The following is a 50932-nucleotide window of genomic DNA, read 5'->3' as shown; positions in this document are numbered from 1 at the left end:
CGTCTATGACGAGGAGGCGGCGTGATGGACGAGAAGAGGTTTCCTAGCGAACTGTGTGATCAGACGAACGTCCGTTTCCCCGCAGGTATGCGAGACGAGCTGAAGGCTGCGGCAGCCAAGTCGGGTCGCAGTATGAACGCCGAAATCCTGGCTCGGCTTGGTACGGCACAGAAAACACTTCGTGACGAGTTCGCGATGGCGGCGCTCCCAGAAATCCTCCGGCACTGGATCGAAGTCGAAAGCGCGAATACTGAGGACGACGAAGCCAGAGTGAACGCCCAGAACGTTTCACGTCAGGCCTACGCCTTCGCAGACGCGATGCTCTCCGTTCGTTCAGAGGGCGCTCGCTAATGCCCGCCCTCAAACTTCCCCCCATGTCCGCCACGATCGCGGCAATCGACACCGCCCTGGCCGCCCGACAGCGGCCGCGGCACCAGCGCCGCCTATCCGGCTCCATGATCGGAAAGGCGTGCGAGCGCGCGATCTGGTACCAGTTCCGCTGGGCCTACGAGCCCGAGATGTTCTCGGGCCAGATGCTGCGCCTGTTCGAGACGGGCCACCACCGAGAGCCTCGCGCCTTCGCCGAGCTTCGTGCCGCCGGGGTCAAGATTTCTGACGTCGATCCTGAGACCGGCGACCAGTGGACGTTCACCGAGATCGGGGGCCATTTCGTCGTCAAGGTCGATGGCCGTGGAGCGGGTTTCGTCGAGGCGCCCAAGACTGAGCACCTGGTCGGCGTGAAGACGATGAACGCGAAGAACTTCGCGCAGCTCCAGAAGCATGGGATCGCCGTCGCCAAGCCGGATCACATGGCCCAAGCGCAGACCGAGATGCTGTGCAGCGGCATCCACCGCTTCTTCTACTATGCCGTCAACAAGGACACCGACGAGCTCTATGCCGGCGCCGACGTCCGAATCCACTTCGACGTGGCGGCAGCCACGGCGCTGATGGTGAAGGCCGAGCGGGTGCTGCACGCAGCCCGCCCTTTGCCCCGCATTTCGGACGATCCACAAAGTCACCTGTGCCGGTTCTGCAAGGCTCATGCGGTCTGCCATGGCACCGGCTTCGCTCCGCGCAACTGCCGCACCTGCTTGAACTCCACGCCCGAGATGGGCGGCGAGGCTGCATGGCGCTGCGTGCGGGATGACAGCATTCTGTCTGTGGCGGACCAGGAGCGTGGCTGTGCCTTCCACCTGTTCATTCCCGAGCTTGTGCCCGGTGAGCAGGTCGACGCAGACCGGAATTCGGAAACGGTGACCTACCGATTGCCGGACGGCAGTGCATGGGTCGATGGTGCGGGGAGGGCTGCGGCATGACCGTTCTTCGTGTCCTAGCCAAGTTCGCGATCTGCTTAGGGATGACGAAGGCTCTCGATCAGTTTGGCATGTGGAACGGCGCCTCCTTCCTGGCGGGAATCCTGTTCCTTGCGCTCGCCTTGTCAATCGACCGTGTCTGGGGGGCGGCATGACCGTCCTCTCAAGCCCCACCATCCGCAGCATCAAGCCCGTGACCCCGTTCATCGAGGCCACGCAAATTCACGGCATGACCGCCGGCCTTTCGCACTGCGGCTATGACATCCGCATCAAGGATGGGTTCACCCTGCAGTCCGGCCAATTCCGCATCGCCTCGACGGTGGAGCGGTTCGAAATGCCTGACGACGTCATGGCCGTCGTCCACGACAAATCGACATGGGCGCGCCGCGGTCTCTCGGTCTTCAACACGGTGATCGAACCCGGTTGGAAGGGCTTCCTGACGCTGGAGCTCGTCAACAACAGCTTTCGTCCGATCGAGATCGGGGCCGGCTCCCCCATTGCGCAAGTCATCTTCCATCGCCTCGACGCGCCGGTCTCCGGCTACGCGGGCAAGTATCAGCATCAAGCCGATCGTCCGGTGGCGGCGATCCTGGAGGACGCGTGATGTCGCGACCCAAAGCCAACGAACATACGGATACCTGCGACTGGCACCTCGATCAGTACGACAAAGAATGCACGTGCGGCGCAGTCGCGCGGGCGGACGCTGTGAATCATCCGTCTCACTACACCTCGCACCCCAGCGGCGTCGAATGCATCGACGTCACCGAGCACATGACCTTCAACCTCGGGAACGCGGTGAAGTACGTCTGGCGCGCGGGCCTGAAATCGGTCGATCCGATCCAGGATCTGCAGAAGGCTGCTTGGTACATCAACCGCGAGATCGATCGCCTGAAGGCGGCCGGGGGTGCGGCATGAACACTGCACGTCTCGTCGCCATCACGCAGCCGCTTGTTCATGGGTGCAAGACGGCCGAAGAGTTCATCGTATATGCCGCTCGCGTCTCAAACCCTGGCAATCAGGCCAACCGCGAGACCGACGCTCGGCTGTTGGCCTACCTCATCCGCAACAAGCACTGGTCTCCGTTCGAGATGGTGTCGGCCACGGTCGAGATCGTCACCACGCGCGACATTGCCCGGCAGATGCTTCGCCATCGCTCGTTCTCATTCCAAGAGTTCAGCCAGCGATACGGCGAAGCGCCGGTAGGCCATCACCTGCGCGAGGCCCGTGTTCAGCATGAGACGAACAGGCAGCTTTCGGTCGAAACAAATGACGATGGTCTGCACGACTGGTGGAGAAGCGCCCAAGAAAACGCGGACGCTTGGACGTGGGATATTTACGCCGAGGCGTTGGCCCGTGGCATCGCGAAAGAGCAGGCCCGCGCAGTCCTCCCCGAAGGCCTGACGCCGACGACCCTTTACATGGCCGGCACCTTCCGCTCTTGGCTCCACTACCTCGAACAGCGCGAGGCAGAAGGCACTCAGAAGGAGCACCGCGAAGTCGCCAAGGCGATCCGGGCCGAGCTCGCAGCTGCCGCGCCGCTGATCTTCGGGGGCGCGGCATGAGCAGCGTCTTCACCCCCGAACTGGTCAGCACCGCTGCGGCCCTCTGGTCGGAAGGCCTGACGGCGTCGCAGATCGCCAAGCGTCTCGGCGTCAGCCGGAACGGTGTGATCGGCGTCGCAAGCCGCAATCGCCAACTCTTCCCTGGCCGCGGCGAAGGCGCTGCCGAGAAGGAGCAGAAGGACCTGGCAGAGGTCGAGCTTCTGTGGGCCGCTGGTCGAACCCAGGTCGAGATCGCCGAAGTGATGGGCCGGTCGGCTTCTTCGATCCATAAGATCATCAAGTCATGGCCCGATCGCTTTCCCAAGCGCTCCAAGAAGGAGGTTTTGGGAGACTATGCGGTTCAGGTTCAAGACACGGCCTCAATACCTCCGCCGCGCCGGAAGCCAAAGCCTTCGGCCTTCAGCCCTATTGCTGGCCTGACCCCGATGCTCCTTTGGGAGGCGCCGGCCAATGCCTGCCGCTGGCCGGTTTCGACATCGGACAACCCAGAGAAGGCCGTCTGCTTGCACGTTTGCGGCGATCGCGCGGCCCATGGCCCGTACTGTTCGCACCACGCTCGACTTTCGACCGGTCCCGGCACCGCTCCTGAGCGGAATGCCGATCGTCTTCTCCTTGTCCTAGGGAGTGCATGATGGCGCTCGAACTCCGACCCTACCAACGTTCCGCTCTCGACGCCCTGTATGCCTATTGGGATGCCGGACGAGGCTCGCCGCTCATCGTGCTTCCAACCGGTGCCGGGAAGTCGCTCGTGATCGCGAAACTCGTGGAAGAGCTTCTGAGCGCGTATCCGATGCTACGGGTCGCGATCATCACCCATAGCAAGGAGCTGATCGTCCAGAACTTCAAGGAGCTGATCGGCCTGTGGCCCTCGGCGCCTGCCGGCATTTACAGCGCGAGCGTTGGAAAGCGCGACACGCACAGCCGGATCCTGTTTTGCGGCGTCCAATCCGTCTTCAACAAGGTCGAGGCGATCGGTCCGCGCGACCTAATCATCGTGGACGAGGCGCACCTGATCCCGCGCAGCTCGTCGACCATGTACGGCAAGTTCTTCGAGAACATGCAGGCCATCACCGAGGACATGCGAGTGTGCGGTCTCACCGCCACGCCGTACCGCATGGACTCGGGCCGCCTGGATGGCGGAGACGGGGCGATCTTCGATCAGATCGTCTATGAGGCCAACGTCTCCGACTTGATCGAGGACGGCTTTCTGTCTCCGCTCATCTCGAAGGCGACGGCAGCGCAGATCGATCTGCGGGGTGTCGGCACCCGAGCCGGCGACTTCATCGCGTCCGAGATGGAAGCGGCCGCGATGCAGGACGATCTCGTCGAGCGCGCCGTGGCGGAAATGGTCCGGTTCGGCCAGGACCGTCGTGCCTGGCTGGCGTTCTGCCCTGGCGTCGCCCATGCCACTGCGGTCCGGGACGCAATTCGTGCGCAGGGGCTTGCGGCTGAGGTGGTGCATGGTGGTCTGAATCAGGGCGAGCGTGACGCCATCATCGCCCGCTACCGCGCCGGCCACATCCGCTGCCTGACCTCGGTCAATGTGCTCTCGATCGGCTTCAACGTGCCTCACGTTGATCTCGTAGCCCTCATGCGCGGCACGAAGAGCACTGGCATGTACATCCAGCAGGTTGGCCGCGGCTTCCGCCGGGCGCCGGGCAAGGAGAACGCCCTGATCCTCGACTTTGCCGGCGTGATCAGGATGCACGGGCCTGTCGATGCCGTTTCCGTCATGCCGGGAAAGGGCAAAGGCAAGGCGAATGAGCAGAAGGCCGACGTCAACGACATCCGAGCCAAGGAATGCCCCACCTGCGAAGCCCTGGCGGCGCTGAACGCCATCACCTGCCGGGTTTGCGGCCATGAATGGCCGCGGGACGAGAAGCCGGCGCATGAGGCCGAGGCGGACGCGTCCGTTGGCATCCTGTCGTCGGAGCAGACCAAGCCGCAGATGGTGCCGGTCCTCTCATGGAACTGGAAGCGGTGGCAGAAGGAGAGATCGCCAGACTCGATCCGCGTGACCTACATGGCCGGCCTCAGCCAGTACAACGAATGGGTCTGCCCCGAGCACGGCGGCTATGCCGGCCAGAAGGCCGCCGAGTGGTGGGCGAAGCATGGGGGCACGTTGCCGGCTCCGAAGTCGGTGGACGAGGCGATCGGGCGTCGCGGTGAGCTTTCGATCCCGGAGACCATTTCGGTTCGCCCAGCGAAGTCCAACCCCCGCTACTTCGACATCGTGGGCCGGACGTTCCGAGACAACCGGGAGCAGGCAGCATGACCTTCTCCGATCAAGAGCGGCGCATACGCTCCGATGTCGTTTCCCGACTTCGCGTCCTTCTTCCGGGCGCGAGGATCATCCATGAACTGGATGTCGAGAAGGGGGCCGTGCGTGCCGATCTCGCGGCCGTGACGGTGGATCAGCTTTGGCTGGTCGAGATCAAGTCCGAGAAGGACAAGCTGCATCGCCTGTCGCGGCAGATCCAGTTCTTCCACCCGGTTTGCCATGGGCTCTTGGTAGCCGCGCATGAGAAGTGGTGCGGCCGCGCGGCCAACTACCCGAACTGCGACGCGCGCAAGGTGATCGAGTTTCATGGCGCCGGCCATCTCTGGCAGTGGCCTGGGGCGGGCGCCCCGACTTGGACATTGCCGGAGCCTCGTCATCCGTGGACTCGCCGGATGCTCGACCTTCTCTCCGCGGAGGAAGTCAGAGCTGAGGCTGTGCTGGTGGGCTTCGGAACTCCTTCATGCAGCGCAGCCGCCCTAGCGGATCAGATGTGTCTGCGCATGTCCGGGCACGCGGTGACGCAGGCGGTCTGCCGGCAGCTGCGAGCTCGTTCCTTCTCTCGAGCTGATGCGCCGGAGCTTGCTGCATGACCGCCGATCGCTTCGACCCGGCAGTCTGCGGCGTGTGCGCTCGCAATGCGACCGGGCATGGCTATGCCCCGCGCTGGGGGTACGGGCAGCCTGCACCAAAGCCGATTTGGCTTTGCGACGATCCAGAATGCGTAGCTATCGCGAGGAGCACGTACAGCATGAAACAGGACGAGTTTGATCGCATCGAAAAGCTCGCCACTGTCGAGGCCGGCCACAAGCTCGAGACCTACTGCGATGCGATCGGCAAGACCGACTTCGCAGCCTTCACGCAGACCGAGTTCGAGGAGGCTATGCGGGAGGTCGTGGCGGAATACCGGTACGCGATGAAGGTCAAGCTGCGCGACGAGGCGCCGTTCTGATGGCGTTCGGTCTGAGGGCTCAAGATCCGCCAGGCGAGACGACCAATCTGGGCGTAGCGCTATCGCTTGCCGCACGCGGCCTTTCCGTCTTCCCGGTTCATTCCGGGGGGCCGAAGGTCAAGCAGCCCATGCCCTTCTTCCGGTGGCGCGATCATTCATCCACGGACGAGCGCTCCATTCGAGAATGGTGGCGCCGCTGGCCCGATGCCGCGCCAGCCATCGATCTGGGCAAGTCGGGGCTTTTTGTCGTCGATGCCGATCGCCACGACGTCGAGAACGATGGCGTCGCGGCTTGGGCCGAGATCATGGCGAAGGAGGGGGCGTCGCCGGACGGCATCCCACTCGTCGCCACGCCCAACGATGGCAACCACTGGATCTTCCGTCAGGACGGGTCTCTCGGCAACGGCAAGGGGCGGCTGCCGCAAGGCATCGATGTACGCGGGACCGGCGGCTATGTCGTGGCTCCAGGCGCCATCATGGCCGATGGACGAAGCTACGAGGTTCATGGCGATCCCGCCGCAGCCCCGCCTGTCCCGACCTGGTTGACGAAGTGGCTGATGAAGGAGGGGCGGGCGGAGCAGGGAGCGAACAACGTCGTGCCGCTGCGAGCCGAGAGCCGCGGGGCCGATCTCGACGAAGTGGCGGACCTTCTTGGCCACATCCCTCCGGATTGCGGCTACGACGAGTGGGTGCAGGCGCTCATGGCGGTTCATGCCGCAACGGGTGGATCCGGGGCCGGCCAGTCTCTGGCCGATCAGTGGAGCTCGGGCGGGGCCAAGTACAAGCGGGGCGAGGTCGAGCGGAAATGGCGCTCGTTCCGTAACCAGGGCATTAACGGCGCCACCCTTGCCGCCTTGGCCCGGCAGTACGGTGCGGACCTGTCCGAGATCCGTGTCAGGTACATGGATCGGGACGAGGGTCCGGGGACAGCCGAGCATGGGCGGCAGGTCGCGGCCCTTATCTCCGTGCGAACCCTATACGAGCAAGCTGACGGCACGATAAAGGACGAACACGGATCAATCATCGATCCTCCTCGCGCCGCGGCCCCAACGCCCGCAAACGCGTCCGCCTTCCCCGCCGGCCTCGTTGGCGACATCGCGACATGGATTTGTGAGACGTCCAGGCGGCCGCAGCCCAGTCTTGCCCTCGGCGCGGCTCTCGCCATTGTCGGGACCGCGGCGGGGCGCCAGTTCGTCGGACCGACCGGTTCGGGCGTCCACCTCTACGTCCTCGGGCTCGCTCCGACCGGGCAGGGCAAGGACCATGCCGTCCAGCAGATCAGTCGAATCCTGCGCGCTGCGAACCTCGGCCAGCATATCGGCCCGTCCGAGTTCATCTCCATGCCGGCGGTGGTCAACTTCCTGCTGCGCTCGCCCCTTTCGATCTGCCCCATGGACGAGTTCGGCGACTTCATGGCCCGTATCCTGCACAAGAAGGCGTCTTCGTTCGAGCGATCGGTGGCCAAGATCCTGCGCTCCATGTGGGGCATCAGCTTCGGTGAGTACCAGTCGCCGGAATGGGCGGGGCGCCAGGCCGCGACCATCTTTGCGCCGGCCATGTCGATCTACGGGGTATCGACCCCGGAGCAGTTCTGGCGTGCGCTGGAGGGGGCGGCGGTCGAGGACGGTACGGTCAACCGTTTCCTCCTGGTTGGTGGCGACACGAAGAGCCAGGACCGCGATCCGGGGCTCGGCGGGCAGGATGTCCCGGCGTGGATCACGACTGCGCTCCGGGCCCTCTATGAGGCGTCAGGTCCGATGGCCTATGCCATGCGTAACCAGTCAGACATGGACCCGGCGCAGAACCGGAGGCAGGTCGGCTGGGATGAGGGGGCCGAGGAGATCTTCGCAGCGCTGAAATCCGAGATCGAGCCCCTTCTGGAGGACCCGGACGCCGGCCCCTTCTACGCCCGAACGGTGGAGATGTCGGTGCGGATTGCAACCATCGTCGCCCTGGGCCGTGGCGGGCCGCTGGCGGCCGTCCAAGCATCAGACATGGCTTTCGGTGTCGAGACGGCAAAAGCCAGCGCACGGGCCATGATGGCCGGCGCAGAGGACTACCTGTCGAACAGCGAACACCAGTCCAACGCGCAGAGGATCAAGCGCATCATCAAGGCGAAGGGCGGCCGAGTGAAGCGGTCGGCGCTCATGCGATCGATGCAGCACTCCGTGAGGGCTCGAGACCTCAACGACCTGTTGAAAGCGATGGAGGAGACGGAGGAGATCGTTGTCGAGAAGATCGTCCCTGCGGGGGGCGGCACGGCGGTTCAGTGGTACTGCTTGGCGGGGTGAAAGCCCCGCCTTTTCTTTGTGATTTAAGCCCCGCCGGATCGCTATGGGCGGGGCGATCGGCAAATCACAGCAGTCGAACTATGTGGATAACAGTCGGCCTGAGATCGCCGGAATCCGTTGGCTTTTGCTCAAGCACAGCCTCTACCCTGACAATATCGGTCTTCGCCAGGATATCGCGATCAACGGTTGGATATAGCTTCAAGGGAAGACGCTTTGTCGAGAAGCCGGGCATATGCAGCTTGCCAGCCCAACCGTGATCGGCTTTGTCGCGATCCATTGCGCGAACTTCCAGATCCGCCTCCGGGATTGGGGTCGGTACGCTTTCGTCGGTCAGTAGCGCGAGGGTGGCTTCACCAGGGAACGCAGCAGTCGTTTCGCGGGAGATTTCAGGTAAACCACTTGGCTTGATCCGTCCGCTTCCTCCCCGCTTGGCTGGGCGGAAAAAGTCTACAGCTGCACGCGCGACTTTCGGGGCATCCTTCTTGCCGATGGCCTTTGCTAAAGCCCTTTCGATCGACGAGGGTGATAATCCAGTGCGTTCTGCGGCAATGTTCATGTAGACATTGTTGTCGCCTTGGATTGTTGGCGGCACCTCGCCCTTCGCTTTTCGCCCTCCGCCTTCGAACAAGTAGCGCGTGCCGTGAAAGATGATGATCAACACGAGTACGGTGACAATAGCATCGTACTCGTCGGGTATTGGCAAGCCAGTGAGGGATCCGATCATTGCTGGAACCTCCTCAACAAGCTCCTTCTGAAACTCAGAAAAGACTGCCACGAAAAAGTTCTCAGACAAAGAGCCGGAGCGTATTTCTCGGACAGAAAATTCAACCTTATCAACGACTAATCCAGGAGAAAGCTCTTCCAAAAGCCTTCCGATTATGGGCGATAATCGCTCATAGCAAAGAAGCGTAGCTGCTACGTCGAAGAGAGGAATGCTGTGATTGTCGGGATATGAGATTTCATGTCGAAAAACGCTTTTGCTCACGCCTCCCCAAACTCCCGCACAGCCCGCCCCTTTGGCGTCAGCCGAAACCACGCCGTATTGCCCCACCCCAACTCCGAGGTCGCCAGCCCCAACTCGATCAGGTCGAACACGGCCGCGAGGATCGGCGGCGACAGTTCCTCAATCCGGCGGCCGACGCTATCGAGCTCGCCCCCCGGTGTGTCGAGCTTGATCATGGCCCGGATCTGGATGGTGGAGAGGTCGGATAGCGCCGGCATTGCATGTCCCTCGAACCGGCGAATCATGACCCGCGGTTGCCTCCAATGCCGTCCATACAACCCAAAAACAGTCTTCACATCAATCCGTGAAGACCGTGAAATCTGTTGCGCGACCAATGTGAAGACCGTCGTTTCGATGTGAAGACTGTCAGGGCTGAAATGTCATACAGAACAATCCCTTATCTCTCTCATCATTCAGTCTTCACAAAAAACGAGACTCTATACCTTTTGGACAGAAAGGGTTGCTATAAGGGGGTTTCTGTCCGAAAATGCTCGAAGTCTCTAATTATGTGAAGACTGCGGTTTTGGGCATGGATCGGTTTTGCGAGCTGGAGGCGAGGGTTGCGGAACTGGAGGCGCTTCTGGCTGCGCATGGCATACCTGTGCCGGGCAACGAGCCAGTGCCTCCACCACCACCGGACTATGCCCTGCTGAACCGCATCGCTCCGATCGCTGCGCGCCTCCTCGTGGACGGACCTGCGACCCATTCGGAGATCAGTCGCAAGGTGAAGGCGTTTGCGACGTCTGCGGAGGTCGAGGCCGTCATGGCTTGGATGGTAGCGGGAGGAGACGTGGTGCGAGAGGTGAGACGCCCCCAAACTGGCCGGCCTTCAACCATCTACCGACTTGCAGCCCGATCGACGCCCCGCTAGAATCCCCCTCGCTCACCGTGCCTGCCACGGGTTTCTCGCCACCACTCGAGGAGCCCGACCGAATGGAATTCACCGATCAGCCGTCCTGGTTCGTCGTTCGCTGCAATCCTCGTTGCGAGGAGCGGGCAGTGGCCGGCCTGCTTGCGCGCAAGTTCCATGTCCATCTGCCCCGCGGCGTGAAGCTCATCCGGCGCCGCCACCTGCGGACCAAGCAGGCCGTCTCCTTCCCGCTACTCACCAGCTACGCCTTCGTCGGCCTATCCACCGAAACACCCACGTTCTACGACCTGCGTCAGGTGGACGGCGTTCACTCCGTGCTGGGGCGTGCGGCACAAGACCCCAACGACACGCGCTGCCGCTACCTTTCCGTGCCCGCATCGATCATCGACGAGTTCAAGCGTTTGGAGCGGGCCGGAAAGTTCTCGGAGGTGAAGCCGGAAGTGGGGAAGGGTCCGGTGATCGCTGGTCCCCGCCACTTCGAGCCCGGTGACAAGGTCGAAATCCTGTCCGGCCCTCTCGCTGGCACGACGTTCGTCTTCGATGACTACTTCGGTCGCAATTCAGCGAGGGTGATGCAGGAGCTTTTCGGGTGCCTGCGCCCAATCGTTATTGGGGATGTTGACTGCTTGGCGCACGCAGCCTAGATTCTTGGTGCTTCGATGTGCGTCGATCCTCGCGGAACCCGAATGGGCGGACCGCAGGGCGCCAGAGGCGGCAGCAGAAGGAAACCTTCCGCGCCCCTGTGCGAAGCTTTGCCGGAAATTCACAGTAGTGCGGGAGAGCCGCGAGGAATGGCCGGCGCTCGGTCATCCCGTAGCCTCCGGTGGTCGAGTCTCCCTAGTGCCATCGGAAACAGCGGCAGAGAGATTAGGACGGCGGTTCGCTGCCGAGCCTCGGCCAATCAGCGACGGCGCCGAGGTGAGTCGGTTAAACGGCAGGGGAAAGCCCGCGTAGACTGCCGGCCCCCGGGCCCGACTGTGGTGCGTCCTGGCAGTGGCCTCATGTGCGAATGGGTGAAATCTGCAAGGCAGACGACGTTCTGAACGTGCTATTCCTCCCGTCCAGAAACCTAGGGAGGGTTGGATGAGGTCCTGGCAGGCAGAAGTGGATGAGACAGAGTTGGAGATCAGCCGGCTGGAGGGCTGGCGGGTAGAAGTTGAGTCCTGTGCTTCAGCGGCCAATGGCATAACCGTCGCGGAGATTGGCGAGCGCATTGCAGTTCAAAGGCAAAGGCTCCGTCTGCTTCTCGATCGGGAAGCGCTGAATTAATAATCTGACACAGCCCCATCGGTTCGCCCGGTGGGGCCTTTCTATAGCCGCCGCGTCCTCAGAAACTCCGCCACCTGCACTTTGACGAGGTTCGCCTCGGTCATGGTCGTGCAGGGGTAAGTCTGCGTCTTCCCGCCCTGCTTCGCTACGACATGCGGGTGGTTGTCGATCAGGGCGACGGAGACGGTGGTCGGCGTAATGGAATCAGAAATCATAGACGGATCATACCATGGCAGAGGACGCCCCTAAGGGCGGCGCCGTCCAGAAGCATCCTGGCGGGCGACCGTCAGACTACAAGCCGGAGTATTGCGATAGGGTGATCGAGGCCATGCGGGCCGGTTTCAGCCTCACCGCATTCGCTGGAATCATCGGTGTATCCCGCGCCACCATCAACAACTGGATGGACGCGCACCCCGAGTTTTTGGAAGCCGTATCGTGCGCGAAGGCTGGTCGGCTCCTCCATTGGGAGGAAGCTGCGATCCGTGTGGCTAAGGACGGCGGGGGCCCAGGCAGTGCCACGCTCATCGTGTTCGGCTTGAAGAACATGGCCCCCGAGGAATACAGCGACACCGCCAAGGTCGAGCATAGCGGCCCCGGTGGCTCGCCGCTTGTGACGCGAGTGGAGCTCGTCAGCCCGGATGACGACAGCTAAGGTAGAGGTCCCGCCGAAGCTCCGGCCAGTGTTCCGAGGCCAAGCCCGATATCGTGGTGCCTACGGCGGCCGCGGCTCGGGCAAAACCCGCACCTTCGCCAAGATGGCTGCGATCCGCGCCTACATCGCCGCGGCGAATGGACAAACAGGCGTCGTCCTGTGCGGCCGCGAGTTCATGAACAGCCTGGACGAAAGCTCGATGAGCGAGGTCAAGGCTGCGATAGCGAGCGAGGCTTGGCTGACGCCGTTCTTCGACGTGGGTGAAAAGTACATCCGTACCGAAGGGCTGCCCGGCCGGGTCGACTTCCGGTTCGTCGGCCTGCGGCACAATCTCGACAGCTTGAAATCGAAGGCGACCGTCATCCTGGCGTGGGTGGACGAAGCCGAGAGCGTGTCCGAGGCGGCATGGCGCAAGCTGACGCCGACAGTGCGCGAAGACAACTCGGAAATCTGGCTGACCTGGAACCCGGAAAAGCTGGACAGCCCGACGAACAAGCGGTTTCGCGAGAGCCCGCCCGACAGCGCCAAGATCGTGGAGATGAATTGGCGGGACAATCCGTGGTTTCCCGATGTGCTGGAGCAGGAGCGGGTCTCAGACCAGCGCCGGCTTGATCCCGACACCTACCACCATGTGTGGGAAGGCGGGTATCTCACCAACTCCGACAGCCAGGTGCTTTCGGGTAAGTGGGAAGTGCAGGATTTCGAGGTCTCGCCCTCATGGGATGGCCCGTATCAGGGCGGCGACTTCGGCTTCAGCCAGGACCCGACTGCGGCCGTGCGCTGCTATGTGGCGGGTGACACCCTGTATGTCAGCCACGAGGCTGGGCGGACCGGTCTCGAGCTCGACCATTACGCGCCGTTCATTGGGGGCAAGATTCCCGACTTCGACAAGCACGTGACCCGATGGGACAGCGCGCAGCCTGGGAACATCTCGTTCATCAAACGCCATGGTCTCCCACGATCTGTGCCGGTCGATAAGTGGAAGGGCAGTGTGGAGGACGGCGTGTCGTTCCTGCGCTCGTTCCGCAAGATCGTCTTCCACTCTCGCTGCCCGGCCATCGCCAAGGAAGCGAGGCTGTATTCGTATAAGATCGATCGCCTGACGCAGGACGTGCTGGCAGACATCGTTGACGCCAACAACCATTACATCGACGCGCTTCGATACGCGGTCGGGCCGATGGTGCGGCAGTCCACCTACACCCTCTCAAACCTCGGGTGACCCCATGGCCTGCAAGCCCTGCGCAGAGCGTCGCAAGATGCTGGCCGAAGCCAGGAAGAAGGATGGCATGAAAGGCGTGGCCAAGGCGGCCCCGGCCGTCATCCGCCACATGCTCCACCGACAACCCAAGGCGAAGTGATGCTCCGAGTTTTCGACACGCTCGCCAACCTGATCACAGGCATGGGCACGGCGAAGGCCAAGTCGTCGGCTTCGGTTTACGCATTCATGCCGACCACGCATGCTGAGCTCGAAGCGGCCTATCGTGGGTCGTGGCTGGCTCGGAAGGTGGTGGATGTGCCGGCCATGGACATGTGCCGCGAGTGGCGCTCCTGGCAGGCGGACGACGCGCAGATCGAGGCGATCGAGGCCGAAGAGGCTCGTCTGGGTCTTCAAGGCAAGGTGCTTGAAGCCAAGATCAAGGCCCGCCTCTATGGGGGCGCGGTCATCGTCATCGGTGACGGCACGATCGACCAAGCGAGCGAGTTGCAGCCCGAACGGATTCGCAAAGGAGGCGTCCTCTATCTCGTGGTTCTCACCGCCAGCCGAGTGAGCGCGGGCGAGATCGAGACAGACGTCGCTTCGAAGTGGTTCGGAACGCCGGCCTACTACGAGATCACGACCAACACCGCGACGCGGGTTCGGATCCACCCCTCACGTGTCGCGCGCTTTGTTGGTGCTCCTGTGCCGGATGAGGCGACCAGCGGTCGGCAGGGCTGGGGTGACAGCATCCTCGAGGCAGTATCCAAGGCTCTGAAGGACGCCGAAAGCGCCGCGGCCAACATCGCCGAGATGACGCATGAGGCGAAGATCGACATCATCCGCATTCCCGGCCTGATGCAGATGGCTTCGGACGCGGACTATGAGGCCCGCTTTCAGCGCCGCACCTCGCTCGCCATGCTGGCGAAGAGCCTCAACAACACGCTGATCCTCGACAAGGAGGAGGAATACGAACAGAAGCAGGTGAGCTTCGGCGCCCTGCCGGACGTTCTCGACCGCTTTCTGCAAATCGCAGCCGGCGCCGCTGACATTCCGATGACACGCCTCCTAGGGCAGTCCCCTGCGGGCATGAACAGCACCGGCGAAAGCGATCTGATCAACTACTACGATCGGATCGGAGCGGGGCAGAAGTTGGAGCTCGGCCCCTCCCTCGCCCATATCGACGAGTGCCTGATCTGGTCCGCTCTCGGGAACCGGCCGCCTGAGATCCACTATCGCTGGAACCCGCTTTGGCAGATGTCCGAGAAGGACCGGGCCGAGGTGGGGCTGAAGAAGGCGCAATCCTTCCAGATCGACGCGAGCAGCGGACTCCTGCCTGACAGCGCACTCTCGAAGGCTCGGGTGAACCAGCTTGTCGAGGACGGCCAATACCCGGGCTTGGAGGCGGCGATGGACGAGGCGCAGGACGAAGGAGATGCGATCGATTTCGGGGCGAAGGCAGAAGAGCCGGAACCCGCTCCGATCTCGAATGTCATCCCCGCACGCATGGCCGCCAACGACGCCACGCCGCGGCCGCTCTACGTCCATCGCAAGGTGAAGAACGGCGCCGAGATCATCGCCTGGGCCAAGCGGCAGGGCTTCACCTCGACGCTCGAGGCCACCGACCTGCACGTGACCATCGCTTTCAGTCGCGCGCCCGTGGACTGGATGGCGGTTGGCGAAAGTTGGGAGAGCGAGATCAAGATCGCTGCCGGCGGCCCGCGCGTCATGGAGCAGTTCGGCGATGCAACGGTCCTGCTGATCTCCTCCAGTTCGCTCAAGTGGCGGCATGAGGAGATGAAGGAGGCCGGCGCATCGTGGGATCACGACAGCTACCAGCCTCACATCACGATCAGCTACGGCGGCGCGCCTGCGGACCTGTCTGCCGTCACGCCTTATCAGGGCGAGATAGTGCTGGGGCCGGAGGTGTTCGAGCCGCTGGACGACGATTGGAAGGCGAAGGTGACGGGCGACTAGTGCTCGTCACCCATGAACGGCAAAGGTCCATCCCCGCCGTAGAAGCGGTCGTTTTCGATACGCCATAGGCCATCCTGCCTAGGGCCATAGAGCCTGCCGTCTTGAATGCGATACCGACCGTCGTTGCGCGGTCCGTAGATCCGGTTGTCCTGGATGCGGAACTCGCCGGCATTCGTGGGGCCGTAGATGCGACCTTGTTGGATCCAGTATTCGCCACTCATGGCGACCTCCCTTATCGATTTGGCGTGCCATGCTTCGATATCGTCTAGCGGACATGGTGGGCAATCGCCGCCGTTCACGGATCGTCCTCTCGCCGATCTATCCCAGCGTCGGCGCCGAGACCGAATACCTGAAGATGCTGAGAGCCATTCTCCGCGCTCTGAGCGAAGAGGTGAAGGCTAGCATCCTGCCTATGGTCGAAGCCGAGATGGAGCGCCAGCGGTCCGGTCTCGTGATCGATGCCATCCCTGGCGGCCTATGGGTGCGGTTCGCGTCCCGGGCTGCGCAGCTTCTGACCCAAGCCGGCTCTCTAGTCCGTGGAATTCTGGGCCTGGAAGCGCGCCGGCACACGTCGAAATGGGCAGCTTCCGTTCGCTCGGCGATCGGCATCGACGTCGCGGCCGTGGTCGCCCAGGAAGACCTGACGGACTACCTTGAGGATGCGAACGAGCGAAACGTCAGCCTCATCACGAAGCTCACCAACGATACGGTCGAGAGCGTGAAGACGGCGGTGATGGACGCGATCCTGCAGGGAAAGACGGCCAAGCAGCTACGAGGCGAACTGACAAGCCGCTTCGCCATCTCAGACAGGAGGGCAAAGGTCATTGCGCGCGATCAGGTGTCCAAGCTGACGAGCGACCTGAACCGTCGGCGCCACACGCAGGCAGGGATCGCCGAGTACATCTGGACGACGAGCCATGACGAGCGGGTTCGGTCGCTGCACAAGTCGCTGGATGGCAAGGAATACCGCTACGGCGAGGAAACAGGGGCAGAGCAGGGGCTTCCGCCCGGCCAGCCCATTCAGTGTCGCTGCGTTGCTCGGGCGATCGTTGTGATCGGTGGCGAACGCTTCACTTAGGCTTGGTGAACTGCGCCATGAGGCCGGCGATGTCGTCCGGCATCTCGGCCAGATCCATGTCGAAGTCCATCTCCATGACCTTGCGGAGTTCTTCGGGGCCGCACCACTCGTACATCGCCTGATGGTGCTGATCGTGCTTCTGCTCCAGCAGACGCAGCCGGCCATCGATGTCGTGATACTTCATCTTCACGTCCAAGACGTGGGTGAGGAGCTTCCGCAGAAGTCCTTCGATCTCGTCGAGCTGTGAACCGGCCATGCGCGGGACGCTACACCACAATTGAGGGCTCCGGCCATGAAATTCATCGACGCCGCGCCGATCGACGGCGTGCGGATGCATGACGACGGCTATCTGGTGGCTGACGCGCGGATCGTCCGCACGGGCATCCAGCATTACACCGGCCGCGAGGTTGGCAAGCCTGAACTCGCCGTCGTCCGCGTCTACCGGCCCGAGAGCGAGGTGTTCCACCGGGATAGCCTCTCCTCGTTCAGCCACATCCCGGTCACCGACGATCACCCGGCCCAAGCCGTCACCGCCGATAACTGGAAGGACCTGGCTGTCGGCGAGACGAGCGGCGAGGTGCTGAGGGACGGCGAGCGCCTTCGCATCCCCCTGATCGTGAAGCACGGCGCGGCCATCCAGAAGGTGAGGGACGGCAAGCGCGAGCTTTCCGCCGGCTACACCTGCGATCTCGTGTTCGAAGACGGGACCACGCCCACAGGCGAGGCCTACGACGCGATCCAGACGAACATCCGCGCAAACCACCTGGCGATCGTCCAGCGCGGTCGTGCGGGCTCGGAATGCCGCATTGGCGATGACGCCGGCGGTTCATGGGGCGCTGCCCCGATTATCATGGACAAGGAACCTCCCATGAGCCTCAAGACGGTTACCGTCGATGGCATCCCGATCGAAGTGACCGATCAGGGCGCCACGGTGATCGGCACGCTGCAGCAGCGCCTTGCCGACTCCGCATCCAAACTCGCCAACGCCGAGACGGCGCATGCCGCCGCTCTCGCCGCGAAGGACAAGGAAATCGCCACCAAGGACGCGGCGATCGATGACGCGAAGGGCAAGATCCTGTCCGACGCCGACCTCGACAAGCGCGTGCAGGAGCGAGCCGACCTCATCGCCCTGGCCGGTGCCATCGCCAAGGACGTGAAGACCGCCGGTCTGTCCGATGCTGCGATCCGCAAGGCCGTGGTGACTGCCAAGCTCGGCGACGCGGCGGTGGCCGGCAAGACCGAAGCCTATCTGGATGCCCGCTTCGACATCCTCGCCGAGGACGCGAAGAAGGCAGCCGGCGCCGACCCGCTGCGCGCCGCGATCGGTGACGCCGCTCCCGCACCGACGAACGTCTCCGACGCCTACACGCAGATGCTCGAGCGTGACCGCAACGCCTGGCGCTCCGACGCCAAGAAGGAGGCCTAACCGATGGCGTTCCCGAATGTGAGCTACACCCGCGAGCCCGTCGCGAAGGGCTATCCCGGCATGATCGCCACGACCGAGCCGAAGTGGATCACGTCCATGATCGGCGAGGCGGGCACCGGCGACATTCCGTTCGGCACGGCTGTGGTCTACGGCGCGACCGATGACACGGTGAAGAAGCCCACGGCGGGCGGCAAGTTCGCCGGCATCGCCGTCGCCGACCGCACCATCCCGGCTGCGCAGGGCAACGTCTTCCGCCAGTACGACCAGCTCGGCTGCCTGCGGAACGGCACGATCTTCGTCACGGCGCTGGTCGCGGTCGCCCAGGGCGATGCGGTCTACATGACCCCGACCGGCGGCCTCACGAATGCTGACAGCGGCAACCAGCTGCTGGCCGGCGCCGAATGGATGGACACGACCACGGGCAACAACGGCCTCGCTCGCGTCCGCTTCAACGTCACCAAGTAAGGGGGGCACGACCATGTTCACCACGGACGCGCCTTCCCTGGCGCTGAACTTCCTGCGAACCGCGCAGAACTACATCGAGCCGGGCATCTACGCCCGCGCTTATCCCGATTTCCAGTACCGGGAGCTCGTGCCGGTCGACAACACCGCGCCGGAGTGGATCAAGCAGATCGACTTCTTCTCGATGGGCGACGACATGGGCGAGGCCCGCGAGTTCGCTGCCGAGGGCGACGACATCCCCTTCGTGGACGTCCAGCTCGACAAGGGCGACAGCCGGGTCACCATGGCCGCGATCGGCTATCGCTACAATCTCGAGGAACTGTCGCACGCTCAGCAGTACGGCATTCGCCTGACGGATGATCGCGCCGACGCAGCCCGTCGCGCCTACGAGCGATACGTCGACAACACTGCGTTCCTCGGCCGCGCCAAGCTCGGCAAGACCGGCCTCGTCAACACGGCGTCGGTGACGGCGCTGGTGGCGGCGAACGGTGCTGCCGGCACCGCGACCTGGGCGACCAAGACGGCTGACGAAATCCTGAAGGACTTCAACACCGTTCTCTCGGCCATCTTCATCGGCTCCAACGGCATCGAGCAGGCCGATACGGTCCTGATCCCGCAGGCTCAGTACGAGCTGATCGCCACCAAGCGCCTCGACCCCACGATGACGACGACGGTGCTGGAGCACATCCAGCGCGCCAACGTCTACACCGTGCGCACCGGCCGCCCGCTGACGATCCGCGCAGTCTGGGGCCTGGAGACGGCAGGCGCAGGCAACTCCGCTCGTCTGGTCGCCTATCGCCGTGATCCGGCGGTGGTGAAGATGCACGTGCCCATGCCGCTGCGCTGGCTGGAGGCCGAGCGTCGCCTGCTGAAGTACGAGGTGCCCGGCATCTTCCGTCTTGGCGGCGTCGAAGTCCGTCGCCCTGGCGCGATGCGCTATCTGGATGGGATCTGAGCCATGAGCACGGTCACCATCAAGAACACGGGCGTCGGCGCCATCGTCCTTCCGGTCCACGGTATCACCGTGCCCGGCAACGGTTCGGCCGAGGTCGATAGCCTCGCGTGGCAGGGCGCGACCGGTCACCCGGTCGTAGCCGCATACCTGAAGGCCAAGCGCCTTATTGTCGGCACCGATGATGAGCCTGAGGCGGTCGCCTACTCCATCAAGGACAAGGGCCAAGGCTGGTTCGTCGTCACAGCGGACGGCGCCGAGGTCACCAAGTCGCTTCGCAAGGAAGCGGTGCAGGGCTTCGACGCCAAGTCCGATGTCGAGAAGGCGGCATTCGTCACCGAGAACAAGGCGGACTGACCATGACCGCTATCAACGTCAAAAACGAGCATGGTGCCGATCTCACGGTTGCCGGCCTCACAATCGGCCCCGGCCGCACGGCTGCGGTTCCTAACTGGGAGCGCGTGAAGGCGGCCGAGCCGGTCAAGTCCTGGGTCTCGCTCGGCATGTTGCACGAGGTCGGCAAATCGCCGGATCCTGAAGCCGAGAAGGACGGCAAAGACGAGCAGCCGACCCCGAAGGTGGGCAAGAGCGAGGTCGCACGCTGATGGCTTTCACCGTCCCGACCTATTCGGACTTCATGACCCGATACCCGGTCTTCGCACCCATAAGCGAACCGCTCGTTCAGGCCGTGCTGGACGAAGCGGCCGGGACGGTGGGTGCGCCTGATCGAACCCGATGGCTGGAGGGTGACTATGCCCCGGCCATCATGCTTCTGACCGCTCACACGCTCATCGTTGACGGTGCCTTATCCGGCGGCGCGACATCGAGCGTTGGTCAGTATGCCGGCCCGATCACGAAGGAGCGCGTTGGTGAGGTCGAAGTGACCTACGGCGCGCAGGGTTCGGGCTCTGGCGGCGCGGCATCGGGGGACGGCCTCGCCTCCACCGTCTACGGCCAGCGCTACCTGGCGCTGATGCGCGCCAACTTCTCCGGTCCCATGGTGGCGTGATGTTCAAGGCTCGTCTCGAACGGCGCATCCAGTGGCTTGGCCATAAGGCACTAGCCGCGCTCTATCGAGGGCCGAGCAAGGTGAAAGTCGGGTTCCCAGCGGGCAAGGCCGGTGCGGACATCGTGCAGCGCGCCGTCTGGAACGAGTTCGGGACGCGGGGCGGCGCATCTGGCGGTGGATGGGGCGGGCCCGTACCGGAACGGCCGTTCATGCGCAATGCCATGCGGGAGAACCGAGATAAGTACCGGCGCGCGATGATCGCTGCTGCCCGATCGACGCTCATGGTCGGCTCTTCTGGCTTCGCTCTGCGGTCTGGCTCGCCACTCCGAAACAGTCTCGACCAGCTCGGCATCCTCGCCCAAGGGCACATCCAAGGCGAAATCACTTCCCTTGCGTCGCCACCTAACAGCCCGGTCACGATCGCGCTCAAGGGCTCCTCCAACCCGCTCATCGACACCGGCGAGATGCGGCAGCGTGTGACGTGGAAGGTGGACGATGCTTGATGTTTCCAAGGTCATCAACTCCGTCACCGGCGGGACGGTCTCTCTGATCCGCAAGAACGGAGCATGGGTGCGCGGGAAGTGGGTCGCCGGGCCCGAGGTCAAAAAAACCATCATCGCGTCTGTGCAGCCCCTAAAAGGCTCGGAGGTGCAGAACCTGCCCGAGGGCATCCGCAACGAGGCACAGGCGTCCATCTTCACTGCAGAGCGGATTGCGGTGAACGACGAAATCGAAGAGGGCGGACAGCGCTATGTCGTCCTGTCGATCGACGACTGGCAGCGCCGCGGCGCATACACGAAGGGCATCCTCGGGCTTCTGAGGCCGCCGACATGACCGAAGACGAGGTAGCTGACAAACTATGGGCCTGGCTCTCGGGTGTGATGGGCGTGCCGCTGATCTATGCCTATCAGGACACCAAGTCCCCGCCTGACCCATATGCGGTGATGAACCTGACCCTCTCGGGGCCGCTCCGGGAGCACCCGACGGACCAGGCGTACACCAAGACGGGCGCCTCGCCGAATGAGCAGCACCGGCAAGCGCCGGTTCGCCCCTGGATGTTCCGGTATTCTCTCAACGTCTACGGCAAAGCTGGACAGGGCGTTCTGCGAAAGGTCAAGACGGCCTCGCAGGTGCTGACGGCGTTGGAAGGTCTTGCGCCGCTCACGATCGCTGAGACGAGCTCGATCCGCGGCGTCACGGAAATCCTGAACGAGCGGTACCAGCCGCGCGCACAGATGGACATCGAAATCCACGCCGAGGTTCGCGACAGCTTGCCGATCGACGTCATCGAGACCGCGCCGTTCGAGTTCGGGCGCGCCTGACACAACCCCAAATCAACCGCCCGAACTAGGGCCATCCAGAGGAGCGCAGCCCCATGGCTGAACTGCCCTATTCGCGCGTCGTCAACGTCACCGTTGACCGCCGCGATGCCTTCCCGGCACGTCGAGGCTTCGGTGTGCCGCTCTTCCTGACGTCCACGGCGAAGACCGGCAAGCTCACTGCCGCTATCCGCACACGGGCCTATGGGTCGATCGACGAGGTGGCGGCCGATTGGACGTCTTCCGAGCCGTTCTATCAGGCAGCGCTGGCGGCGTTCTCGCAGCAGCCGCGGCCGATCCAGGTCAAGGCCGGCTGGTACGACGCAACCGGCATCGATGCGGCGAAGCTTTCCGCCCAGCTCGACCTGATCAAGGAATACGACAACGGCTGGTACTGGATCGATGTCGAGGCCACGCTTCGCGACACGGCCACGCTCGATGGGCTGGTCTCGTGGGCCGAGGCCAACAACAAGCTGAACGTCATCACCTCGAACGCGGCGGGCACCGAGAGCTCGACGGACACGGCCACGCTCGCAGCCCGCAACAAGGGCAAGTACGAGCGCACGGCGGTGTTCTACTCGGCAACCCCGGCGGAATATCCAGGCTTCGCCCTCGCAGCCAAATGCGGCACCTTCACCTTCGACGATGCCGACAGCGGCTACACGGCGAAGTTCAAGGACCTCGCCGGCATCACGCCGCTCGGGAAGGGCTCTGCGGTCGTTCAGGCTGTCACGGGCTTCGTGCCACAACTCGGTCAAAGCCTCGCCGCCGGCCACATGGCGAACGCCTACGTCAACATTGGCGGCCGGAACTTCACCGTCGAGGGATCGACGCTGACGCCGAACGTCTTCATCGACGAGATCCATGCCACAGACTGGATCGTCGCACGCACCGAAGAGGAATTGCTCGGGATCTTCCTGAACAATCCCAAGGTGCCCTTTGACGATGACGGGATGCAGACGCTCGCCTCTGCTGCCCGAACGGTGATGCGCCTGGCGACACGTGCTGGCCTCGTGGCCCGCGATCTCGATGCGAACGGCGACTATTCGCCTGCGGTCGTGATCGATGTGCCCTCGGTCTTCGACGTTCCCGAGGCGCAGCGCAAAGCCCGCATCGCCCCGGCGATCAAGGTGACGTTCCGCTACAGCGGCGCGGTCCACTACTCGACCATCAACTACGTCATGACGTTCTGAGGGAGCCGATAGATGGCCAAGTCCTCCGTTTACTCCTTCCTCCAGACCACCGTGACGGTCGACGGCCGAAAGGCCGACGGCTTCTGGGATGGAGACGATTCGATTAGCGTCACGGAAGGGGCCGACATCGGCACCGGCCTTGTGGGCGCCGACGGCTCGTCGATCTTCTCCCAGAGCGCCGACCGCTCAGCGACGATCGCCCTTCGCCTCCAGCACACCTCGCCCGTCCATGCTCTTCTGATGCGCAAGCTGGCTCGCCAGCGCGAGGGCGTCATCGAGGGCTTCCCGGTCACCATCATCGACCGCGGTTCGGGCGAGGGCGGCGCGACCGACCAGGCCTTCATCCAGCAGGCCCCGGAAGTGCAGAAGGGCACGGCGGCGACCGTGCGAGAATGGCAACTCTGGACCGGCGACTGGCGCGCCGAAATCCCGACGGCTTGAGGTGAGGCATGGCTGAGAAACGCTTCGGGTCGATCACCTACAAGACCGATGCCCTGCCGGCGCGCGAGGCACTCAAGCTCTGGTACCGGCTCATCAAGGCCCTCGGCCCGGCGGTCGAGCGGCTGCCGGAGATTTTCGCTGGTCTCTCCAGCGGGGATGAGGCGGCGAAGGCGAAGGCCAACGCTTCGGCGATCGCCGCCATCATGTCGATCCTCAACGGGATGGACGAAGACCGGATGATGGCGCTGCTGGACGACATCCTCGCTGCCGCAATGCTCAAGCGGCCGTCGGGCTCATGGGACAAGCTCGAGGTCGAAGACTTCGAGGCCAAGCTGTCGGACGTGTTCCCGGTTGCCGCCTGGATCGTGCGGGAGCAGTTCGGGGATTTTTTCTCCGGGCTCCTCAAGGCACGCGACCGAGGGGCGACGGCCCCGGCCTGAGCGAAGCCGAGGTCAAGCGCATCGCCCCGAACCTAGATATGTGGCTGTTCCGCCCGATCCTGGCGGAGCCGCCCATGTTCAGCATCGCCGATCTCGATGATCGGGTGAAGCTGCGGCATGTGCTCGACGCTCACGAGGTCTTAGACCTGAAAGCGGTGATGGCGGAAAAGGCTGATCGGGGGTGAGCCTGTCGTTCGGGGGCGCGTCAGCAGGCCGCTGCATGTCCACCCGGCGGAAACATCGGGGCAAACGAACTCGACGCGCGAACGGCTTTGAAGCTACGCTTCTCATCGGTCGCGATAGCCGAGATCGCTTCTTCGAATCGCTTCGACGTTGCCGGGTCTCGAAGCATGGCAACGATCAGGCCGGACGTCGTGGCTTCTTTGAAGGCGTCTGACAGATCCGGACGAGATTGCATCAGACGACGGGCATCGTCCTTTAGGGTTGTCAGATATTCCGGGGGGTTTTCAACCTTTGCCTCATCGTCACGTAGCACCATCTGCGCCAATTTTCTGGCAGCCGAGGGCGTGGAAATGACCTTCGAGAAAATCGCGATTGCCGTGCGCATAGATTCAGGCGTAGCCGGGTCATCTAGCACCACGTCAACGGCACGACGGTGCGCACTCATAGCGGTGAGCGCGATTGATAGATCACGTTTGCGCCTATCCTCCACCCGAATCCGGAACTTCAGATACGCGACAATGAGAGCCGCCGGAGCGATGACCAGCGACGCTTCGAACCAGAACTGCTCGAGGCCAACCATGGCAATCACCTCTTCACCCTAGGCAGGGACGTTACACCTTTCGGACTGCTGCGGGTATCCCGCTTTTTTGCTGCTGCCTCAACCTTCGCTAGCTGCTTCCGTTCCTCAGCAGCTAGCTGTCGATCAAGAGCTTGGTTCTCGTGGCGCCGTCCCAGAAAGACGTTGGCCATGTACAGGACGTATATAAGGCTGGGTCCGCCTACTGCGTAGCCGCCCGAAACGCCAAACTTAGCGAGCAGGACCATCGCTGCCAGACATGCTGTGATGAGAAGAGCTTCTGGCCGGCTTGCGAGCCCCTTGATGAGGTCGCGCATCGGTTGTTCATATGGCGACGGCATCAAACCTCTAAGTGCTGTAGGCGAAGGTGCGTCAATGGTGATAGCCGGTCACACGCGACAATAGCAATCGCGCCCTCGATCAGTCCCCGGTCTTGCGGCGCGTTGACTAACCCATTTGTCGAGTCCCGACCCCACCCCACTGGAAACGTTTCCAGTGAGCGGGATGTGTCAGTCGGAGGTGGGCGGGCGCCAACCGTTGCGCTCTAGGGCCTTGATGGTTGCGTCAACTATCTTGTTCACATGAGAGTGCGCGTAGCTGGTGCCATCCTTGGTTTCAAATGAGGCTTCAAGGCGCGCAATTATCTCTGCGTGCATGGTCTTTCCGACAGATGCTTCCTGCAGCTTCTCGTAGAGCGATCTGGGTAGACGAAGGCTCGTCCGAACAACTTCTGGCTCATCGGTCATTGGTGCCATTTTGACGCTTGACGTCGATATGACGTCTGTTATGTATGTTGACGTCGATATGACGCCAACAGAGGATTACATGGACGGAGACGATAGGTCGAGTCTGAAGCTGCGGCTACCAGTCCACATCAAACGGTGGCTCGAAAGAGAAGCGGCAGCAAACGGGTGCTCTCAGAACGCTGAGGTGATCCGTTCCATCCGAATGAGGATGCAAAATTCAGAAACAGAAACGGCCGGTGAGACCGCCAAGTCCGCACCGACCGCTTGAGACTGTCGAACCCCGCGCCAACGGGGCCGATCATCCATCAGGTTTTGAAGGAACCACGATGAACACGAACGAATATACGCCGGTCGCCCGGCTTTTCCAAGACGCTCGCCTTCGCGCAGCGTTCTCACGCATCGAACGCGACGCCAGCGGCGCTCTCGTCCTCCCCAAGCGCCCGGAGCCGGTTCTGATCGGCGGTGCGGCGGCTGAGTTGGAGGCCGCGTGATGAACCGTCGTCAGGCACTTGGCGGAATGGCCGTCGCGGTTCTCACATCAACTCAGGTCGCCGCCCAGGCGACGTCGATCAACGATCAGATCGCGGATCACATCATCGAGCTTCATCGACTGCTCGCTGCCCGGGAAGGGGTGCCACTTCGTTTGACCATTGGTGCTGACCATCCGTGCGTCATCGAGGCGATGGAAGGGAAATCCTTTCGACCGTTCGCCGGTGTACCTGCCGACCTCTGGCGGATCGGAGCTTGAACCATGGACGGAGTGACCGAGATGCCGGCCACGATGTCCAGCCGTGAGATTGCCGACCTGACTGGTAAGCGGCACGATCACGTCATTCGAGACATCCGCAACATGCTGGATAAGCTTGGTGAAGAGGGGGGCTCCCCCGATCGGGGGAAGCCCTCTGATCTGCATGAATACCACCGACATGACCGAACCCAGTACAAGTTTTTGACACCTGGGACCATCGATGCGTTCATGGGGTTCATGGAGGGAAAGTCGAAAGCCTACCCATTCGAAGGTGAGTATGTCGATCCACAGAACGGACAAACATATCCGTGCTTCAATTTACCTAGGCGCGAATGTCTTATTCTCGTATCTGGGTATAATATCATACTAAGAGCGAAGATCATCGATCGCTGGGAGGAATTGGAGCGGGAAGTGGCTGAGCACCCGTCAGCCGTGCCGCGTAGCCTTTCCGAGGCTCTCCGAATGGCTGCCGATCTGGCGGAAGAGAATGAGAGCCTTCGGGCAGAGGTTCACAAGCTTGAGCAGGCCGTCCCTAACCTGGACGACCCTCGACACCTGCAACGTCTCTTGCTCCAGCACCTCAATCGAGCTCATCAACTGCCGCTCCTGCCGAATGGCGTTCAACCCAACAAGTCGGCCCACGACATCGTTCTGCGCATCATTCGTCGCGAGGGCGAACTGACACGAAGCCAGTTGACCCGGAAGCTCCATGGTGCGCTACGACCGGAGGAAACCGATCGTGCGATCCAAATACTCGCCGACATTGGCCAGATCGAAGTCACAGAAGAGCGTCCGCGGAGCGGAGGAGCGGTTCTCAGGCGTTATCGCTGGAAGCGTCGCGCTCAGGAGCAAATGAGACTACGAGGCACATGATGCAGGGCCGCTGGGGAGACTCAGCGGCCTTTTCGTCAGGGCTTTAGGCTACAGCGGGCGTAGCCAATGCCTCGCATGTTGTCCTTCGTAACGCTCGCCGCGTCCCAGACCCGCACGACGACGTTGCGTCGCTGAGGTGTGCCCTCAACGAAGCTAAGAGCGCCACAGGCTGAGGTGGCCAAGCCATCCCGGTTTTGACCGTTGTCCATGACGAAAAGCCACAGAGAGCCAGGCTGACCCCACTGGATGTCGACCACTTGAGGAATGCTCGTGCGCAACTGCTTGAGCGCCGAGTCCTCCCATTCTCCAGCGGTTGCCGAAGTGATGGTCATCACTGCTGCGCTGGCTGCCATCATCAGCGTCTTCACGTCTCCAAACATTTGGTACTCCTATGATCGTTGACGAGCTCATCGCCATCCTCGGCTTCGACCTCAAAGGCGAAGGGGACCTTAATAAGTTCAAGGATGGTCTGGAAACCGCTGAGAAGAAGGCTTCAGCCTTTGTCGCAGTCATCACAAAGCTCGGCCTCGCAGCCGCTGCCGGCTTCGCAGCTATCGGCGGCACCGCAGCCGCAGTCAGCTTCGGCAAGGGCTTCGTTCGAGACATCACGAACACCGGCCGCGAATTCGAGAACTTTGGCGTTCGGCTGAAGGCCCTCGAAGGGTCGTCCGAAGGCGCCGAGAAGGCGATGGCGTGGATTCGCCAGTTCGCGATCGAGACGCCGCTGGAGCTTTCTCAGGTCGTTGACGCCTTCGCCAATATGCGCGCGTTCGGCATGGACCCCATGAACGGGTCGCTACGCGCGATCGTGGACGCGATGGCGGCCACCGGCGGCGGCGCTGAAAAGCTCGATGGCATCGTGCTCGCGCTCGGGCAGGCTTGGACGAAGGGCAAGCTGCAGGGCGAGGAAGCCATGCAGTTGCTGGAGCGGGGTGTTCCAGTCTGGGAACTGCTTGGGCAGGCAACCGGCAAGAACGCGGCCCAGCTTCAGGAGCTGGCATCCAAAGGCAAGCTTGGCCGAAAGGAAATCCAGCTCCTCATCGACGCGCTGGGCAAGAAGTACCTCGGCGCTTCCGAGGACGCTGCCAAGACCTTCGACGGTATCCTGTCCAACCTCACTGACAACTGGACGAACTGGCTGCTCGCCATCTCCGAGGCGGGTTACTATGACGACCTGAAGCGCCGGATGCAGGGGCTTCTGGGCTGGGTGAACGGTTTGTGGGAAGGCGGCTTCGCGGATCGCTCGGCAAAGCGGATCTCCGACTTTCTCGTGTCGGCCATGACCAACGCCTCGCATCTAGCGATGCAAGCCTATCGTATCGGCGCGGGTTTCGCGTCGGCTGCGATAGGCGTGAACCGCTTGATCAGCAGCGTCACCGGGCTTGACCAGACCATGACGGCGGCCGGGATCGGCGCAGCCGCGATTGCGTCTTCTGCCTGGGGTCGCGGCGCTCTGATGGCCGTTGCGCGGCGCATCCCGACCGTGGCTGCTCTTCTCGCCCTCGACGACATCGTTTCGGGTCTGAACGGCGATGACAGCCTGATCGGATCGACGGAGGAAGGCCGAGCGGCTCTCGATCGGCTCAAGAAGAGTCTGACGGACCTCGACGCCGCTGCGACGGCCTTTGCCGCCAATCTCGGCAGCGTGCGGGCGTCCATCGTCCAGAACTTGGGGATGCCGGCGGAAGCGTTCTCGACATGAGACGATGCGAAGGCCCGATGGGAGGCGTTCAAGTCCGATTTCTCGAAGCCGGTGAAGATCGGCGGCCTTGATGTCGATTTTGCCAGCGGCGCCTTCGCGCAGGTCGAGACCTGGGCGCAGAACGCCGCTACGAACTTCCGCCTCCTCTTCACCAGCCCGACGGAACTCGCCGTTAAGCTGATGACCGAGGCCGTCGACCGGGTGGCCGGCGCCTTCGAGCGAGTTGGTCAGGTTTTCAGCGCTCTCTCGGCCCCGATCGAGACGGCCAAGTCCATCATCCAGCAGCTGATGGATGCGGTTGGTTCGCTGAAGAGCATTGTCGACCAGGTGTTGGGCGGCGAGAACCCGACCGTCACTGAGGACGCCAGACCTTCTCCGACGGGTGAAGCTTTGACGCCGGCGCCCGATGGCGGCTTGATCGTGCATCAGAGAGCCGAGATCGTCCCGGCGAAGGGAGAGGTGCCGGCGCAGGAGCGACAACCGCAGATCCGTCCTGAAACTCCGCAGGACGCTCCGGCAAGTGCACCTCAAACGCCGACGCCAACTGCGAGCCAGACCGTTGTCGAACCAGGGCAATCGGTCACCCGCCCGGCCGCGCCTGTCGCACAGCCTCGCCCCGCGGAGCCGCAACCAGCCAGCACGCCCATGGCGGATCTCGTTCGCGCCGGGCTGCAGCAGGTCGAGGGCCTGAGCGTCGAGTTCAACCTCTCGGAAGAGCAAATCCGCGAGAAGGTGAACGGCCTCATGTCGTTCATCAACAGCGCCACAGCCACGGCCAAGGCGATGCTCGACATCACGCAGGTCATTGCGCCGGCCAACCAGGCGCGGGCCGCGATGAGCGATCTGGAACGGACCTACACCGCTCGGATCGACGCAGACACGTCGCCGCTCATGGCCAAGCTTGCCCAGGCCAAGACGGCCATCAACGACTTCCGCAGCTCGGTTGGTGGCGGAATGGCAGCCGGCGGAATGCCGCCCGCCCGCATCGCAGCAGGGAATGCAGGACGATGAGCGTTATTGCGATCAGCCGAGCGATCGGACCAGTGCCTTTGGCGGTGGTCTTGGTCGAGCAACACGAAAGCGAGCTCGAGATCACCGAGAACGCGGTCGAGTTCGGGGCCAAGGTGACGGATCACGCCTACAGCCAGCCCAAACGGCTGACGCTGGAGGTGGCCGACAGTTCGGCGACGGCGACATGGCAGGCCCTTAAGCGCCTGCAGGAAAGCCGAGTGCCGTTCAATCTGGTCACAGGTCTCGACCTGTACCGGGATATGCTGATCCGGCGCCTGTCCGCCGATCGCGACTTGAAGACGTCCCAGATCCTCCGGGCGAAGGTCGAACTTCAGGAAGTGATCATCGTGGATACCGCTCAAGCGGCTGCGACCGGCGAGGGCGGCGGCAAGTCTGCTGCGGGCGGCAAAGCCAACCCTGGCGGCAAGGACAGCCGGCGAGCGGCGACGCCTGCTGCCGGGCGATCCAGTGCTGACAACGCGAACCGGGCCGCTGGCGCGGTGAAGCGCGGTGACAACGCGACCAAGACCGTAGCCCCAGAGCGGGGTCGCTCCATCCTCTCTCAGGTGTTCGGCTGATGCAGCAGATCCTCATCACCGACGCGCCAGATCAGCGCCTTTCGGTCGTGATGAACGGCCAGCGCTGCACGCTGCGAATGCGCTTCAACACCCTCGCCGATCGCTGGTTTCTGGACTTGGCGATCGATGACGCGCCGATCATCACCGGTCGGAAGATGGTGCTGAACATCGACTTGCTCGAACCCTTCGACCTTGGCCTCGGGAGCCTGTTCCTTGCGGCCGAGGTCGAGGGTGCGCAACCCGGCCGGTTTGAGCTGCCTGACGGGAGCGTGAGGCTCTACCACGCCACACCGGACGAGATCGCGGCGGCCTGATCCATGCAGCAATATCTGAGGAAAGTTCGCGTCACCCTGTCGGGCGGCGGGGGCGGGCTCGTGGTCAATCCGGGCGATGCTACGGATCGGCAGATGTTCGTCGGCTTCACGGTGGACAAGGACATCTCTGGCAACGCCAACACCGCCCGCATTCAGATCTACAACCTGTCCGAAGGCCATCGCGCGGCGGTCGGCAAGGAGCTCGATAACGTGATGCTGGAGGCAGGGTACATCCCACCGACCGGTGCCTCGAACATCGGGATCATCTTCAAAGGGCAGATGCGGGACGTCCAGCATTACCGCGAGGGCGCCGACATCATCACCGAAATCTCCTGCGGCGACGCTGACAAGGCTCTGCGCAAGGCGGTCATCTCGAAGACCTTCCCACGAGGCACCAGCGTCCAGACCGTCCTCGAAGAGCTTCATAAGCAATTCGAGAAGGAGGGGATCGACAAAGGCGAGTGGAAGGGCGTCGACAGCCTGCCGCCGTATCAGCGGCCGGTCTCGATGTGCGGCTCGTGTTCAAGGGAGATGGACCGGATCGGCCGCTCGCATGGGCTCTACTGGTCGATGCAGAACGAAGCCTTGGAGATCATCCCTGCCGACGGCGCGCTCCAGGCCAGCGTCCACCTCTCGTCCTCCACTGGACTGATCGGGACGCCGACCATCACCGACAACGGCGTGAAGTTCGACGCGCTTCTGAACCCGGAGATCCGGCCAAACCGCATGGTCTCGATCGAAAGCCAGACGCTCGAGATGAATGCAGAAGGCGGAAGCTATCGCGTCTCCACGGCCACCTACACCGGCGACAACGCTCGTGGCGACTTCAAGGTGAGCGCCACGGGCGAGAGCCTGACCGGTGGCAAGGTCGATCAAGGGCTTCCGGCTCTGACGAACATACCCATCCCGACACCCAGACCACAGTGAGGCTCCATGACCGGCTACATCGGAAAGACGACGAACCGGTTCGAGGACACCACGGGGGCAGCGGCGCAGTCGGAGCGCGAGGACATCTTCGGCGAAATGCCGGGGCGCGTCGTCTCCTTTGATCCGAAGACGCAGATGGCGACGATCCAGCCGCTCGCGCGCAAGCGCCTCAACGGTGTGCCGACGGACCTGCCCGAACTGCAGGAAGTGCCAGTGCGGTTCCACCGAGCTGGCGGCTTCATCATGACGACGCCGGTCAAGACGGGCGATCTCGTCTCCCTGAGGCCGATGAGCGGCAACATGGACAACTACCACCGAGAGGGCGGCGCATTCGATGCGGCGGATACTCGATCCTTCTCGCTCTCGGACATGGAAGCGTTCCCGGTGGGCGGCGAGAGCCTTCGCGATCCCATCCCGAACTTTAACAACAAGAACATGGAGCTTCGCTCGTCCGACGGCAGCTTCGCGATGGAGATGAGCGAGGACGGCAAGTTCATGCAGCGAGGCGCGCAGGGGAACGTCTACACGATCGTTGCCGCGGCGCTCCGCAATCTCGCCAACGCCCAGACGATCGTCAGCAAGGGCTCGAGCACCGGTCTCTACGATCACGACCAGAAGGCCGCCGTTCTCGCGCTGGCGGACAAGCTCGACGGAATGGCGCTATGACCGTTGCGCGCGTCACTCTCGCGCTGGCGCCGGCCAACGGAGACGCCCCACACGATCTCTATCTCGATGCGACCGGCAACCTCGCTCTGGCCATGGATGCCAAAGCCGTCGGCCAGCACGCCCGACAACGGATCATGGCCTTCGAAGGGGAATGGTTCCTCGACACGACGGCAGGTCTGCCATGGTTCGACACGATCTTCGGGCGCCGCGAGAACTTGGCGCTCGCCGAAGCCCTCATCAAGAACGAAATCCTCGACACCGACGGCGTGACCGGCATCACCGGGCTATCGGCGCGCTTTGATCCGCACACGCGCTCGATCGCGGTTTCGTCCGCCACCGTCATCACCGAATACGACCAAGAGGCCAGCCTATGAGCGAGACCTATGGCGTCCTGCCGTCCGGCTTCGTGCGGAAAAGCCAAGCCACCATTCTAGACGAGATCGAGCAGCGCAACGTGTCGACTTTCGGCGCCGGCGTCATCCAGACATCGGTTTCGCCGCTCGGCCAGATCAACGGCGTGTTCACCGACGCGGCCGTGGACTTCTGGGAGACCGCGGAGGACGTCTACGCATCGTTCGACCCTGATCAGGCCGATGGCATTCGCCTGGACATCCTCGGCAAGGTGAGGGGCGTTGCACGTCCGTCCGGCGAGGTCGACACCGACTTTCGGCGCCGGGTCACCAACGCAGGACAGGCCGACATCTCTTACACGGCCAACCTGAACCGGCTTCGCGATCTGCCGGGCGTGACCTTCGCGTCGGTGCGGGTCAATTCCGGGCAGGCGGCCGACGCGCTCGGCCTTCCAGCGCACAATGTCGCCTATGCCGTGACCGGCGGTGACGACCAGGATGTGGCACTCGCAGTCTACCAGAACTCCGTCGGTGGCATTGGCCTCTTCGGCAACGTGACCATTCCCGTGACGGCTGACGGCTTTTGCCAACAGGTGAACCTCATCCGCCCGGTCGAAGTGCCGATCCGTGTTGAACTCGACGTGCGGCACATCCCCGACGCCTGCAACTGCGCGCCGCCGACGGTTGGCGTCATCGCGCAAGCCATCATCGATGCCTTCGCCGGTGAGTGCGGCTACCGCAACGGCGACACGGTCCTTGAGAAGCGCGTGGCGTCCGAGGCGGCACAGATCGGCAACCTAGAGATCGTCGAAACGCGGATTGCCCGGAACGCCGATCTCATCGTGGCTGAGGAGATTGAAACGACCCTGTTCGAGCGCCCAGTCATCATCAGCCCCTATGTCTCGGTTCGGTACGTGTGATGGCCTGCATCGATCCTCAAACGCTCATCCAGTCCAAGATCGACCGACGTCTGACGCAGTATCGCGAAAGCCCAAGGCTCGAAGGGGTAATGCGCGCCTATCTGAAGGAAGCGGCCGAGGCGCAAAACCTGGCCTGTCGGATGATCGAGTTCTTCGATCTCGACAAAGCGGTGGGGGACCAGCTCACCATCCTAGGCGGCCTCATCGGCTGGCCACGATGTCACTGTGCCGGCCAGCTTCGTCCCATCTTCGGGTTCGAGTGCATCGACGAATGCGGGCCGCCGACGGTCCCGGTCGCAGGCTTCTGCGAAGCGGAATGGGACTGCGGCGGCCCTGAGTATGTGGAGTTCTGCTTCACCGACGACGAACTCTATCGCGGCTTTCTCAAAGCCCGTGTGATCGCCAACCGTGGGGACTATAGCCGCCACGGCCTCACGCTGGCTGCCAGGGCGGTCTTCGGGCCGGACGCGGTGATCTACATCGAAGGCCAAGGCCGCGTGTCAGTGGCCACTGGAAGGCTTCTGACGAGCATCGAAATCTCGATCGCTCACCTCTACCGCCAAGCCCTGCCAATCGCCCCAGGTGTTCGCCTCGACATTTGGCATGGGAACGGCCCCGCCTTCGGCTTCGGCGATGGCTGGGGCGGTTTCTGCAACGGCGCTTTCCCCGTCCAAATCACCATCAACTAAGAGGGCCATCATGGCTGCATTCGATAACGTGTGGGCGTCGGATGATGACGCTCTCATCACGACGCCGACGGCTGCGCAAGTCCGAGAAGGCTTCAGCTGCGGCCGGGCAGATCCGGGGCTGTTTAACTGGCTCTTCCAGCAGGTTCAATCCGCCATCAATGGCCTCGACCTTTCGGGCGTTGCATCCCGCTTTCGCCGGATCTCGACAACTGAGGGCATCTCCGGCGGCGGCACGCTGGAAGAGGACCGGACGCTGCGTCTGAACTTCCTGGGGCTCGAGGCGAAAGAGACGGCTTCCGGCGCGGACGTCATCGCGGTCTTCGACCCGGTAGCAAACGCACACCGGCGACAGACTCGAGCGCAGTTCGTCGCCGGCCTCGGCGGATCGGGCGGCAGCCTCATCACGACTGGGGCAAACATCGGCGACGGCACCGGGCAGGTATTCTCGGCCGTGGCCACCGACACCATGCAGTTTCGAACACTGAAGAACGGCGGCGGGCTGGCCATTACCACCACAGGCAATGTCGTGAACGTCGCTCTCGCAGATCGCGGCGCCGATCTCACCTTTGCATAAGGGATTCCGACATGGCTGCTTTTTCACCATCAACCCACAAGCTCGTCACCTCTCCAACGCAAAATCCCAAGGATGATCTACGGGCGGACGCCCGAGATGTCCTGACCCGTCTGCTCCTCGACATGGGGCTATTCCGCGTCATGGCGGGCAATACGCCACCGACCAACAAGGATGATCTCTGGTGGCACATCGACGTCCGCCAGGTGAAGCGATGGGACGCCGTGCAAGGCAACTGGTTTGCGGCTACGCCGAACCAGATCGCAATGCATCTGCAACGACGAGCTGTTTTGGGAGCCGTCACGGACATCAGCCTTGAGGCCGGAGACCTATTTACTTTCTGGGACGTCTCTCTCGGCGACGTAAAGATCATCAGTCGTGAGAACCTGATGGCTGCACTCGGCGCTCTGCGGGCGATCAGCACATCTGAGGGAATCCAGGGGGGCGGCACGCTGGCCTCGGATCGGGAGCTCAAACTCAATATCAGTGGGCTGATTGCAAAGCCGACTCCTTCACCAGTCGACTCGCTTGCATTGTTCAGCGCCTCCGAAGGCCTTCATCGAAAAGCTACGATCGCAGCAATTGCGTCTGCCATATCAGCTTCTCAAAGCGGCCAATCCTTCTTCATGTCAGGACATTGAAATGGCTCAGTCTGTCACACTCACGACGATCACCAATGGTCAGCGTTCGCTCCGAATTGGTGGGGCGATCGTTTCATCGGACTGGGGTGCTGGAGCGGCGATTTACACCGTCCCCGCCGGCAAGCGGCTGATCTTGAAGACCCGCTCGACCCTTGTGCCTGCTGACCAAGCAAACACGTTCGAATTCACTGGAGCCAATCTCACTGAAGTTGAAATGAGCTATGTCCTATCTGGTGGTATCATCCTGAAATCGAATGGAAATCAAGGTGTAAGAAATTACGCCACTGGCTTTCTGGAGGATGACATCTAATGAGCATCACTCTAGTCAATTATCTCGTAAGCACAAACGAGGATTGGCGGGACGCGATCGCGCTGGTTCAGGGTGAAGCTGAAGACCCGGTGGACATCACCGACGACGAGTTTGTCGCGCAGCTGCGCCTACCCGTTGAAGCGCTCCACGTTCTCCTTGAAGCCAGTACCACGAACGGTTTCCTGCAAATCGTGCCTCCTGGCACAACTGGCCTTCTAGCTTGGAACGTACCTGCATCCATCATGCGCACGCTTCCGCCGGGGATCTACCCCTACGACATGGTCTGGACGCGAGAGGGCAATGCCATTGATCGCTTTGCGGCTGGCATAGTCACAATCGAACGAGGCGTAACGCGATGACGATCACCAGCGTAGTCCCGAATGTTCAGGTGAAACCGATCGGCCCGCGCGGCGCGGGCGCGACCGTTTCCATCGGTGATGTAGAGACGTTGCCGCCGGGTGCAGAGCCGACGGTGAACAATGTCGGGACATTGACGGATGCGATTCTCGAGTTCGGCATTCCGCAGGGCGCCCCTGGCGTGCCTGGCGTTGATCCAGCCAACTACTACAACAAAGGCGCGACAAACGATCTGTTGGCGCAGAAGGCGCCTGCCGTTCACACACACACCGCAGACCAGATCTCCAACGCCACGGAGGTCGGCACGGCGCTTTTAATTGCCGCATCAGCTGCAGCAGCTCGAGCAGCGCTTGGGCTTGGTAGCGCTGCGACTAAGGCTGCTGGCACTGGTGCTGGGAACGTCTTGCTGTTGGCAGAAGCCGCCAAGTTGCCGGCTCTCGACGGATCGCTGCTGACAAACCTTGCTGCCGGCTCTGCGCCCATTGTGACTTCTGCTCGATCCTCCGACACGCCGCTGGTCCAAGCTGATCAGGGGAAGATGATCGAGCTCACCGGCACTTTCACACAAACGTTCGCAGCGGCGTCGGTGCTTGGCTCGGGATGGTTCGTATATGTCCGGAATGCAGGCAGCGGCGTCATTACCCTAGATCCAAATGGTGGTGAGACCGTCGATGGCAGAACGACGATCCGCGTATATCCGGGAGAATCCCTTCTCATTCAGTCTGACGGTGCGGCGTTCCGCTCTGTAGGCCGCGCGAAAAGCTTTCCCATCGCGCGGACAACAATCTCGACTAGCGTCGCGCAGGTGGATTTGGAGAGTTTCGCCGGAGATGATGAGATCGCAGAGATCTGGTTGTCTCTCTATGGCCTTGATCAGACGCCGACATTGAGGGTCAAGAAAAATGGCAGCTATCAGACATCTGGCTACAACCAGATGTTTGTAGCATATCAGACAGGCAGCGTTGGGGCGAACCAGAGCAGCAATAATAGCAGCGTCAGTTTGTACGATACTTCATCGATAAATGTGACATCTCCATCTGTAACATCTGAAGATGCTGGGCGGATCACCGCATTTACGACAACAAAAAACCTTGCAGTCTGCGGCACTGTTGCGGCGCAGCAATCAAATCTTTCGCCAATTACCGGCATTCGATTCAGCTTCAGCACATCTGCGACGAAGGGTACAATCATCGCTATGGGGAGGCGTGCGTGAAAGCTTACAGAGATGGCATTCTTGTAAATCTCACGAAAGATGAGGAGGCCGCCGTCATCGAGGAAAGGGGAATCATCCTGATCCCCTCGGACACCGACATCAACGCCGAGCGCGACCGCCGCCTCGACCTCGGCGTCACCTTCGCCGGCCACCTCTTCCAGACCGACGACGAAGCCCGCGCTCGCATCAACACCTCCCGCATCTCGGCCATGGCTGCGATCATGGGCGGAGCGCAACCGGGCGATCTTCGCTGGCCGGGCGTCGACAAGGACTTCTTCTGGATCGCGGCCGACGACGTTCGCGTGCCGATGGACGCCCAGACCATGGTTGCCTTCGGCAATGCCGTGGCTGCGCGGGAGGGGCTTCTCATCGTCGCCGGCAACGACCTCAAGCAGCGCATTGCCGCCGGGGAGGCCATCAGCAACATCGGAGACGACAAGCTATGGCCGGCGTAGACCTTCGCGACGTCACCTTGCCAATCGGGCTCCTGCGCCATGCCCTGTTCGATGATCTTGGTCCGGCCTGGCTCCGGCTCGACGGCAAGACCGAATACCAGCGCGCCAGCTATCCCGAGTTCGTCGCAAAGGCGAGCGGGATGGGCTGGTTCCTGGCGGGCTCGACGGCCTCGACCTTCAAGCTGGTCAAGGTGCCCGTCGGGACGGCGACGGTCGCCAGCGGGTTCGACGGGGTGGCGGGCTCACTCATCGGGTCGGATAGCGTGACGCTCACCCTCGCCATGCTGCCCGAGCACGACCACGGCTATGTCGATGACACCGTGGAGATGAAGGCGGGCACAGCCGGGCTCCTGGGTGGCATCCTGCCGCTTCTCACGGGCAGCACAGCCAAGGCGCAATCCAAGACCACAGCCAAGGCGGGCGGTGGCAAGCCCGTTCCGATCAAGCCGCCCGGCTTCGTCGCTCATCTCTTCGTGTTCGCTGGTCGGCCGCGCGTCTGATCAGAGCGCCAACCTCCCACATCCATCTCGCCCGGCCACCGCGCCGGGCTTTTCTTTGCCCGGAGACCACCATGGCCGACTTCAACGGCTTTCGCGGCGCCGCCAAGCCGCTTGATGACATCGACCTTCCTCGCCTCGGATATCGCATCGGCGTCGGCGAGGACGAGATCCACGCCGTGATCGACGTGGAGACCGCAGGAGGGGCGTGGGACGCGAAGGGGCGGCCAAAGCTCCTCTTCGAACCTCATAGGTTTTGGCGCAACCTTGGCCCCGGCGCCAAGCGCGACCGCGCGGTCAAGGCCGGGCTCGCCTATCCCTCATGGGGTGAGCAGCCGTACCCGAAGGACAGCTATCCGCGCCTGATCGAAGCCATGGCGATCGATGAGACGGCGGCGCTCAAGTCCGCGTCCTGGGGGCTCGGCCAGATCCTCGGCGAGAACCATGCCATGGTCGGCTACGACACGGTGCAGGAGATGGTTCTCGCCTCGCTGGACGACGCCGACAAGCACCTCGAGATGATGGTCGCGTTCATCTTGTCGGCCAAGCTCGACGGCAAGCTGCGCGCCCACGATTGGGCCGGGTTCGCCCGCGGCTACAACGGGCCGCAGTATGCCAAGAACGGCTACCACACGAAGCTCGAGGCCGCGTTCAAGCGCTGGTCGAAGATCAGGGACACGCCCTGGTCGCCGGCTGACGAGGTGATTCGGGTGCCTGTGCCGACGCCTCGGCCGGATGATACGCCGGCCACGATCGGCGACAATGGCGGGCCGCCGATAGAGCCGACACTGCCGACAGCGCCCGCGCGAGCTCCGACCGGCGGCCCCCGCGCCAAGGCGAACGGGGCAGGCCTCGGCGTCCTCATCGTCAGCCCGGCGCTCGCGCTGATGGTCCGGTTCGGATGGATCCCTGCTGATGTGGCGAGCGACCCCGAGACGGTGGTGCAGATTACGGCTCTCGTTCTGGCGGGCGCGGCCTATGCCGGCGCTTGGCTCGCCCCGCGCAACGCCGCGACCTAATCCACATCCGCATATCGAAAGGGCAGGCCGGTGAATGGCATCTCTCTTGGCGAATTCGCAGCCGTGATGACGGCCCTTGGCGGCGTGCTGGGGGCTGTCTTCGTCTACACCAAGTCCAACACGGAGGCGCAGGCCAAGACCTATGAGGCCCGCGTTGCAGACCTCCAAGCGTCGCTGAAGCGCATCGAGGACGACGGCGACGAGCGGATGGCCGAGATCCGCCGCGACTTCGAGCGCCAGCTGACGGACGTGAAGGCCGCCATGATGAACCAAGCCCGCACCATCGAGCGGCAGGAGATCATGCTGGCCGACTACTCCCGACACGTCGGCAAGCTCGAGCGCATCATGGCCGGCGCCCAACTCGCAATTCCGGAGTTCGAAACCTCACCCTTCCGCGGAGGAGCATGACATGACGAGGCGAGACCTGATGCTCATCATTGGCGCCATGGCGTGCTTTAGCGCCGCGATCGCCGCGCTGATCATGCTCAACGCGCAGAGCGCGCAGCGTTCGGAGATCAACATCGAGATATTGTGCCGCAAGCTGGTGCAGGTGACGAGCCAGCCCTGCGAACTGGTACAGCCGAGCGATACGGAAACGAAGCTCTTCGCCTTCATCCGCCGGCGCTAACTGGAAACGTTACCAGTCAGCCATCCCTAAGCTATCATCTCAGGCTTAAATTGACGCTTCGAACGCTGGTGAATTGCGCAACAAGCGAGGCTCGCCAGACGAGCCTGAGACATATCCGCACTTGGCCTTATAGTAAGGAATCCTCAATACCTGACGATCAGATTTAAACCGCAGGTTATAGGGGACTGTCGACCATGCCTGGTCTCAACAAGCGAACTGCGGATCTCGTCCAAGCTGATCAGCGAGCAGTTGAGCGTGTTGCTGCGATGAGCACGCAAGTTTGCGAGATCACCGAAATAGCGGCGAAGGCGATAGCGCTGGAACTGTCATATATCGCACACCCTCCGGCTGAACTGGGCGAAATGTACGAGCAGATCGCCAACGTATACCTCAATCTCGCCGATCAAATCAGACTGAAGCGAGTCGGCAGTTAGCCTGCTGGAGCGTTTCGTACGACCTGTCCACGTGGCGTGAGCCTAAACCAAAGGCTGTTGTCCCACCCCCGTGAGCAAACGACCAAGCCCATTCCTGATAGGATCAGCGCCGATAGCAAAGTGCGCGGGCAAAGCTCTTCGATTCGGCGTCCCACGTTATCCTGATAGTCCCCGCCCAGATCGAGCATAATCAGCGTCTCAATCTGGATCGGCGATAGTTCGAAATCTGCAGGCATTACCACTTCCTGAGGCAGAGCTCACGGCGCTGATGGTACGTGTCTGATTATGGACCAACGATGACGGGACCCCGGCGACACATCATCAATACGTGTTTTGGCTAGCTAGCGGCGCCTCCGATCACGACCCCATCTGCGCCAGAAGCCGCTCATGGTCCAGTTCCAGTTGAGCGATCATATCGAGCAGGACGCGAATGGCGAGGCGCGGGTCGCCGGCGTGTTCGGCTATCACGCTATCCACTTCATCGTTGCGGTTGATCCGCGTGGTTGGAACGTAACGGACAGGGCTTGTGGAGCCGAACGACACCCAAGATTCGCCGCCGGTGATCGATCTGGAGAATGCTACGGTCGCGGCTTGAAGAGACAGAACTGCATCATAGTCAGTGCAGTCCGTCCGAAGACTTGCGACCACTGGAGTGCAGTCCTGCCAGAGCTCGTAGGCAAGCTGCATCAGGTGCTTGCGCTGGCCGTCGTAGATCGTTCGAGCTCGCTGGGTTCGCCGGCTCATTTGAAGAGGTCTCGCCTGACATACCCAGCCGAGATCCTGTCGGCATAGGCTTCCTGAAGCGAGCGTTGGCCCAGAATGAGCGCGCCAATCGCCGTGCGGGGATCGCCGCCACAGGTGCGCAGGGCGTCGTCAATTGCCTCCTGCAGATCGTCCTTCAGCGATAGATCGGTGATCCGTTCCGCCAGTCTCGACATGGCCGCAGCCTCCTGATTCGTTGCGGCGATGATGACTCCGTTCGAGAGAATGGGGAAGCTTTTGTTCCTATTCTGTTCACGGTATAGGAATGGCTTCCGAGTCGCAGAAAGGGGCGGTCATGCTGGAGCGCAGAGGGCAGAAGTTCGGGTCCGGCAAGGATGCCGAGACCATCGGCGTCGAGGCGCTGAGCTTCATGGCGTCGAACCCGGAGGTGCTTCGCCGCTTCCTCGACGTGACGGGCATGGAAGCCCGCCAGCTTCGCGAGGCCGCATCCAAGCCGAGCTTCTTCGTCGGGCTGCTCGACTTCATCCTGGCGCACGAGCCAACCGTTCTCGACTTCGCCGCTGCCGCCGAGCTCGACCCGGCTGAGATCGGGATGGCCAGGGAGCGGCTTGCGGCGCCGCGCTCCTGACGCATCGCGAACGATTCTGGGAGAGGGTGCGGCGGATGGTCAGGTGGAGGAAATAAGCCGAGTTGCGCAGACTGTCGAAAGCCGGAAGTCACGCTCGATTTTTTGCCTAGCCGCGCGACGAACTTCCCATTCTGTTCTGACGCGGTTCGCCTCTGTCTCTGACAGGAAGACGCCTAACACTTCCAGACCCTCCCGGTGGAACTCCTCGTGAAGAACCACCGCCCACACTTGCTTTTCCACGTCAGCCTCAGTTCTCATCTCTTGCCTCCGCGAGGAGGGCGCGGCCCGCTGGCGTCACGTCAGCCCGAGCAATTTTGCGGCCAGCGTCTAGTTGGCGCTCCTCGCCAAGTTCAATCAATCCGCGCTCCAGAAGCACCTCGGCTGTGCGGCCCATGACCCTACCTGTGCCCTGTTTCCAGTAATTTTCGGCCCAGGAGTTTCGGTAGTAGGACAAGCCGAGGAGCTCCATTCCGACCAATACGCGCATCTGCGCTTTCGTCAGTTCACGCATCCTGCTTGTCCTCTGCCAGAAGCGCTCGGCCTGCGGTGGTGATCGAACCCCACTCTTGGCTATCACGGTACGAATGGTGCGCTAGCCCTCGCCGCTCCAGAGCCTTTAGCGTCCGAAGGTCAGTGAAACCGTAGCGTGGACCGTCAGCCAGCGAGCGCAACAGGTAGGCTTGATCCTCCGTCAGCTTCATTGCTCTCCCTCCTGTGCGATCTTGGCTCGGAGGAGGGCGGCGACAATCGCCCGGGGCGGTGTGGCCGAATGCCCGTAATCCTCAGTCCGTTGCACATGGCCGCCGTCTGGCGTCCAATTCGACCAGTCTACGAAGCTGAGGACGCATCAATACCGGATGCGATCCGGCTCATAGTAGCGAGGCTCGTAGGCTACCCGCCACCCCGGCAGCACCTTCTCTACGAGATCGACGGCGGCATCGATGGAGGACGTGTAGCGAATGTCTCCCCGCCATCCGGCACCGGCTTGGTCGGAGAAGAAAAGGTAGATGTCCAAATCCAGAACGACATCGGCTCCCTCTCCCTGCTCGACCCGATCTAGGAGAGTGCGGAGGGTGGTGGTCATGGGCGGGGCTCCTTCTGTGCGACCAGGGATAGAAGGAATTCCTCGCCGGTGAGCTTGCCCTTCGCTTGGTTGCAGACCCGGCACGCGAGCACGACGTTGCTGGCCTTGTACGTGCCTCCGCAGAACTTCGGCACGATATGGTCGATGGTGGCTGCGTCTGGCGGGATCGCTCCGCCGTGGCTAGCCAAGACGGTCAGCCGGTTGCAGTAGAAGCAGCGGCCCTTTTGCCGAAAATGAAGCCGCTGACGGATGAGGCGAATGCGATGACGGCTCCTCATTCCGCGCCTCCGCCATGCTGGGGGCGGGGTGAGGGGGTGAAGTCCAGCTTCTCCATCTTGGCGATGCTCTTGCGCAGCGAGGCAATCTTCGCCTTCCGCATCTCTTCGGCGCGGGCCAAAGCTTCAGCCTCGGTGCGGTGCCAGTCCTTGCCGTGTACGTAATGATGAGGTTGGAGGCCTCCTCCACCATCTCTTTCGAGATGTGGAAGCAGTCCCGCACAATGACCCGCTTAATGCCATCGGTGAGGGCGTAGCGGGTGATGAAGGCTTCGAACGTCGTTGGCTCGCCCATCCTCACGCCCTCCCGCCAAGCAGCGGCCGGGAGGCGGGATGCGGAGCCATCAAGCTCGACCCGACACCAAAGCGAGCGATGTGCGCATGGATCGGGCATTTGGAGGCGTTGGGGGAAAATTGGGGGAACGGAGCGCGCAGGCCCTGCGCTGCAACGACATCTTCGCCCCTGCTAAGGGAGTATACCAGAGATGGTATCGTGGGTTCGAATCCCATCCTCTCCGCCATCCCACATCCAAATTCGTCAGCGACCGGTCGAGTGCGTGCCTCTGAGGTTCGTCTCAATCCCCTGTCGGAGCAAGCGTTGCCGTCGCGTCCATCGCGCGTGAGCGGCGGCGGAAGCTCGTCGGGGACTGGCCGACATCCCTTGCGAAGGCGCGCGCGAAATAGGCGGGGTCGGTGAAGCCGAGGGCGTAGGCGATGTCGCAGACCGGCCGGTCGGAATAGACGAGCGCGCGCCGGGCCTCCAGCATCACCCGATCCGTGACGATCCGGCCGGGCGTCGTGTCGGCCACCGCGCGGCAGGCGAGGCGCAGCCGGCCCATCGTGATGCCGAGGCGCCGGCAATAGGCGTCGAGTTCGGCCTGGGTGTGGAAGCTCTCCTCGACCGCCTCGCGGAAGCGCGCGACGATCTCGGCATGCTGGCCGGGCTGGGTCTGAAGGGGCGTGGGCTCGCCCTCCCGCGCGCGGGCGAGCGCGACGAGGACCAGCGTGACATGGGCGACCAGCGCGCCGCGCCGCGCCGTGGCGCCGCCCGCAAGCTCGTCGGCCAGCGCATCGAGCCGAGGCCCGAGCGCCGCGCCGTCGATCGCGGACAGGCGGCGCACCGCCTCGAAGAGGGGCCCGAGCGCCGGGTCGCTGCGCACGATCAGCCGGAACAGGGGCTCCGACAGGGTGAGCACCTTGCCCGCCGTGCCCGCTTCGAACCGGAACCCGTGGACCGTGCCGGCGGGCACGAGAAGGGCGGCGGGGGCGGCGAAGGCGAGCGTCTCGCCTTCGGCCTCGATCACGCCGCCGCCGCTGCGCGCCATGAGGACCTGATGCAGGTCGGCATGGGCATGGGGCAGGATGCGCCAGGCGGCGGGCCGGGCGCGGTCGTCGATCTCCTCCATGTGGAGGAACCGGTCCTCGGGCGCGCGGGGCGGCTCGCCGTAGAGGAAGAAGCGCGGGACGACGGTGGTCGGCATGGGCGTTCCTTCGGGGCTCTGCATGGCGTCGCGATTCCGACGGGTCTGCCGTCCCGCGCGTTTCGAGCGGCGATGTCGATCCTGCGCCGGGACGAGCAAACCGGCTGCAGAAGAAAAGTACCGGAGAATTGCACATTCCTCCATCCCGCTCCGGCCCGGGGCGCGGCAGGATCGTCCTCAGTCCGGCTGGGAGGCCATGAAGGACGGGAGGCAACATCTTGCACACTCAGGTCGCCATCGTCGGCGCCGGGCCGGCCGGCCTGTTTCTGGCCCATCTCCTGCGCGCCCAAGGCATCGAGAGCGTGGTGGTGGAGCGCCGCACCCGCGCCTATGTCGAGGGGCGCGTGCGGGCCGGCGTCCTGGAACAGGGCACGGTGGACGCCCTGTCCCGCCTCGGGCTCGACGCGCGCCTGCGCCGCGAGGGCCTCGCCCACACCGGCACCAACCTTTCGGTGGACGGATCGCATTTCCGCATCGATCTCGCCGCGCTGACCGGCGGGGCGGCGGTCACGGTCTACGGCCAGCAGGAGGTGATGCACGACCTCTTCGAGGCGGCCGAGCGCCACGCCATGCCGATCCTCTTCGAGGCGGAGGACGTGGAACTTCACGACATCGAGGGCGAGCGCCCCGCCGTGACCTATCGCACGGCGGCGGGCGAGGGGCGCATCACCTGCGATTACGTCGCGGGATGCGACGGGTTCCACGGCATCTGCCGGCAGTCCCTGCCGCCCAGCGTTCTGAAGACCTTCGAGCGCGTCTATCCGTTCGGCTGGCTCGGCATCCTCGCCGACGTGCCGCCGGTGGACGAGGAGCTGATCTATGCGAGCCACGCCCACGGCTTCGCGCTCGCCTCCATGCGCTCGCCGACCCGCAGCCGCTACTACCTCCAGTGCCGGATCGACGAGCGGCTGGAGGACTGGCCGGACGAGCGCTTCTTCGACGAGCTGGCGCTTCGGCTCGGGCCGGAGGCGGGCGAGCGGCTGGTGCGCGGGCCTTCCTTCGAGAAGAGCATCGCGCCGCTCCGCTCCTTCGTCGCCGAGCCGATGCGCCATGGCCGGCTGTTTCTCCTCGGCGATGCCGCCCACATCGTGCCGCCGACGGGGGCCAAGGGCATGAACCTGGCCGTGTCCGACGCGCTGATGCTGAGCGAGGCGCTGGACGAGTTCTACGCGCGCGCCTCGCGTGCCGGGATCGAGCGCTATTCCGCCCGCGCGCTCGCCCGCGTCTGGAAGGCGGAGCGCTTTTCCTGGTGGTTCACCGGGCTGACGCACCGCTTTCCCGAGGCCAGCGGCTTCGACCGGCGGATGCAGGTGGCCGAACTGAATTATCTCCGCAGCTCGCGGGCGGCGCAGGCGGGGTTCGCGGAGAACTATGTGGGCCTGCCGTTCGACTGACGCTGTATACAGGCCGGCAGTTCCGGGTGCTGGAATCCACCCGAGAACGCCCAAAACGCGGCCTTACTTGCCGCTTCTTAGAATCGCTCTTGTTCGGGGAATGACGGCATGTATACATATCGCATTCCATCGACTGGGAGGTGATGATGGGAATGAACGCGGCGTTCCCCGTGAACGCATGGTACGCGGCCGCCTGGTCCCACGAGATCGGGCACGCGCTGTCGCCCCGCAAGATCTGCAATCGCGACATGGTGCTCTACCGCAAGAGCGACGGCACCGTGTCGGCGCTGGAGGACGCCTGCTGGCACCGCCTCCTGCCGCTGTCGCTGGGGCGCCTCGAAGGCGACACGGTGATCTGCGGCTATCATGGCCTCGCCTTCGACGGCTCCGGGCGCTGCACCCACATGCCGGCGCAGCGCACGATCAATCCTTCGGCCCGCGTGAAGAGCTATCCGGTGGTCGAGCGCCACCGCCTGCTCTGGGTCTGGCCGGGCGATCCGGCGCTCGCCGACCCCGACCTCATGCCGGATTTCCACTGGAACGACGGCACCGACTGGGTGGGCGAGGGCGGCACCTATTACGGCCTGAAGGCGAACTACCGCCTCATCATCGACAACCTCCTCGACCTCACGCACGAGACCTATGTCCATGCCGGCTCGATCGGCGACGAGCATGTGACGCAGACGCCCTTCGACGTGACCCACACCAACCGCAAGGCCGTGGTCACGCGCTGGATGAAGGGCATCGAGCCGCCGCCCTTCTGGGCGCGCAACCTCGGCAAGCCCGGCCTCGTGGACCGCTGGCAGATCATCCACTTCGAGGCGCCCTCGATCGTGGCGGGCGATGTGGGCGTCGCGCCCGTCGGCACGGGGGCGCCCGAGGGCGACCGCTCGCAAGGCGTGAACGGCTTCTTCCTCGCCGCGATCACGCCGGAAACCGACGGGTCCTGCCATTACTTCTGGAACTTCGTGCGCAGCTTCGCGGTGGAGGACGAGGCGCTGACGGGGCGCATCAACCTCGCCCACGCCAATGCCGAGCGCACCGGGCTCTACGACCAGGATGTCTTCGTGCTCGAAGCGCAGCAGGCGGCGATCGAGAACAATCCGCGCATGCCCTTCTACAATCTCAACATCGACATGGGCTCGCTCTGGGCGCACCGGCTGATCGATCGGATGGTGGAGGCCGAGCGGCCGCGCGGATCCGTCGCGGCCGAGGCCGCCGAGTAGCGGGGGAGGCGCGGACCATGGCCGAGATCGACGACTGGGTGCGGGCGCGGGTGCGCGGGGTTCGGGACTTGGCGCCCGACATCCGCCTGATCGAGATCGAGCCGCCGGCGGGCGCCTTCCAGGCGCCGACGCCCGGCAGCCACCTGCGCTTTTCGCTGGAGATCGCCGGGCGGCCCGACCGGCGCTCCTATTCGGTGGTCGGCCCCTGCGAGGACGGGGTCTGGCGCATCGCGGTGAAGCTTTTACCGACGAGCCGGGGCGGCTCGGCGCATATGTGGTCGCTCGAACCCGGCGCCCCGCTCCTCGTCAGCGGGCCGCACAACCATTTCCCGCTCTCGCGCGGGCGACCGTCCTACTTGCTGATCGCGGGCGGGATCGGCATCACGCCGATCCACTCCATGGCGCTGGCGCTCAGCGCGCGGGGAGCGGACTTCCGCCTCCTCTATGCCGCGCGCTCCAGGGAAGACGCGGCGCTCGCGGACGAGCTGCGGGCCGCGATCGGCGACCGGCTGGACCTCGTGCTCGACGCGCAAGGGCAGCGGATCGACTTCGCCGCCGCCTTCGACGCTCTCGCGCCGGGGGGCGAGGCCTATGTCTGCGGGCCGATCGGGATGCTGGAAGCGGCGCGCCGGGTGTGGGAGGCGAGCGGGCGCCCGCGCGAGGCGCTGCGCTTCGAGACCTTCGGCAACAGCGGCGCCTATGCCTCCGAGGCCTTCCGCATCCGCATCCCGCGCCTCGACCAGGTGATCGAGGTGCCGCCGAACCGGACCATGCTGGAAGCCCTGGAATCGGCGGGGGTCGAGATGATCCACGACTGCCGGCGCGGCGAATGCGGCATCTGCGCGCTCGACATCGTGGCGGTGGACGGCATCGTCGATCACCGCGACGTCTTCTTCTCCGACGAGGAGAAGGCCGGCAACGCCAAGCTCTGCACCTGCGTGTCGCGCGTGGTGAAGGGCGACATCGTGCTCGACACGCCGGACCGCTTCGAATGACGAAGGCGCCCGATCTTCTGGTCGATCGTTCGATGTCGCAGACGGTGCGAGCGCTCTTGGCCATCCGCGAATGGATCCTGGAGGGCAAGCTGCCGCCCGGCGAGCGCATTTCCGAGCTGTCCATGGTGGACCGGATCGGCCTGTCGCGCACGCCGATCCGCGCGGCGCTGATCCGGCTGGAGGAGGAGGGGCTCCTGGAGGCGATCCCGTCCGGCGGCTATGCCGTGCGCGCCTTCACGGAAAAGGAGATCTTCGAGGCGATCGAGATCCGGGGGCTTCTGGAGGGCATGGGCGCGCGTCTCGCGGCGGAACGCGGCGTCTCGCCCGCGCAGCTCCGGCCGATCCGCAAGTGCCTCGCCGAGATCGACGCCCTGATCGCCGAAGGCCGGCTGCCGGGCGATGGCTTCTCGGACTACGTGCCGCTCAACGCGCGCTTCCATGCGCTCCTGCACGGGCTCGCGGATTCGACGCTTCTCGCCCGGCAGATGGAGCGGGCGACGGCGATCCCCTTCGCCTCGCCCTCCGCCTTCGTCATGGCCCAGTCGCAGCTCGCCGAGGCGCGCGTGATCCTCACCATCGCGCAGGAACAGCACCGCGCCGTGGTGGAGGCGATCGAAGCGCGCGAGGGCGCGCGGGCCGAGAGCCTGATGCGCGAACACGCCAAGCTCGCCATCCGAAACCTGCGCCTCGCGCTCGAAAGCCGCCCGGCCTTCGAGATGATCCGGGGCGCCTCGCTGATCCGGCCGAGCGTGCCGGCCTGACCCATGGCTCGGGAGGCGCGCGGAGGGTGGGAGCCCTTCGCGCGGCGGGCCGGCGGAAAAGACGAAACACAAGCGGCGGAAGGCGCCGCGACGGGAGGAGAACCGAACATGAAGCGTCGACAGATCCTGAAGGCCCTTGCGCTGTCCACCGTGCTCGCCTTGCCGGGCGTGCCAAGCGCGATCGCGCAGGAGAGCGTGAAGGTGGGCCTCATCGTGCCCCTCACCGGACCCTTCGCCACGACCGGCCGGCAGGTCGAGGCCGGGGCGAAGCTCTACATGGCGACCCATGGCGACGAGGCGGGCGGCAAGACGATCGAGCTGATCGTGCGCGACGACGCGGCGACCGCCGAGCAGACGCGCCGCATCGCGCAGGAGCTCGTCACGCGCGAGCGCGTCAACGTCATCGCCGGCTTCGGCCACACGCCGCTCGCCATGGCCTCCGCGCCGATCGCCACGCAAGGCAAGGTGCCGATGATCGTCATGGCGGCGGGCACCTCCGTCATCACCGAGAAGTCGCCCTTCATCGTGCGCTCCTCCTTCACCCTGCCGCAGGTGACGGTGCCGCTGGCCGACTGGGCCGCCAAGAACAATCTCAAGAAAGTCGTCACCCTCGTCGCCGACTACGCGCCCGGCCTCGACGCCGAGAAGGCCTTCACCGAGACCTTCACCAAGGCGGGCGGCGAGATCGTCGAATCCATCCGCGTGCCGCTGGCGAACCCCGACTTCGCGCCCTTCCTCCAGCGCGTGCGCGACGCGAAACCCGATGCCGTCTTCTCCTTCGTGCCGTCCGGCGTCGGCTCGGCGCTGATGAAGCAGTTCGACGACCGGGGCCTCGCGGAGGCCGGCATCCGCCTGATCGCGACCGGCGACGTGACCGACGACGACCTTCTCAACGGCATGGGCAAGGCGGCGCTCGGCACCATCACCACGCACCATTATTCGGCCGACCACGATTCGCCCGAGAACAAGGACTTCGTGAAAGCCTTCGAGGCGGCCAACAACGGGATGCGGCCGAACTTCATGGGCGTCGGCGGCTATGACGGCATGCATCTCATCTACGAGGCGCTGAAGAAGACGGGCGGCGACACGAGCGGCCAGGCCATCGTCGACGCGATGAAGGGCCTGCAATGGACCAGCGTGCGCGGGCCGGTCTCGATCGACCCCGAGACGCGCGACATCGTCCAGACCGTCTATTTCCGCGAGGTGAAGGAGAAGGACGGCCAGCTCTGGAACGTCGAGTTCGATAAGGTGGAGGCGGTGAAGGACCCGGTGAAGGCCGCGACGAACTGACCCCGTCCGGCCCGGGCGGCGCATCCGCCCGCCCGGGCCCCACCGCGGAGCCGGCACCGGAGGCGCCATGCTGACCATTCTCTTCGACGGCATCGCCTACGGGATGCTGCTCTTCATCCTCGCCTGCGGCCTCGCCGTGACGCTCGGGCTGATGAACTTCGTCAACCTCGCCCACGGCGCCTTCGCCATGGCGGGCGGCTACATCACCGTGGTCCTGATGGGATGGTACGGCGTGCCGTTCCTCCTGTGCCTGCCGATCGCCTTCGTGTCCGTCGCGCTCATCGGCGCGGTCCTGGAGCGCACGCTCTACCGGCGGCTCTACGATGCCAGCCATCTCGACCAGGTGCTCTTCTCGATCGGCCTCGTCTTCATGTCGATCGCGGCGGTCGACTACGTCATGGGCTCGCGCCAGCAGATCATCCTCCTGCCGGACGTCCTGCGCGGCCGCTTCGATCTCTTCGGCGCCGAGATCGGCGTCTACCGCCTCTTCATCATCCTCGTCTGCGCGGCGCTCACCGTCGCGCTCCAGCTCGCGCTCACCCGCACTTGCTTCGGCAGCCGCCTGCGCGCAGCGGTGGACGACGGGCGCGTGGCGCGCGGCCTCGGCATTCCCGTCGGGCTCGTCTTCTCCACGACCTTCGCGGTCGGCTCGGGCATCGCGGGGCTCGGCGGCGCGATGGGCGGCGAGATCCTCGGCCTCGATCCGTCCTTTCCGCTGAAGTTCATGATCTACTTCCTCGTCGTCGTGACGGTGGGCGGCACGAGTTCGATCACCGGCCCCTTCCTCGCCGCCCTGATCCTCGGCATCGCCGACGTCGCGGGCAAATATTACATGCCCGAATTCGGCGCCTTCACGATCTATGCCGTGACGGTCGCGATCCTTCTCGTGCGCCCGCACGGGCTCCTGACCCGCGAGGCCGGCCGATGAGCGCGTCCGTGGACCACATCGCCGCGTCCGCGACCGTGGCCGGCACGACCGAGGC

At 63.7% G+C, this 50932-nt stretch carries 74 protein-coding genes and 1 tRNA gene (2 of these 75 running past the window's edge); 62 read left to right on the top strand and 13 right to left on the bottom strand.

Annotation, left to right across the window (positions count from 1 at the left end):
• The 12 genes in view from B146_RS0115070 to B146_RS27865 are tightly spaced (at most 23 nt apart) and all read left to right on the top strand, a layout consistent with a single transcriptional unit that may run on beyond the window.
• Nucleotides 1–25: the 3' portion of a hypothetical protein gene (locus B146_RS0115070; protein WP_019997289.1), read on the top strand. The gene continues 299 nt to the left of window position 1, outside the view; 25 of the gene's 324 nt are visible here — the last part of the coding sequence; its start codon lies beyond the left edge, outside the window; the stop codon is at nucleotides 23–25.
• Nucleotides 25–351, top strand: coding sequence for an Arc family DNA-binding protein (locus tag B146_RS0115065; RefSeq protein ID WP_019997288.1), 327 nt, complete (start codon nucleotides 25–27; stop codon nucleotides 349–351). The genes B146_RS0115070 and B146_RS0115065 overlap by 1 nt, the downstream gene beginning before the upstream one ends.
• A gap of 23 nt (nucleotides 352–374) precedes the next feature.
• Nucleotides 375–1316, top strand: a complete 942-nt coding sequence (locus B146_RS26240; protein WP_155897522.1) for an oxidoreductase — start codon at nucleotides 375–377, stop codon at nucleotides 1314–1316.
• A complete protein-coding gene (locus tag B146_RS29070; protein WP_019997286.1) occupies nucleotides 1313–1468 on the top strand; it encodes a hypothetical protein in 156 nt (51 codons plus the stop codon). Before B146_RS26240 ends, B146_RS29070 begins: the two co-directional genes overlap by 4 nt.
• Nucleotides 1465–1917, top strand: coding sequence for a dCTP deaminase (dcd, locus tag B146_RS0115050; protein WP_019997285.1), 453 nt, complete (start codon nucleotides 1465–1467; stop codon nucleotides 1915–1917). Before B146_RS29070 ends, dcd begins: the two co-directional genes overlap by 4 nt.
• On the top strand, nucleotides 1917–2228 hold the full coding sequence (locus B146_RS0115045; RefSeq protein ID WP_019997284.1) for a DUF3310 domain-containing protein: 312 nt from the start codon (nucleotides 1917–1919) through the stop codon (nucleotides 2226–2228). Before dcd ends, B146_RS0115045 begins: the two co-directional genes overlap by 1 nt.
• Nucleotides 2225–2875 carry an FAD-dependent thymidylate synthase gene (gene thyX / locus B146_RS0115040; protein WP_019997283.1) on the top strand — a complete coding sequence of 217 codons (651 nt, stop codon included), beginning with the start codon at nucleotides 2225–2227 and terminating at the stop codon, nucleotides 2873–2875. The genes B146_RS0115045 and thyX overlap by 4 nt, the downstream gene beginning before the upstream one ends.
• Nucleotides 2872–3507, top strand: a complete 636-nt coding sequence (locus tag B146_RS0115035; protein WP_019997282.1) for a GcrA family cell cycle regulator — start codon at nucleotides 2872–2874, stop codon at nucleotides 3505–3507. Before thyX ends, B146_RS0115035 begins: the two co-directional genes overlap by 4 nt.
• Nucleotides 3507–5150 carry a DEAD/DEAH box helicase gene (locus B146_RS0115030; protein ID WP_019997281.1) on the top strand — a complete coding sequence of 548 codons (1644 nt, stop codon included), beginning with the start codon at nucleotides 3507–3509 and terminating at the stop codon, nucleotides 5148–5150. The genes B146_RS0115035 and B146_RS0115030 overlap by 1 nt, the downstream gene beginning before the upstream one ends.
• The gene (locus B146_RS0115025) at nucleotides 5147–5746 is read left to right on the top strand and encodes a hypothetical protein (protein ID WP_019997280.1); all 600 of its coding nucleotides are present in this window, start codon (nucleotides 5147–5149) and stop codon (nucleotides 5744–5746) included. Before B146_RS0115030 ends, B146_RS0115025 begins: the two co-directional genes overlap by 4 nt.
• Nucleotides 5743–6105: a hypothetical protein gene (locus tag B146_RS29065; protein WP_155897521.1), complete on the top strand. Its 363-nt coding sequence runs from the start codon at nucleotides 5743–5745 to the stop codon at nucleotides 6103–6105. Before B146_RS0115025 ends, B146_RS29065 begins: the two co-directional genes overlap by 4 nt.
• A complete protein-coding gene (locus tag B146_RS27865; protein WP_019997278.1) occupies nucleotides 6105–8396 on the top strand; it encodes a bifunctional DNA primase/polymerase in 2292 nt (763 codons plus the stop codon). Before B146_RS29065 ends, B146_RS27865 begins: the two co-directional genes overlap by 1 nt.
• Nucleotides 8397–8460: 64 nt before the next feature.
• Here the strand turns inward: B146_RS27865 and B146_RS29060 are convergent, their stop codons facing one another.
• Nucleotides 8461–9381, bottom strand: coding sequence for a hypothetical protein (locus B146_RS29060; protein WP_155897520.1), 921 nt, complete (start codon nucleotides 9379–9381; stop codon nucleotides 8461–8463).
• On the bottom strand, nucleotides 9378–9617 hold the full coding sequence (locus B146_RS0115005; protein WP_019997276.1) for a hypothetical protein: 240 nt from the start codon (nucleotides 9615–9617) through the stop codon (nucleotides 9378–9380). Before B146_RS0115005 ends, B146_RS29060 begins: the two co-directional genes overlap by 4 nt.
• A 715-nt stretch (nucleotides 9618–10332) precedes the next feature.
• Between B146_RS0115005 and nusG the strand changes: the two genes are divergently transcribed.
• The 5 genes from nusG (at nucleotide 10333) to B146_RS0114970 (ending at nucleotide 15363) form a co-directional block, all read left to right on the top strand.
• Nucleotides 10333–10914, top strand: a complete 582-nt coding sequence (gene nusG / locus B146_RS0115000) for a transcription termination/antitermination protein NusG (protein ID WP_019997274.1) — start codon at nucleotides 10333–10335, stop codon at nucleotides 10912–10914.
• Nucleotides 10915–11768: 854 nt separating this feature from the next.
• Nucleotides 11769–12191, top strand: a complete 423-nt coding sequence (locus tag B146_RS27860) for a helix-turn-helix domain-containing protein (protein WP_019997271.1) — start codon at nucleotides 11769–11771, stop codon at nucleotides 12189–12191.
• A complete protein-coding gene (locus B146_RS0114980) occupies nucleotides 12178–13410 on the top strand; it encodes a PBSX family phage terminase large subunit (protein WP_019997270.1) in 1233 nt (410 codons plus the stop codon). The genes B146_RS27860 and B146_RS0114980 overlap by 14 nt, the downstream gene beginning before the upstream one ends.
• 4 nt (nucleotides 13411–13414) lie before the next feature.
• A complete protein-coding gene (locus tag B146_RS30095) occupies nucleotides 13415–13549 on the top strand; it encodes a hypothetical protein (RefSeq protein WP_019997269.1) in 135 nt (44 codons plus the stop codon).
• Nucleotides 13549–15363, top strand: a complete 1815-nt coding sequence (locus tag B146_RS0114970) for an anti-CBASS protein Acb1 family protein (protein ID WP_019997268.1) — start codon at nucleotides 13549–13551, stop codon at nucleotides 15361–15363. The genes B146_RS30095 and B146_RS0114970 overlap by 1 nt, the downstream gene beginning before the upstream one ends.
• Here B146_RS0114970 and B146_RS0114965 read toward each other — a convergent pair.
• Entirely contained in the window at nucleotides 15360–15584 is a 225-nt protein-coding gene (locus tag B146_RS0114965; RefSeq protein WP_019997267.1) for a hypothetical protein, read from the bottom strand. The genes B146_RS0114970 and B146_RS0114965 overlap by 4 nt on opposite strands.
• A 53-nt stretch (nucleotides 15585–15637) precedes the next feature.
• Here B146_RS0114965 and B146_RS0114960 point away from each other — a divergent pair, with 53 nt between their 5' ends.
• A complete protein-coding gene (locus B146_RS0114960) occupies nucleotides 15638–16441 on the top strand; it encodes a phage head morphogenesis protein (RefSeq protein ID WP_019997266.1) in 804 nt (267 codons plus the stop codon).
• Here B146_RS0114960 and B146_RS0114955 read toward each other — a convergent pair.
• On the bottom strand, nucleotides 16434–16697 hold the full coding sequence (locus B146_RS0114955) for a hypothetical protein (protein ID WP_019997265.1): 264 nt from the start codon (nucleotides 16695–16697) through the stop codon (nucleotides 16434–16436). The two genes, B146_RS0114960 and B146_RS0114955, sit on opposite strands and share 8 nt — an antisense overlap.
• Before the next feature lie 36 nt (nucleotides 16698–16733).
• Here B146_RS0114955 and B146_RS0114950 point away from each other — a divergent pair, with 36 nt between their 5' ends.
• Genes B146_RS0114950 through B146_RS0114895 form a run of 12 tightly spaced genes read left to right on the top strand, consistent with a single transcriptional unit; the run spans nucleotide 16734 to nucleotide 23683 of the window.
• Complete coding sequence (locus B146_RS0114950; RefSeq protein WP_019997264.1) at nucleotides 16734–17867, top strand: DUF2213 domain-containing protein; 1134 nt, start codon at nucleotides 16734–16736, stop codon at nucleotides 17865–17867.
• Nucleotides 17868–17870: 3 nt separating this feature from the next.
• Nucleotides 17871–18332, top strand: coding sequence for a structural cement protein Gp24 (locus B146_RS0114945; RefSeq protein ID WP_019997263.1), 462 nt, complete (start codon nucleotides 17871–17873; stop codon nucleotides 18330–18332).
• Between the two features lie 13 nt (nucleotides 18333–18345).
• The gene (locus tag B146_RS0114940) at nucleotides 18346–19284 is read left to right on the top strand and encodes a DUF2184 domain-containing protein (protein ID WP_019997262.1); all 939 of its coding nucleotides are present in this window, start codon (nucleotides 18346–18348) and stop codon (nucleotides 19282–19284) included.
• A gap of 3 nt (nucleotides 19285–19287) precedes the next feature.
• Complete coding sequence (locus B146_RS26220) at nucleotides 19288–19638, top strand: hypothetical protein (protein WP_019997261.1); 351 nt, start codon at nucleotides 19288–19290, stop codon at nucleotides 19636–19638.
• Nucleotides 19639–19640: 2 nt separating this feature from the next.
• The gene (locus B146_RS0114930; protein ID WP_019997260.1) at nucleotides 19641–19886 is read left to right on the top strand and encodes a hypothetical protein; all 246 of its coding nucleotides are present in this window, start codon (nucleotides 19641–19643) and stop codon (nucleotides 19884–19886) included.
• Nucleotides 19886–20290 carry a DUF4054 domain-containing protein gene (locus tag B146_RS26215; RefSeq protein WP_019997259.1) on the top strand — a complete coding sequence of 135 codons (405 nt, stop codon included), beginning with the start codon at nucleotides 19886–19888 and terminating at the stop codon, nucleotides 20288–20290. The genes B146_RS0114930 and B146_RS26215 overlap by 1 nt, the downstream gene beginning before the upstream one ends.
• Nucleotides 20290–20793, top strand: a complete 504-nt coding sequence (locus tag B146_RS0114920) for a hypothetical protein (RefSeq protein WP_019997258.1) — start codon at nucleotides 20290–20292, stop codon at nucleotides 20791–20793. Before B146_RS26215 ends, B146_RS0114920 begins: the two co-directional genes overlap by 1 nt.
• Nucleotides 20786–21124 (top strand): phage head completion protein, encoded by a 339-nt coding sequence (locus B146_RS0114915; protein WP_019997257.1) that lies wholly within the window; start codon nucleotides 20786–20788, stop codon nucleotides 21122–21124. The genes B146_RS0114920 and B146_RS0114915 overlap by 8 nt, the downstream gene beginning before the upstream one ends.
• A complete protein-coding gene (locus tag B146_RS0114910) occupies nucleotides 21121–21612 on the top strand; it encodes a phage neck terminator protein (protein ID WP_155897519.1) in 492 nt (163 codons plus the stop codon). The genes B146_RS0114915 and B146_RS0114910 overlap by 4 nt, the downstream gene beginning before the upstream one ends.
• 53 nt (nucleotides 21613–21665) lie before the next feature.
• Complete coding sequence (locus B146_RS0114905) at nucleotides 21666–22802, top strand: DUF3383 family protein (protein ID WP_019997255.1); 1137 nt, start codon at nucleotides 21666–21668, stop codon at nucleotides 22800–22802.
• Between the two features lie 12 nt (nucleotides 22803–22814).
• Entirely contained in the window at nucleotides 22815–23243 is a 429-nt protein-coding gene (locus B146_RS0114900; RefSeq protein ID WP_019997254.1) for a phage structural protein, read from the top strand.
• Between the two features lie 8 nt (nucleotides 23244–23251).
• Nucleotides 23252–23683 (top strand): phage tail assembly chaperone, encoded by a 432-nt coding sequence (locus B146_RS0114895; protein ID WP_019997253.1) that lies wholly within the window; start codon nucleotides 23252–23254, stop codon nucleotides 23681–23683.
• Between the two features lie 205 nt (nucleotides 23684–23888).
• On the opposite strand, the gene B146_RS0114885 is transcribed toward B146_RS0114895, so the two are convergent.
• On the bottom strand, nucleotides 23889–24446 hold the full coding sequence (locus B146_RS0114885; RefSeq protein WP_019997251.1) for a hypothetical protein: 558 nt from the start codon (nucleotides 24444–24446) through the stop codon (nucleotides 23889–23891).
• A gap of 5 nt (nucleotides 24447–24451) precedes the next feature.
• Complete coding sequence (locus B146_RS29055; protein WP_155897518.1) at nucleotides 24452–24760, bottom strand: hypothetical protein; 309 nt, start codon at nucleotides 24758–24760, stop codon at nucleotides 24452–24454.
• Nucleotides 24761–25515: 755 nt separating this feature from the next.
• On the opposite strand from B146_RS29055, the gene B146_RS29520 reads away from it, so the two are divergent.
• Genes B146_RS29520 through B146_RS28360 form a run of 3 tightly spaced genes read left to right on the top strand, consistent with a single transcriptional unit; the run spans nucleotide 25516 to nucleotide 26810 of the window.
• Nucleotides 25516–25680, top strand: a complete 165-nt coding sequence (locus tag B146_RS29520) for a hypothetical protein (protein ID WP_019997250.1) — start codon at nucleotides 25516–25518, stop codon at nucleotides 25678–25680.
• Nucleotides 25680–25937 (top strand): hypothetical protein, encoded by a 258-nt coding sequence (locus tag B146_RS29050; protein ID WP_155897517.1) that lies wholly within the window; start codon nucleotides 25680–25682, stop codon nucleotides 25935–25937. Before B146_RS29520 ends, B146_RS29050 begins: the two co-directional genes overlap by 1 nt.
• Nucleotides 25938–25958: 21 nt before the next feature.
• A complete protein-coding gene (locus B146_RS28360) occupies nucleotides 25959–26810 on the top strand; it encodes a Rha family transcriptional regulator (protein ID WP_081631003.1) in 852 nt (283 codons plus the stop codon).
• Between the two features lie 35 nt (nucleotides 26811–26845).
• Here B146_RS28360 and B146_RS0114860 read toward each other — a convergent pair whose 3' ends face one another.
• Nucleotides 26846–27178 (bottom strand): hypothetical protein, encoded by a 333-nt coding sequence (locus B146_RS0114860; protein WP_156421757.1) that lies wholly within the window; start codon nucleotides 27176–27178, stop codon nucleotides 26846–26848.
• 23 nt (nucleotides 27179–27201) lie between these two features.
• Between B146_RS0114860 and B146_RS27855 the strand changes: the two genes are divergently transcribed.
• From B146_RS27855 to B146_RS29035, 20 genes are all read left to right on the top strand, one after another.
• A complete protein-coding gene (locus B146_RS27855) occupies nucleotides 27202–28512 on the top strand; it encodes a tape measure protein (RefSeq protein WP_019997246.1) in 1311 nt (436 codons plus the stop codon).
• A 51-nt stretch (nucleotides 28513–28563) separates the two neighbouring features.
• Nucleotides 28564–29523 (top strand): hypothetical protein, encoded by a 960-nt coding sequence (locus tag B146_RS0114850; protein ID WP_019997245.1) that lies wholly within the window; start codon nucleotides 28564–28566, stop codon nucleotides 29521–29523.
• Nucleotides 29520–30101 carry a phage baseplate protein gene (locus B146_RS0114845; RefSeq protein ID WP_019997244.1) on the top strand — a complete coding sequence of 194 codons (582 nt, stop codon included), beginning with the start codon at nucleotides 29520–29522 and terminating at the stop codon, nucleotides 30099–30101. The genes B146_RS0114850 and B146_RS0114845 overlap by 4 nt, the downstream gene beginning before the upstream one ends.
• The gene (locus tag B146_RS29810) at nucleotides 30101–30415 is read left to right on the top strand and encodes a phage baseplate plug family protein (RefSeq protein WP_019997243.1); all 315 of its coding nucleotides are present in this window, start codon (nucleotides 30101–30103) and stop codon (nucleotides 30413–30415) included. The genes B146_RS0114845 and B146_RS29810 overlap by 1 nt, the downstream gene beginning before the upstream one ends.
• Nucleotides 30416–30418: 3 nt before the next feature.
• Nucleotides 30419–31342, top strand: a complete 924-nt coding sequence (locus B146_RS0114835) for a phage protein (RefSeq protein WP_019997242.1) — start codon at nucleotides 30419–30421, stop codon at nucleotides 31340–31342.
• Nucleotides 31343–31348: 6 nt separating this feature from the next.
• Entirely contained in the window at nucleotides 31349–32008 is a 660-nt protein-coding gene (locus tag B146_RS27850; protein WP_019997241.1) for a Gp138 family membrane-puncturing spike protein, read from the top strand.
• Entirely contained in the window at nucleotides 32005–32382 is a 378-nt protein-coding gene (locus B146_RS26200; protein WP_019997240.1) for a hypothetical protein, read from the top strand. The genes B146_RS27850 and B146_RS26200 overlap by 4 nt, the downstream gene beginning before the upstream one ends.
• Nucleotides 32379–33278, top strand: coding sequence for a hypothetical protein (locus B146_RS0114820; RefSeq protein WP_019997239.1), 900 nt, complete (start codon nucleotides 32379–32381; stop codon nucleotides 33276–33278). Before B146_RS26200 ends, B146_RS0114820 begins: the two co-directional genes overlap by 4 nt.
• On the top strand, nucleotides 33278–33967 hold the full coding sequence (locus tag B146_RS0114815) for a DUF2612 domain-containing protein (protein ID WP_081630996.1): 690 nt from the start codon (nucleotides 33278–33280) through the stop codon (nucleotides 33965–33967). The genes B146_RS0114820 and B146_RS0114815 overlap by 1 nt, the downstream gene beginning before the upstream one ends.
• Before the next feature lie 10 nt (nucleotides 33968–33977).
• Nucleotides 33978–34541 carry a hypothetical protein gene (locus B146_RS0114810; protein WP_019997237.1) on the top strand — a complete coding sequence of 188 codons (564 nt, stop codon included), beginning with the start codon at nucleotides 33978–33980 and terminating at the stop codon, nucleotides 34539–34541.
• Nucleotides 34542–34552: 11 nt separating this feature from the next.
• Complete coding sequence (locus B146_RS0114805; RefSeq protein ID WP_155897515.1) at nucleotides 34553–35179, top strand: hypothetical protein; 627 nt, start codon at nucleotides 34553–34555, stop codon at nucleotides 35177–35179.
• 1 nt (nucleotide 35180) lies between these two features.
• Nucleotides 35181–35489 (top strand): hypothetical protein, encoded by a 309-nt coding sequence (locus B146_RS29040; protein ID WP_155897514.1) that lies wholly within the window; start codon nucleotides 35181–35183, stop codon nucleotides 35487–35489.
• On the top strand, nucleotides 35489–35848 hold the full coding sequence (locus B146_RS0114800) for a hypothetical protein (protein ID WP_019997235.1): 360 nt from the start codon (nucleotides 35489–35491) through the stop codon (nucleotides 35846–35848). Before B146_RS29040 ends, B146_RS0114800 begins: the two co-directional genes overlap by 1 nt.
• Nucleotides 35845–37059: a hypothetical protein gene (locus tag B146_RS29370; protein ID WP_162141947.1), complete on the top strand. Its 1215-nt coding sequence runs from the start codon at nucleotides 35845–35847 to the stop codon at nucleotides 37057–37059. The genes B146_RS0114800 and B146_RS29370 overlap by 4 nt, the downstream gene beginning before the upstream one ends.
• Nucleotides 37056–37514: a DUF4376 domain-containing protein gene (locus tag B146_RS0114795; protein WP_019997234.1), complete on the top strand. Its 459-nt coding sequence runs from the start codon at nucleotides 37056–37058 to the stop codon at nucleotides 37512–37514. Before B146_RS29370 ends, B146_RS0114795 begins: the two co-directional genes overlap by 4 nt.
• Entirely contained in the window at nucleotides 37502–38014 is a 513-nt protein-coding gene (locus B146_RS0114790) for a DUF4607 domain-containing protein (RefSeq protein ID WP_019997233.1), read from the top strand. The genes B146_RS0114795 and B146_RS0114790 overlap by 13 nt, the downstream gene beginning before the upstream one ends.
• 71 nt (nucleotides 38015–38085) lie before the next feature.
• The gene (locus B146_RS28355; RefSeq protein ID WP_019997232.1) at nucleotides 38086–39030 is read left to right on the top strand and encodes an N-acetylmuramidase family protein; all 945 of its coding nucleotides are present in this window, start codon (nucleotides 38086–38088) and stop codon (nucleotides 39028–39030) included.
• 30 nt (nucleotides 39031–39060) lie between these two features.
• Nucleotides 39061–39438, top strand: coding sequence for a hypothetical protein (locus B146_RS0114780; RefSeq protein ID WP_019997231.1), 378 nt, complete (start codon nucleotides 39061–39063; stop codon nucleotides 39436–39438).
• A gap of 1 nt (nucleotide 39439) precedes the next feature.
• On the top strand, nucleotides 39440–39658 hold the full coding sequence (locus B146_RS0114775; protein WP_019997230.1) for a hypothetical protein: 219 nt from the start codon (nucleotides 39440–39442) through the stop codon (nucleotides 39656–39658).
• A gap of 194 nt (nucleotides 39659–39852) precedes the next feature.
• Nucleotides 39853–40092: a hypothetical protein gene (locus B146_RS29035; protein WP_155897513.1), complete on the top strand. Its 240-nt coding sequence runs from the start codon at nucleotides 39853–39855 to the stop codon at nucleotides 40090–40092.
• Between the two features lie 357 nt (nucleotides 40093–40449).
• On the opposite strand, the gene B146_RS0114765 is transcribed toward B146_RS29035, so the two are convergent.
• Together B146_RS0114765 and B146_RS0114760 are read right to left on the bottom strand one after the other, a co-directional pair.
• Entirely contained in the window at nucleotides 40450–40836 is a 387-nt protein-coding gene (locus B146_RS0114765) for a hypothetical protein (RefSeq protein WP_019997228.1), read from the bottom strand.
• On the bottom strand, nucleotides 40833–41030 hold the full coding sequence (locus tag B146_RS0114760) for a hypothetical protein (protein WP_019997227.1): 198 nt from the start codon (nucleotides 41028–41030) through the stop codon (nucleotides 40833–40835). The genes B146_RS0114765 and B146_RS0114760 overlap by 4 nt, the downstream gene beginning before the upstream one ends.
• Nucleotides 41031–41149: 119 nt before the next feature.
• Between B146_RS0114760 and B146_RS26190 the strand changes: the two genes are divergently transcribed.
• On the top strand, nucleotides 41150–41443 hold the full coding sequence (locus B146_RS26190) for a DUF3572 domain-containing protein (protein ID WP_155897512.1): 294 nt from the start codon (nucleotides 41150–41152) through the stop codon (nucleotides 41441–41443).
• A 247-nt stretch (nucleotides 41444–41690) separates the two neighbouring features.
• Here the strand turns inward: B146_RS26190 and B146_RS0114750 are convergent, their stop codons facing one another.
• The 3 genes from B146_RS0114750 to B146_RS26185 form a co-directional block, all read right to left on the bottom strand.
• Nucleotides 41691–41954, bottom strand: coding sequence for a hypothetical protein (locus B146_RS0114750; RefSeq protein ID WP_155897511.1), 264 nt, complete (start codon nucleotides 41952–41954; stop codon nucleotides 41691–41693).
• 336 nt (nucleotides 41955–42290) lie between these two features.
• Nucleotides 42291–42527, bottom strand: coding sequence for a hypothetical protein (locus B146_RS0114740; protein ID WP_019997223.1), 237 nt, complete (start codon nucleotides 42525–42527; stop codon nucleotides 42291–42293).
• Entirely contained in the window at nucleotides 42524–42805 is a 282-nt protein-coding gene (locus B146_RS26185) for an HNH endonuclease (RefSeq protein ID WP_019997222.1), read from the bottom strand. The genes B146_RS0114740 and B146_RS26185 overlap by 4 nt, the downstream gene beginning before the upstream one ends.
• 393 nt (nucleotides 42806–43198) lie before the next feature.
• Here B146_RS26185 and B146_RS29030 point away from each other — a divergent pair.
• Nucleotides 43199–43323 (top strand) — tRNA-Ser (locus B146_RS29030).
• Between the two features lie 54 nt (nucleotides 43324–43377).
• Here B146_RS29030 and B146_RS0114725 read toward each other — a convergent pair.
• Nucleotides 43378–44283, bottom strand: coding sequence for a helix-turn-helix domain-containing protein (locus B146_RS0114725; protein ID WP_019997219.1), 906 nt, complete (start codon nucleotides 44281–44283; stop codon nucleotides 43378–43380).
• Between the two features lie 218 nt (nucleotides 44284–44501).
• Here B146_RS0114725 and pobA point away from each other — a divergent pair, with 218 nt between their 5' ends.
• From pobA to B146_RS0114690, 7 genes are all read left to right on the top strand, one after another.
• A complete protein-coding gene (gene pobA / locus B146_RS0114720) occupies nucleotides 44502–45677 on the top strand; it encodes a 4-hydroxybenzoate 3-monooxygenase (RefSeq protein ID WP_019997218.1) in 1176 nt (391 codons plus the stop codon).
• A gap of 152 nt (nucleotides 45678–45829) precedes the next feature.
• Nucleotides 45830–46903, top strand: coding sequence for an aromatic ring-hydroxylating dioxygenase subunit alpha (locus B146_RS0114715; protein WP_019997217.1), 1074 nt, complete (start codon nucleotides 45830–45832; stop codon nucleotides 46901–46903).
• Between the two features lie 17 nt (nucleotides 46904–46920).
• Nucleotides 46921–47898 (top strand): PDR/VanB family oxidoreductase, encoded by a 978-nt coding sequence (locus tag B146_RS0114710; RefSeq protein WP_019997216.1) that lies wholly within the window; start codon nucleotides 46921–46923, stop codon nucleotides 47896–47898.
• A complete protein-coding gene (locus B146_RS0114705; RefSeq protein WP_019997215.1) occupies nucleotides 47895–48659 on the top strand; it encodes a GntR family transcriptional regulator in 765 nt (254 codons plus the stop codon). The genes B146_RS0114710 and B146_RS0114705 overlap by 4 nt, the downstream gene beginning before the upstream one ends.
• Nucleotides 48660–48767: 108 nt before the next feature.
• Nucleotides 48768–49949 carry an ABC transporter substrate-binding protein gene (locus B146_RS0114700; protein ID WP_019997214.1) on the top strand — a complete coding sequence of 394 codons (1182 nt, stop codon included), beginning with the start codon at nucleotides 48768–48770 and terminating at the stop codon, nucleotides 49947–49949.
• 67 nt (nucleotides 49950–50016) lie between these two features.
• Entirely contained in the window at nucleotides 50017–50877 is an 861-nt protein-coding gene (locus B146_RS0114695) for a branched-chain amino acid ABC transporter permease (protein WP_019997213.1), read from the top strand.
• Nucleotides 50874–50932, top strand: partial view of a branched-chain amino acid ABC transporter permease gene (locus B146_RS0114690; protein WP_019997212.1) — the beginning only. Its footprint extends 991 nt past the window's final position; the window shows 59 of its 1050 coding nt (coding positions 1–59); its start codon is at nucleotides 50874–50876; its stop codon lies beyond the right edge, outside the window. The genes B146_RS0114695 and B146_RS0114690 overlap by 4 nt, the downstream gene beginning before the upstream one ends.

The organism is Aureimonas ureilytica DSM 18598 = NBRC 106430 (assembly GCF_000382705.1).
Taxonomy (GTDB): domain Bacteria; phylum Pseudomonadota; class Alphaproteobacteria; order Rhizobiales; family Rhizobiaceae; genus Aureimonas; species Aureimonas ureilytica.
Note: the sequence above shows the minus strand (reverse complement) of the source record. Positions and strands in the feature narration are given on the sequence as shown.

Excerpts from the sequence above, each read along its gene's own strand:
- B146_RS0114900 (WP_019997254.1), top strand. The coding sequence starts at position 22,815 with ATGGCCAAGTCCTCCGTTTACTCCTTCCTCCAGACCACCGTGACGGTC.
- B146_RS0114950 (WP_019997264.1), top strand. The coding sequence starts at position 16,734 with ATGAAATTCATCGACGCCGCGCCGATCGACGGCGTGCGGATGCATGAC.
- B146_RS0114970 (WP_019997268.1), top strand. The coding sequence starts at position 13,549 with ATGCTCCGAGTTTTCGACACGCTCGCCAACCTGATCACAGGCATGGGC.
- B146_RS28360 (WP_081631003.1), top strand. The coding sequence starts at position 25,959 with ATGCCGGCCACGATGTCCAGCCGTGAGATTGCCGACCTGACTGGTAAG.
- B146_RS29055 (WP_155897518.1), bottom strand. The coding sequence starts at position 24,760 with ATGCGCGACCTCATCAAGGGGCTCGCAAGCCGGCCAGAAGCTCTTCTC.
- B146_RS0114695 (WP_019997213.1), top strand. The coding sequence starts at position 50,017 with ATGCTGACCATTCTCTTCGACGGCATCGCCTACGGGATGCTGCTCTTC.
- B146_RS0114790 (WP_019997233.1), top strand. The coding sequence starts at position 37,502 with ATGGCCGGCGTAGACCTTCGCGACGTCACCTTGCCAATCGGGCTCCTG.
- dcd (WP_019997285.1), top strand. The coding sequence starts at position 1,465 with ATGACCGTCCTCTCAAGCCCCACCATCCGCAGCATCAAGCCCGTGACC.
- B146_RS29050 (WP_155897517.1), top strand. The coding sequence starts at position 25,680 with ATGAACCGTCGTCAGGCACTTGGCGGAATGGCCGTCGCGGTTCTCACA.
- B146_RS0114760 (WP_019997227.1), bottom strand. The coding sequence starts at position 41,030 with ATGTCGAGACTGGCGGAACGGATCACCGATCTATCGCTGAAGGACGAT.
- B146_RS0114885 (WP_019997251.1), bottom strand. The coding sequence starts at position 24,446 with ATGGTTGGCCTCGAGCAGTTCTGGTTCGAAGCGTCGCTGGTCATCGCT.
- B146_RS0114960 (WP_019997266.1), top strand. The coding sequence starts at position 15,638 with ATGGTGGGCAATCGCCGCCGTTCACGGATCGTCCTCTCGCCGATCTAT.
- B146_RS0114945 (WP_019997263.1), top strand. The coding sequence starts at position 17,871 with ATGGCGTTCCCGAATGTGAGCTACACCCGCGAGCCCGTCGCGAAGGGC.
- B146_RS0114800 (WP_019997235.1), top strand. The coding sequence starts at position 35,489 with ATGAGCATCACTCTAGTCAATTATCTCGTAAGCACAAACGAGGATTGG.
- B146_RS26220 (WP_019997261.1), top strand. The coding sequence starts at position 19,288 with ATGAGCACGGTCACCATCAAGAACACGGGCGTCGGCGCCATCGTCCTT.
- B146_RS0114910 (WP_155897519.1), top strand. The coding sequence starts at position 21,121 with ATGACCGAAGACGAGGTAGCTGACAAACTATGGGCCTGGCTCTCGGGT.
- thyX (WP_019997283.1), top strand. The coding sequence starts at position 2,225 with ATGAACACTGCACGTCTCGTCGCCATCACGCAGCCGCTTGTTCATGGG.
- B146_RS0114920 (WP_019997258.1), top strand. The coding sequence starts at position 20,290 with ATGTTCAAGGCTCGTCTCGAACGGCGCATCCAGTGGCTTGGCCATAAG.
- B146_RS0114940 (WP_019997262.1), top strand. The coding sequence starts at position 18,346 with ATGTTCACCACGGACGCGCCTTCCCTGGCGCTGAACTTCCTGCGAACC.
- B146_RS29070 (WP_019997286.1), top strand. The coding sequence starts at position 1,313 with ATGACCGTTCTTCGTGTCCTAGCCAAGTTCGCGATCTGCTTAGGGATG.
- B146_RS0114930 (WP_019997260.1), top strand. The coding sequence starts at position 19,641 with ATGACCGCTATCAACGTCAAAAACGAGCATGGTGCCGATCTCACGGTT.
- B146_RS0114895 (WP_019997253.1), top strand. The coding sequence starts at position 23,252 with ATGGCTGAGAAACGCTTCGGGTCGATCACCTACAAGACCGATGCCCTG.
- B146_RS0114805 (WP_155897515.1), top strand. The coding sequence starts at position 34,553 with ATGGCTGCTTTTTCACCATCAACCCACAAGCTCGTCACCTCTCCAACG.
- B146_RS29040 (WP_155897514.1), top strand. The coding sequence starts at position 35,181 with ATGGCTCAGTCTGTCACACTCACGACGATCACCAATGGTCAGCGTTCG.
- B146_RS0115030 (WP_019997281.1), top strand. The coding sequence starts at position 3,507 with ATGGCGCTCGAACTCCGACCCTACCAACGTTCCGCTCTCGACGCCCTG.
- B146_RS0114700 (WP_019997214.1), top strand. The coding sequence starts at position 48,768 with ATGAAGCGTCGACAGATCCTGAAGGCCCTTGCGCTGTCCACCGTGCTC.
- B146_RS0114845 (WP_019997244.1), top strand. The coding sequence starts at position 29,520 with ATGAGCGTTATTGCGATCAGCCGAGCGATCGGACCAGTGCCTTTGGCG.
- nusG (WP_019997274.1), top strand. The coding sequence starts at position 10,333 with ATGGAATTCACCGATCAGCCGTCCTGGTTCGTCGTTCGCTGCAATCCT.
- B146_RS27850 (WP_019997241.1), top strand. The coding sequence starts at position 31,349 with ATGACCGGCTACATCGGAAAGACGACGAACCGGTTCGAGGACACCACG.
- B146_RS0114905 (WP_019997255.1), top strand. The coding sequence starts at position 21,666 with ATGGCTGAACTGCCCTATTCGCGCGTCGTCAACGTCACCGTTGACCGC.
- B146_RS0115025 (WP_019997280.1), top strand. The coding sequence starts at position 5,147 with ATGACCTTCTCCGATCAAGAGCGGCGCATACGCTCCGATGTCGTTTCC.
- B146_RS29035 (WP_155897513.1), top strand. The coding sequence starts at position 39,853 with ATGCCTGGTCTCAACAAGCGAACTGCGGATCTCGTCCAAGCTGATCAG.
- B146_RS27865 (WP_019997278.1), top strand. The coding sequence starts at position 6,105 with ATGGCGTTCGGTCTGAGGGCTCAAGATCCGCCAGGCGAGACGACCAAT.
- B146_RS0114810 (WP_019997237.1), top strand. The coding sequence starts at position 33,978 with ATGGCTGCATTCGATAACGTGTGGGCGTCGGATGATGACGCTCTCATC.
- B146_RS30095 (WP_019997269.1), top strand. The coding sequence starts at position 13,415 with ATGGCCTGCAAGCCCTGCGCAGAGCGTCGCAAGATGCTGGCCGAAGCC.
- B146_RS0114835 (WP_019997242.1), top strand. The coding sequence starts at position 30,419 with ATGCAGCAATATCTGAGGAAAGTTCGCGTCACCCTGTCGGGCGGCGGG.
- B146_RS0114820 (WP_019997239.1), top strand. The coding sequence starts at position 32,379 with ATGAGCGAGACCTATGGCGTCCTGCCGTCCGGCTTCGTGCGGAAAAGC.
- B146_RS0114705 (WP_019997215.1), top strand. The coding sequence starts at position 47,895 with ATGACGAAGGCGCCCGATCTTCTGGTCGATCGTTCGATGTCGCAGACG.
- B146_RS0114980 (WP_019997270.1), top strand. The coding sequence starts at position 12,178 with ATGACGACAGCTAAGGTAGAGGTCCCGCCGAAGCTCCGGCCAGTGTTC.
- B146_RS0114955 (WP_019997265.1), bottom strand. The coding sequence starts at position 16,697 with ATGGCCGGTTCACAGCTCGACGAGATCGAAGGACTTCTGCGGAAGCTC.
- B146_RS0115005 (WP_019997276.1), bottom strand. The coding sequence starts at position 9,617 with ATGCCGGCGCTATCCGACCTCTCCACCATCCAGATCCGGGCCATGATC.
- B146_RS29065 (WP_155897521.1), top strand. The coding sequence starts at position 5,743 with ATGACCGCCGATCGCTTCGACCCGGCAGTCTGCGGCGTGTGCGCTCGC.
- B146_RS0114765 (WP_019997228.1), bottom strand. The coding sequence starts at position 40,836 with ATGAGCCGGCGAACCCAGCGAGCTCGAACGATCTACGACGGCCAGCGC.
- B146_RS29810 (WP_019997243.1), top strand. The coding sequence starts at position 30,101 with ATGCAGCAGATCCTCATCACCGACGCGCCAGATCAGCGCCTTTCGGTC.
- B146_RS0115065 (WP_019997288.1), top strand. The coding sequence starts at position 25 with ATGGACGAGAAGAGGTTTCCTAGCGAACTGTGTGATCAGACGAACGTC.
- B146_RS0115035 (WP_019997282.1), top strand. The coding sequence starts at position 2,872 with ATGAGCAGCGTCTTCACCCCCGAACTGGTCAGCACCGCTGCGGCCCTC.
- B146_RS0114740 (WP_019997223.1), bottom strand. The coding sequence starts at position 42,527 with ATGACCACCACCCTCCGCACTCTCCTAGATCGGGTCGAGCAGGGAGAG.
- B146_RS27860 (WP_019997271.1), top strand. The coding sequence starts at position 11,769 with ATGGCAGAGGACGCCCCTAAGGGCGGCGCCGTCCAGAAGCATCCTGGC.
- B146_RS0114710 (WP_019997216.1), top strand. The coding sequence starts at position 46,921 with ATGGCCGAGATCGACGACTGGGTGCGGGCGCGGGTGCGCGGGGTTCGG.
- B146_RS29520 (WP_019997250.1), top strand. The coding sequence starts at position 25,516 with ATGAACACGAACGAATATACGCCGGTCGCCCGGCTTTTCCAAGACGCT.
- B146_RS26200 (WP_019997240.1), top strand. The coding sequence starts at position 32,005 with ATGACCGTTGCGCGCGTCACTCTCGCGCTGGCGCCGGCCAACGGAGAC.
- B146_RS26185 (WP_019997222.1), bottom strand. The coding sequence starts at position 42,805 with ATGAGGAGCCGTCATCGCATTCGCCTCATCCGTCAGCGGCTTCATTTT.
- B146_RS0114725 (WP_019997219.1), bottom strand. The coding sequence starts at position 44,283 with ATGCCGACCACCGTCGTCCCGCGCTTCTTCCTCTACGGCGAGCCGCCC.
- B146_RS0114815 (WP_081630996.1), top strand. The coding sequence starts at position 33,278 with ATGGCCTGCATCGATCCTCAAACGCTCATCCAGTCCAAGATCGACCGA.
- B146_RS0114750 (WP_155897511.1), bottom strand. The coding sequence starts at position 41,954 with ATGCGTGAACTGACGAAAGCGCAGATGCGCGTATTGGTCGGAATGGAG.
- B146_RS0114915 (WP_019997257.1), top strand. The coding sequence starts at position 20,786 with ATGCTTGATGTTTCCAAGGTCATCAACTCCGTCACCGGCGGGACGGTC.
- B146_RS0114715 (WP_019997217.1), top strand. The coding sequence starts at position 45,830 with ATGAACGCGGCGTTCCCCGTGAACGCATGGTACGCGGCCGCCTGGTCC.
- B146_RS27855 (WP_019997246.1), top strand. The coding sequence starts at position 27,202 with ATGATCGTTGACGAGCTCATCGCCATCCTCGGCTTCGACCTCAAAGGC.
- B146_RS26190 (WP_155897512.1), top strand. The coding sequence starts at position 41,150 with ATGCTGGAGCGCAGAGGGCAGAAGTTCGGGTCCGGCAAGGATGCCGAG.
- B146_RS0114775 (WP_019997230.1), top strand. The coding sequence starts at position 39,440 with ATGACGAGGCGAGACCTGATGCTCATCATTGGCGCCATGGCGTGCTTT.
- B146_RS29370 (WP_162141947.1), top strand. The coding sequence starts at position 35,845 with ATGACGATCACCAGCGTAGTCCCGAATGTTCAGGTGAAACCGATCGGC.
- B146_RS28355 (WP_019997232.1), top strand. The coding sequence starts at position 38,086 with ATGGCCGACTTCAACGGCTTTCGCGGCGCCGCCAAGCCGCTTGATGAC.
- B146_RS26240 (WP_155897522.1), top strand. The coding sequence starts at position 375 with ATGTCCGCCACGATCGCGGCAATCGACACCGCCCTGGCCGCCCGACAG.
- B146_RS0114965 (WP_019997267.1), bottom strand. The coding sequence starts at position 15,584 with ATGAGTGGCGAATACTGGATCCAACAAGGTCGCATCTACGGCCCCACG.
- B146_RS26215 (WP_019997259.1), top strand. The coding sequence starts at position 19,886 with ATGGCTTTCACCGTCCCGACCTATTCGGACTTCATGACCCGATACCCG.
- B146_RS0115045 (WP_019997284.1), top strand. The coding sequence starts at position 1,917 with ATGTCGCGACCCAAAGCCAACGAACATACGGATACCTGCGACTGGCAC.